At 67.6% G+C, this 45,363-nt stretch carries 39 protein-coding genes and 2 pseudogenes (1 of these 41 cut by a window edge); 17 read left to right on the top strand and 24 right to left on the bottom strand.

Annotation, left to right across the window (positions count from 1 at the left end):
• Together GOAMR_RS15585 and GOAMR_RS15580 are read left to right on the top strand one after the other, a co-directional pair.
• Positions 1 to 2,046: xanthine dehydrogenase family protein molybdopterin-binding subunit (locus GOAMR_RS15585; RefSeq protein ID WP_005189823.1), on the top strand; the 2,046-nt coding region annotated here is incomplete at its 5' end.
• A gap of 221 nt (positions 2,047 to 2,267) precedes the next feature.
• On the top strand, positions 2,268 to 4,007 hold the full coding sequence (locus tag GOAMR_RS15580; RefSeq protein ID WP_005189821.1) for an MFS transporter: 1,740 nt from the start codon (positions 2,268 to 2,270) through the stop codon (positions 4,005 to 4,007).
• Between the two features lie 157 nt (positions 4,008 to 4,164).
• On the opposite strand, the gene GOAMR_RS15575 is transcribed toward GOAMR_RS15580, so the two are convergent.
• From GOAMR_RS15575 to GOAMR_RS15555, 5 genes are all read right to left on the bottom strand, one after another.
• Positions 4,165 to 4,857: a vitamin K epoxide reductase family protein gene (locus GOAMR_RS15575; protein ID WP_005189817.1), complete on the bottom strand. Its 693-nt coding sequence runs from the start codon at positions 4,855 to 4,857 to the stop codon at positions 4,165 to 4,167.
• Between the two features lie 61 nt (positions 4,858 to 4,918).
• Positions 4,919 to 6,172 carry an acyl-CoA dehydrogenase family protein gene (locus GOAMR_RS15570; RefSeq protein WP_005189812.1) on the bottom strand — a complete coding sequence of 418 codons (1,254 nt, stop codon included), beginning with the start codon at positions 6,170 to 6,172 and terminating at the stop codon, positions 4,919 to 4,921.
• Between the two features lie 121 nt (positions 6,173 to 6,293).
• Positions 6,294 to 8,267 (bottom strand): neocarzinostatin apoprotein domain-containing protein, encoded by a 1,974-nt coding sequence (locus tag GOAMR_RS23725; RefSeq protein ID WP_005189809.1) that lies wholly within the window; start codon positions 8,265 to 8,267, stop codon positions 6,294 to 6,296.
• Between the two features lie 144 nt (positions 8,268 to 8,411).
• On the bottom strand, positions 8,412 to 9,236 hold the full coding sequence (locus tag GOAMR_RS15560) for a CbtA family protein (RefSeq protein ID WP_005189807.1): 825 nt from the start codon (positions 9,234 to 9,236) through the stop codon (positions 8,412 to 8,414).
• Between the two features lie 26 nt (positions 9,237 to 9,262).
• On the bottom strand, positions 9,263 to 9,490 hold the full coding sequence (locus tag GOAMR_RS15555; protein WP_005189804.1) for a CbtB domain-containing protein: 228 nt from the start codon (positions 9,488 to 9,490) through the stop codon (positions 9,263 to 9,265).
• Between the two features lie 218 nt (positions 9,491 to 9,708).
• Here GOAMR_RS15555 and GOAMR_RS15550 point away from each other — a divergent pair, with 218 nt between their 5' ends.
• On the top strand, positions 9,709 to 14,445 hold the full coding sequence (locus GOAMR_RS15550) for an ATP-dependent helicase (protein WP_005189801.1): 4,737 nt from the start codon (positions 9,709 to 9,711) through the stop codon (positions 14,443 to 14,445).
• Positions 14,446 to 14,597: 152 nt separating this feature from the next.
• The gene (locus GOAMR_RS15545; RefSeq protein ID WP_005189798.1) at positions 14,598 to 15,383 is read left to right on the top strand and encodes a DNA-formamidopyrimidine glycosylase family protein; all 786 of its coding nucleotides are present in this window, start codon (positions 14,598 to 14,600) and stop codon (positions 15,381 to 15,383) included.
• 6 nt (positions 15,384 to 15,389) lie between these two features.
• On the opposite strand, the gene GOAMR_RS15540 is transcribed toward GOAMR_RS15545, so the two are convergent.
• Entirely contained in the window at positions 15,390 to 15,812 is a 423-nt protein-coding gene (locus GOAMR_RS15540) for a pyridoxamine 5'-phosphate oxidase family protein (protein WP_005189796.1), read from the bottom strand.
• A 215-nt stretch (positions 15,813 to 16,027) separates the two neighbouring features.
• Entirely contained in the window at positions 16,028 to 17,770 is a 1,743-nt protein-coding gene (locus GOAMR_RS15535) for a glycerol-3-phosphate dehydrogenase/oxidase (protein ID WP_005189794.1), read from the bottom strand.
• 193 nt (positions 17,771 to 17,963) lie between these two features.
• Between GOAMR_RS15535 and glpK the strand changes: the two genes are divergently transcribed.
• A complete protein-coding gene (glpK, locus tag GOAMR_RS15530; RefSeq protein ID WP_040515473.1) occupies positions 17,964 to 19,451 on the top strand; it encodes a glycerol kinase GlpK in 1,488 nt (495 codons plus the stop codon).
• A 172-nt stretch (positions 19,452 to 19,623) separates the two neighbouring features.
• Here the strand turns inward: glpK and GOAMR_RS15525 are convergent, their stop codons facing one another.
• From GOAMR_RS15525 to GOAMR_RS15515, 3 genes are all read right to left on the bottom strand, one after another.
• Positions 19,624 to 20,052, bottom strand: coding sequence for a hypothetical protein (locus tag GOAMR_RS15525; RefSeq protein WP_040515472.1), 429 nt, complete (start codon positions 20,050 to 20,052; stop codon positions 19,624 to 19,626).
• 112 nt (positions 20,053 to 20,164) lie between these two features.
• Entirely contained in the window at positions 20,165 to 21,568 is a 1,404-nt protein-coding gene (locus tag GOAMR_RS15520; RefSeq protein WP_005189789.1) for an NAD(P)H-quinone dehydrogenase, read from the bottom strand.
• Positions 21,569 to 21,697: 129 nt separating this feature from the next.
• Complete coding sequence (locus tag GOAMR_RS15515; protein ID WP_005189787.1) at positions 21,698 to 22,465, bottom strand: DNA alkylation repair protein; 768 nt, start codon at positions 22,463 to 22,465, stop codon at positions 21,698 to 21,700.
• Between the two features lie 178 nt (positions 22,466 to 22,643).
• Here GOAMR_RS15515 and GOAMR_RS15510 point away from each other — a divergent pair, with 178 nt between their 5' ends.
• Positions 22,644 to 23,120: a gamma-glutamylcyclotransferase family protein gene (locus GOAMR_RS15510; RefSeq protein WP_005189786.1), complete on the top strand. Its 477-nt coding sequence runs from the start codon at positions 22,644 to 22,646 to the stop codon at positions 23,118 to 23,120.
• Positions 23,121 to 23,127: 7 nt separating this feature from the next.
• On the opposite strand, the gene GOAMR_RS15505 is transcribed toward GOAMR_RS15510, so the two are convergent.
• On the bottom strand, positions 23,128 to 24,291 hold the full coding sequence (locus GOAMR_RS15505) for an amidohydrolase (RefSeq protein WP_040515471.1): 1,164 nt from the start codon (positions 24,289 to 24,291) through the stop codon (positions 23,128 to 23,130).
• A complete protein-coding gene (locus tag GOAMR_RS15500; RefSeq protein ID WP_005189784.1) occupies positions 24,288 to 24,983 on the bottom strand; it encodes an enoyl-CoA hydratase/isomerase family protein in 696 nt (231 codons plus the stop codon). Before GOAMR_RS15500 ends, GOAMR_RS15505 begins: the two co-directional genes overlap by 4 nt.
• A gap of 105 nt (positions 24,984 to 25,088) precedes the next feature.
• Between GOAMR_RS15500 and GOAMR_RS15495 the strand changes: the two genes are divergently transcribed.
• Both GOAMR_RS15495 and GOAMR_RS15490 read left to right on the top strand, forming a co-directional pair.
• Positions 25,089 to 25,847 (top strand): hypothetical protein, encoded by a 759-nt coding sequence (locus GOAMR_RS15495; protein WP_005189783.1) that lies wholly within the window; start codon positions 25,089 to 25,091, stop codon positions 25,845 to 25,847.
• 10 nt (positions 25,848 to 25,857) lie between these two features.
• Positions 25,858 to 26,643 (top strand): ABC transporter ATP-binding protein, encoded by a 786-nt coding sequence (locus GOAMR_RS15490; RefSeq protein ID WP_005189782.1) that lies wholly within the window; start codon positions 25,858 to 25,860, stop codon positions 26,641 to 26,643.
• Between the two features lie 4 nt (positions 26,644 to 26,647).
• Here GOAMR_RS15490 and GOAMR_RS24250 read toward each other — a convergent pair whose 3' ends face one another.
• Both GOAMR_RS24250 and GOAMR_RS25905 read right to left on the bottom strand, forming a co-directional pair.
• Positions 26,648 to 26,878, bottom strand: a complete 231-nt coding sequence (locus tag GOAMR_RS24250) for a DUF1272 domain-containing protein (protein WP_244427430.1) — start codon at positions 26,876 to 26,878, stop codon at positions 26,648 to 26,650.
• A gap of 8 nt (positions 26,879 to 26,886) precedes the next feature.
• Positions 26,887 to 26,994 (bottom strand): annotated as a pseudogene (locus tag GOAMR_RS25905) (PaaI family thioesterase); the annotation flags it as partial.
• A 114-nt stretch (positions 26,995 to 27,108) separates the two neighbouring features.
• Between GOAMR_RS25905 and GOAMR_RS15485 the strand changes: the two are divergent.
• Positions 27,109 to 27,714 carry a TetR/AcrR family transcriptional regulator gene (locus tag GOAMR_RS15485; RefSeq protein WP_244427429.1) on the top strand — a complete coding sequence of 202 codons (606 nt, stop codon included), beginning with the start codon at positions 27,109 to 27,111 and terminating at the stop codon, positions 27,712 to 27,714.
• A 79-nt stretch (positions 27,715 to 27,793) separates the two neighbouring features.
• Positions 27,794 to 28,771, top strand: a complete 978-nt coding sequence (locus tag GOAMR_RS15480) for a type IV toxin-antitoxin system AbiEi family antitoxin domain-containing protein (RefSeq protein WP_005189773.1) — start codon at positions 27,794 to 27,796, stop codon at positions 28,769 to 28,771.
• A 75-nt stretch (positions 28,772 to 28,846) separates the two neighbouring features.
• Here GOAMR_RS15480 and upp read toward each other — a convergent pair whose 3' ends face one another.
• The gene (upp, locus tag GOAMR_RS15475) at positions 28,847 to 29,470 is read right to left on the bottom strand and encodes a uracil phosphoribosyltransferase (protein ID WP_005189770.1); all 624 of its coding nucleotides are present in this window, start codon (positions 29,468 to 29,470) and stop codon (positions 28,847 to 28,849) included.
• Positions 29,471 to 29,578: 108 nt separating this feature from the next.
• On the opposite strand from upp, the gene GOAMR_RS15470 reads away from it, so the two are divergent.
• The 3 genes and pseudogenes from GOAMR_RS15470 to GOAMR_RS15460 all read left to right on the top strand — a co-directional run bounded on the left by GOAMR_RS15470 (position 29,579) and on the right by GOAMR_RS15460 (position 32,927).
• A complete protein-coding gene (locus GOAMR_RS15470; RefSeq protein ID WP_040515470.1) occupies positions 29,579 to 30,418 on the top strand; it encodes a type VII secretion target in 840 nt (279 codons plus the stop codon).
• Positions 30,419 to 30,663: 245 nt separating this feature from the next.
• A pseudogene (locus tag GOAMR_RS25900) lies at positions 30,664 to 31,565 on the top strand (C40 family peptidase).
• 99 nt (positions 31,566 to 31,664) lie between these two features.
• The gene (locus GOAMR_RS15460; protein WP_005189757.1) at positions 31,665 to 32,927 is read left to right on the top strand and encodes a SatS C-terminal domain-containing protein; all 1,263 of its coding nucleotides are present in this window, start codon (positions 31,665 to 31,667) and stop codon (positions 32,925 to 32,927) included.
• A gap of 13 nt (positions 32,928 to 32,940) precedes the next feature.
• Here the strand turns inward: GOAMR_RS15460 and GOAMR_RS15455 are convergent, their stop codons facing one another.
• Genes GOAMR_RS15455 through GOAMR_RS15445 form a run of 3 tightly spaced genes read right to left on the bottom strand, consistent with a single transcriptional unit; the run spans position 32,941 to position 35,779 of the window.
• On the bottom strand, positions 32,941 to 34,056 hold the full coding sequence (locus GOAMR_RS15455; protein WP_005189754.1) for an adenosine deaminase: 1,116 nt from the start codon (positions 34,054 to 34,056) through the stop codon (positions 32,941 to 32,943).
• Between the two features lie 2 nt (positions 34,057 to 34,058).
• A complete protein-coding gene (locus tag GOAMR_RS15450) occupies positions 34,059 to 35,387 on the bottom strand; it encodes a thymidine phosphorylase (protein ID WP_005189751.1) in 1,329 nt (442 codons plus the stop codon).
• Complete coding sequence (locus tag GOAMR_RS15445) at positions 35,384 to 35,779, bottom strand: cytidine deaminase (RefSeq protein WP_040515490.1); 396 nt, start codon at positions 35,777 to 35,779, stop codon at positions 35,384 to 35,386. Before GOAMR_RS15445 ends, GOAMR_RS15450 begins: the two co-directional genes overlap by 4 nt.
• Positions 35,780 to 36,012: 233 nt before the next feature.
• On the opposite strand from GOAMR_RS15445, the gene sdhC reads away from it, so the two are divergent.
• The 4 genes from sdhC to GOAMR_RS15425 are packed head-to-tail and all read left to right on the top strand — an operon-like array spanning position 36,013 to position 39,469.
• Positions 36,013 to 36,420: a succinate dehydrogenase, cytochrome b556 subunit gene (gene sdhC / locus GOAMR_RS15440; RefSeq protein ID WP_083836982.1), complete on the top strand. Its 408-nt coding sequence runs from the start codon at positions 36,013 to 36,015 to the stop codon at positions 36,418 to 36,420.
• A 12-nt stretch (positions 36,421 to 36,432) separates the two neighbouring features.
• Entirely contained in the window at positions 36,433 to 36,888 is a 456-nt protein-coding gene (locus GOAMR_RS15435) for a succinate dehydrogenase hydrophobic membrane anchor subunit (protein ID WP_005189744.1), read from the top strand.
• A 32-nt stretch (positions 36,889 to 36,920) separates the two neighbouring features.
• Entirely contained in the window at positions 36,921 to 38,675 is a 1,755-nt protein-coding gene (gene sdhA / locus GOAMR_RS15430) for a succinate dehydrogenase flavoprotein subunit (RefSeq protein ID WP_005189740.1), read from the top strand.
• Positions 38,675 to 39,469: a succinate dehydrogenase iron-sulfur subunit gene (locus GOAMR_RS15425; protein ID WP_005189737.1), complete on the top strand. Its 795-nt coding sequence runs from the start codon at positions 38,675 to 38,677 to the stop codon at positions 39,467 to 39,469. The genes sdhA and GOAMR_RS15425 overlap by 1 nt, the downstream gene beginning before the upstream one ends.
• 75 nt (positions 39,470 to 39,544) lie before the next feature.
• Here GOAMR_RS15425 and GOAMR_RS15420 read toward each other — a convergent pair whose 3' ends face one another.
• The 6 genes from GOAMR_RS15420 to GOAMR_RS15395 form a co-directional block, all read right to left on the bottom strand.
• A complete protein-coding gene (locus GOAMR_RS15420) occupies positions 39,545 to 40,663 on the bottom strand; it encodes an RNA polymerase sigma factor (protein ID WP_005189736.1) in 1,119 nt (372 codons plus the stop codon).
• Positions 40,660 to 41,067: a YciI family protein gene (locus tag GOAMR_RS15415; protein WP_005189733.1), complete on the bottom strand. Its 408-nt coding sequence runs from the start codon at positions 41,065 to 41,067 to the stop codon at positions 40,660 to 40,662. Before GOAMR_RS15415 ends, GOAMR_RS15420 begins: the two co-directional genes overlap by 4 nt.
• 126 nt (positions 41,068 to 41,193) lie before the next feature.
• Positions 41,194 to 42,264 (bottom strand): YhjD/YihY/BrkB family envelope integrity protein, encoded by a 1,071-nt coding sequence (locus GOAMR_RS15410; protein WP_005189730.1) that lies wholly within the window; start codon positions 42,262 to 42,264, stop codon positions 41,194 to 41,196.
• A 40-nt stretch (positions 42,265 to 42,304) separates the two neighbouring features.
• Positions 42,305 to 43,369, bottom strand: coding sequence for a tryptophan--tRNA ligase (trpS, locus tag GOAMR_RS15405; RefSeq protein ID WP_005189727.1), 1,065 nt, complete (start codon positions 43,367 to 43,369; stop codon positions 42,305 to 42,307).
• A gap of 68 nt (positions 43,370 to 43,437) precedes the next feature.
• Positions 43,438 to 44,280, bottom strand: coding sequence for an exodeoxyribonuclease III (locus GOAMR_RS15400; RefSeq protein WP_005189724.1), 843 nt, complete (start codon positions 44,278 to 44,280; stop codon positions 43,438 to 43,440).
• 11 nt (positions 44,281 to 44,291) lie between these two features.
• Positions 44,292 to 45,363, bottom strand: the 3' portion of a protein-coding gene (locus GOAMR_RS15395; protein WP_138943765.1) for an MFS transporter. Its footprint extends 152 nt past the window's final position; only the last 1,072 of its 1,224 coding nucleotides appear in the window; the start codon falls outside the window, past its right edge — the gene reads right to left on this strand; the stop codon is at positions 44,292 to 44,294.

Raw genomic sequence — 45,363 nt, 5'->3', positions numbered from 1 at the left:
GAGTTCCGCACGGACGACCCGGACGACACCCTCATCTTCGACCCGATAGTACGGTTCATCGGCCAGCGCGTGGCCGCCGTCGTCGCCACCACCGCGGCAATCGCCGAGGCCGCCTGCCGCGCCATCGACGTGACCTACGCGCCCCTGCCCGCGGTATTCGATCCGGAAGCAGCCCGCACCCCCGGCGCACCGCTCATCCACCCCGACCGCACCCCCGACGACCGGGTGGCCGAGTCGCACCGCAATGTGATCGCCTCCTTCCATGGGGGTTTCGGCGGCGATCCCGACATCGCGCTCGCCGCCTCGCACACCACGGTGTCGGGCACGTGGAACACCGCGCGGGTCACCCACGGCCAGTTGGAAACCCACGGCGGCATCGGCTGGCTCGACGACGACGGCCGGCTGATCATCCGCACCAGCACCCAGGTGCCGTTCCTGGTCCGCGACGAGCTCGCGCTGCTGTTCGAGCTCCCGAAAGAGAAGATCCGGGTGTTCAGTGCCCGCGTCGGCGGCGGGTTCGGCGGCAAACAGGAACTGCTCACCGAAGACCTTCTCGCGCTTGCGGTTCTGCGGACCGGGCTGCCTTGTGCGTACGAGATGAGCCGCACCGACGAGATGACCCGCACCACCTGGCGGCATCCGTTCCGGGTGACGGTCGAGCTGGGCGCCGACGCCGACGGCACCCTCACCGCGATGAAGGTGGACGTGCTCTCGGACACCGGTGCCTACGGCAATCACGCGATCGGCGTCATGTTCCATTCGTGCGCGGAGTCGGTGTCGGTGTACACCTGCCCGGTCAAACGCATCGACGCCGAGGTCGTGTACACCAACAATCCGCCGTCGGGCGCGTTCCGCGGCTACGGTCTCGGGCAGGTGATCTTCGCGATCGAGAGCGCCATGGACGAGCTGGCGCTGAAACTCGGCATCGACCCGTTCGAGTTCCGCCGCCGCAACGCCGTCTCCGACGGTGATCCGCTGCTGGTGGCCGAGCCGGAACCCGAACACGATCTGGTGTGGGGCAGTTACGGTCTCGACCAATGCCTGGACATGGCCCAGGAAGCGCTGGCACGTGGCAACGGCGTCACCGCGCCGGAGGGTCCGTCGTGGCGAGTCGGTGAGGGCATGGCGGTGGCCACCATCGCCACCATGGCTCCGCGCGGTCATCTCTCGACCGTCACCGCATCCGTCGACGCCACCGGGACCTACCGGATCGGTGTGGGCACAGCGGAGTTCGGCAACGGCACCACCACCGTGCACACCCAGATCGCCGCCTCCACCCTGAACACCCGCCTCGACCGCATCGTGCTCACCAACGGTGACACCGACGGCGCCGTCTACGACACCGGCGCCTTCGCGTCGGCCGGCACCACCGTCGCGGGCAAGGCACTGTATTTCGCCTGTATCCGGCTGTACGAAATCCTCACCGAGACCGCGGCCCAGCTCACCGGGTCCGACCCGTCGACCATCACCCTCGACGCCGACGGCATGACCGTCGGCGAGGGACGACTGTCGTTCGCCGACCTGGTCGCCGGTGCCGACGAGCAGTTCCGGGCCGGTGACACGATCACCGCGTCCGGGCAGGAGTCGGGCGATTTCCGGTCGATCGCCTTCAATGTGCAGGCCTTCCGGGTGGCCGTCGACACCGACACCGGCCGCGTGATCGTCCTGCAGTCCGTGCACGCCGCCGACGCCGGCACCGTGATGAATCCGCAGCAGTGCCTGGGCCAGGTCGAGGGCGGGGTGGCGCAGGCGATCGGCAGCGCGCTGTATGAGGAGATCATGCTCGACGGCGCCGGTGGAGTGCTGACCCCCGTGTTCCGCACGTACCGGATGCCGCAGATGGCCGACATTCCCGACACCGAGGTGTATTTCGCCGACACCTCCGACGACCTCGGACCGTACGGTGCCAAGTCCATGAGCGAGTCCCCGTTCAATCCGGTCGCTCCGGCGATGGCGAATGCAATCCGGCGGGCCATCGGTGTCCGGCCGTGCGAGACGCCGATGTCGCGGGACCGTATCTGGCGTCTCGCCCAGGGCATCGCATAGCCCTTGCCGGGTGGCGTCCAGGTCGCTTTACCGTTCGATTAACCGCGCGATCCATCACTAATGTCGTTTGTTGTCAGAACTCACGAATTCCGTGGACCTCGTCGTTCGGCACCGCGAGAGATCAAAGAACATCCGGCCGCCGGCGACTTCCGGCCCGGCACTCTACCCTCTCGACGCATGCCGTCGTGATGTCGCAGCGCTGCTGCGAGCAAGGAACCGCGATGACCCTCGATACCCAGACCGCGCCTGCCCCGCAGGTGACCGACCACGGTCCGCAATACAAATGGATCGCGTTGTCCAACACCACCTTGGGTGTGTTGATCGCCACAATCAATTCGTCGATCGTGCTGATCGCGCTGCCCGATATCTTCCGCGGCATCCACCTCAATCCGTTGTTGCCGCAGAACACCGGGTACCTGCTGTGGATGATGATGGGATTCCTCATGGTGACCGCCGTCCTGGTGGTCAGTTTCGGCCGGCTCGGCGATATGTTCGGCCGCGCCCGCATGTACAACATGGGCTTCGCGATCTTCACCGTGTCGTCGGTGTTCCTGGCGATCACCTGGTTCGACGGCGCCGAGGCCGCGGTCTGGCTTATCTTCTGGCGCATCGTGCAGGGTGTCGGCGGCGCGTTCCTGATGGCCAATTCGTCGGCGATCCTCACCGACGCCTTCCCCGCCAACCAGCGCGGATTGGCGCTGGGTATCAACGGCGTCGCCGCCATCGCGGGGTCCTTCCTCGGCCTGCTCGTCGGTGGCGTGCTGGCTCCGATCCACTGGCACCTGGTGTTCCTGGTGTCGGTGCCGTTCGGCATCGTCGGGACCGTGTGGGCGTACCTGAAGCTCCGCGACACGGGTATCCGCAAGCGCGCCAAGATGGACTGGTGGGGCAATGTGACCTTCGCCGTGGGTCTGGTCGCAGTGCTGGTCGGCATCACCTACGGCATTCAGCCGTACGGCTCGCACAGCATGGGCTGGAGCAGCCCGATGGTGTTGTCCTGCCTGATCGGTGGCCTTCTGGTGCTGGGGCTTTTCGCCGCCATCGAGGTCCGGGTGCCCAGCCCCCTGTTCAACCTGTCGCTGTTTGCCAACCGGTCGTTCACCTTCGGCAACATCGCCAGTCTGATGAGTTCCATCGGGCGCGGCGGACTGCAGTTCATCCTCATCATCTGGCTGCAGGGAATCTGGCTGCCGCAGCACGGCTACAACTTCGAACAGACCCCGCTGTGGTCGGCGATCTACATGATCCCGATGACCATCGGCTTCCTGCTGACCGCGCCGGTCTCGGGCGCGCTGTCGGACCGGATGGGGACCAAGTGGTTCACCACCATCGGCATGGTCATCACGGCCTGTACCTTCGCCGCACTCATCGCGATGCCGGTGAACTTCTCGTATCCGATCTTCGCGGTCGTGCTGCTGCTCAACGGCATCGGCATGGGACTGTTCTCCTCGCCGAACCGCGCCGAGGTAATGAACAGCCTTCCCGTCGATGCCCGCGGATCCGGGTCGGGAATGATGTCGACCTTCCAGAACTCGGCGATGGTGCTGTCGATCGGTGTCTTCTTCAGCCTGATGATCACCGGTCTGACCACGCACCTGCCCTCGACGATGAACGCCGGGCTCATCGCCAACGGCGTGCCCGCCGACCAGGCCGCGCAGGTGGCTCAGCTCCCCGCGGTGGCCGTGCTGTTCGCGGCGTTCCTCGGCTACAACCCCGTGCAGGAACTGCTCGGTTCGCACCTGCACACCCTGCCGCAGGCCAACCAGGACACCCTGACCGGCCTTGACTTCTTCCCGCACCTGATCAGCGATCCGTTCGCCGACGGCTTGTCGACCACCTTCACCTTCGCCATCGTGTGCTGTGTGATCGGTGCCGCCGCCTCGCTGTTCACCGGCACGCGCGATCAGCTGGTCGAGACCATCGAGGTCACGCGCGGAACGGCCGGCAACGGCAACGACTGATCCCACCCCGCGTCACGACGACGACAACAATACGACGACAACGACGAACACCGGCAGGTCACCCGATTTCAGGTGACCTGCCGGTGTTCTTGTCGATCTGTTTCTTCGTCGAGTTGCTCCCGGGACTGCCCGGCCCCCGATCAGTACAGGGTGGCGCTCAGTACAGGGTGGAGAAGTATTCGTCCCAGAATCTGATGACGATCAGCGCGACGATGGTCAGCACCCACACCATGAGGACCAGTCCGTGGTTGCGGGCCACGAAACCGACGGCGCGGGAACGTTCGACCAGGCCGAAGGCGTGCAGGTTGCGCACGGTCACGAACAGGAACGTCGGGATGGTTACCGACCACACCACCATGCACCACGGGCACAGTTTGCCGATCTCGTACAGGCTCTGGAAGATCAGCCAGTGCACGAAGACCATGGCGAAGGTGGCACCGACCTGCAGGCCTGCCCAGAACCACGGGGCGAATCGCGCACCGGCCAGCAGCCCCACTCCGACGGTGACGAACACCGCGAACCCGGCGATCCCGATGAACGGGTTCGGGGGACCGAACACCGACGCCTGTGTGGTCTGCATCACGGACCCGCAGCTGAACAACGAGTTGAAGTTACAGGACGGACTATAGGTGGGGTCCTTGAGCATCTCGACCTTCTCGACGCTCAGGTCGGATGCGGCCACCAGGCCGATGGCACCGCCGATGGTCAGCACCCACGCCACAATGCGGGTCCACGACGCCTCCGCCTGCGCACGCAGCGCGGCCAGGTCCAGTCCGGGCCAATCGCCTACCGTGGCGTGGGAATCGGGTTCGGTCTCGTCCACCATGGACGAGTCTGCGACATCGGTCATGCCGGCCAGTCTATCCGCGTGCCGTCGATCGGCCGCAGGGCCGGACGTCCCAGGCCGGTATTCAGCGAGCGAGCAGTCCTTTCGCAACGTGTGTGACCTGGATCTCGTTGCTGCCCGCGTAGATCATCAGCGACTTGGCGTCGCGGGCGAGCTGTTCGACCCGGTACTCGGCCATGTAGCCGTTGCCGCCGAACAACTGCACCGCCTCCATCGCCACATCGGTGGCCGCGCGCGAGGAGTACAACTTCATCGCCGACGCCTCGGCCAGCGACAGCGGCTTGCCGGCCTTGGTGCGTTCGATCGCGTTGAACAGCATGTTCTGCACGTTGATCCGGGCCACCTCCATCTCGGCCAGCTTGAGCTGGATGAGCTGGAACTGCCCGATCTCCTTACCCCACAGGGTGCGGGTGTTGGCGTAGTCCACCGACAACCGCAGAGCCTCCTGGATGACGCCGAGCGCCATCGACGCGATGCCGATCCGTTCGGCGGTGAACCCGGCCTTCGCGCCCTCGCCGCCGCGGGAGTCCTTGCCGAGATCCTCGGTCTCACCGAGCAGATTGTCGCGGGTCAGCCGCACATTGTCGAAGAAGAACTCACCGGTCGGCGAGCTCATGATGCCCATCTTCTTGAACGGTGCACCCTGCGTGAATCCGGGCATCCCCTTCTCCAGGACGAAGGTGAGCACCTTGCGTTCGCGCGGGGGTGTGCCCGAACCGTCGTCGAGCTTGGCGAACACCACGGCGGTGTCGGCGTAGGGGCCGTTGGTGATGAACGTCTTCTGCCCGTTGAGGATGTAGCCGTCGCCGTCGCGGCGGACCGTCGTCTTCATGCCGCCGAGTGCGTCGGAGCCCGAGTCGGGTTCGGTGATGGCCCACGCACCCACCTTGCCCATCGACACGAGTCCGGGCAGCCAGCGCTTCTTCTGCGCGAGGGTGCCGCGGCTGCGGATGGTGCTCACGGTCAGTCCCATCGACACACCGAGCGAAGTGACCAGGCCCAGGCTCACGGACGACAGTTCGCAGTTGAGCATGATGAACGTCGACTGGCTCATGCCGCCGGAACCGGCCGACGCGCCGCCCTCGGACTCCGATCCGGCGGTGTCGCCGGCTGCGCGGGCCTCCTCGGCCGCCAATTCCTTGGCGAGCGCCGCCTCGGCCATCTGATCGACTCCGAACGTGGACAGCAGCTTGCGCAGGATGTCGTACGGCGGGAGCTGACCGGACTCGAGTTCGTCGGAGTTCGGACGGATCTCCTTGTCGATGAACGCGCGCAGCGCGTCCCGGACCATCAGATCGTCGGCAGACCACTCGTACACGGGCCACTCCCCTTCACGACAACACTGGAACGTGTTTCATTGTGCAGGTGCGCCCGTAGGCATCGGACACCGGGTGTCTGTAACAGCATGACCCAGGTAAATCCGGGGTGACGCTCGCCGGTCAGGCGGCCGGGGGTGTGCGGCCGGAACGCCGGGCCGCGTACGCGCCGCCGCCGAGCACCGCAACACCCGCGACGGCGCCCGCCGCAATGGCCCACGGTACCCAGCCGTCGTCACCGGAGTCGCCGCCCTTGCCGGAGGACCGGGCCTGCCGCTGGGCTTCCGGGGTCGGTGCGGCCGACTCCGTCGACACCTCAGCCGCGGCCTTGGCCACCGTGAAGGTCAGTTCGGTGGTGTACGAGGTCCGTTCGTCGGTCACCGTCGCCGTGTACTTGCCCGTGGGCTGGTCGTCACCGAGCACGAACATGATCACGGCCGTGCCCTTGCTGTCGGCGATGACCGGCTTCGCCGCGACCTCACGGGGACCGGTGATCGTGGTGACGAAGCGGTCACCGGGCTTGGCACCGGACACGCCGATCCGACCCGCACCGCCGCGTTGGAGTGTCGCCGTTCCCAGCGCGATCTTCGCCTGCGCCGAGCCGTCGTCGAAGCTGACCGGGGTCGAGGTGTCCTGCGACCGGTCGGAACTGCCGTGGGCGGCGATGGTGTAGATCGAGCACGGGTTGCGTAGGCAGTTGCCTTTGCCGTAGTCGGCTTTCAGGGTCAGGGTCGTCGACCAGGCACCGCCGGACATCATGACCGGCGTGACGAACGCGACGGCGCCCCAGCCCGAGGCGTCGGTGGTCGAGAACAGGCTGTCCTGCACCAGCCCGACGTAGACGCCGGCTCCCTCACCGGAGAAACCCGTCCCGGAGATGGTGACCTTGGATCCGCGCGGGTCGAGGCCGGAGGCCTGCGACACCGACACCGCCGGGGTGCCGTCCTTCTGGCCGGGCTTGGCGCCGTTGCGTCCGCGGGCCGACTGTGCGGGCTTGGTGACCCGGGCGCTCGTGAAGCTCACGGGCGTCCTGGTGTCCTGCGACCGATCGGAACTGCCATGCGCGGCAAGGGTATACACCGAGCAAGTGCGCTTCTGACAGTCGGCCGAGGCGAACGTGGCCGACACCTTCAGCCGCGTCGACCAGCTGCCGCCGGAGATCTGGGAGCTCCGCACGAACACGGTGCCGGGCCCGTACACGCTCGCATCGGTGGTCGAGAACTGGTCGTCCTGGGCGATGCCGACGTAGACCCCCGCGCCGTCGCCGGAGAATCCGGTGCCCGAGACGGTGATCTCGTCACCGTTGGGATTGAGTCCGGTGGTCTTGGACAGGCTGACCGCCGGACCGCCCGCCCGATTGCCCGTCTGCGGCTTCGGGGTCTGCGGCCGCGGAGTCTGTGGTTTCGGGGTCTTGCCCGGGGTGGGGGTTGCGGCCAGGCCGGTCTGATCTGCCTGGCCACTCTGCTCCGGGGTGCCCGGTGTTCCGGTATTCGGTCCTGCCGGCGTCGTCTCAGGTTCCCGCGCAGGCTTACCGCCGACCCTGATCGGGGTCCAGTTGTCCTGGCTGCGGTTGGCGACGCCCTGCGGCAGTGCCACGAACGTCGCGATGTAGCAGACGGCGGCGGTGCAGTCGGTGCCGGCGACGCGCCGGTCGACGGTGAGGGTGGTGGTGAAGGTGCCCGAACCGTCGGTGGTCAGGGTGCGCGCCCGGGCGGTGACGATCGGGAAGCCGGTGACGGGACGGGCCAGGGTCTGCGCGATCGTGAGGCGCTGATCCGCGGTGAATCCGGAACCGGTGACCGTGATCGTCTCCCCCACAGCCGGAGTGGCCGAGCTCAGCGCGACCCGGGTTTCCTGGTCGGGATGGGGATCGATCGTGAAGTCACCGATGGTGACACCACCGGCGAGGTCGCCGAGGCTGCCAGTGCCCGCCGGACCCGCGGGGGCGGGCGCGGCAACGGCACTTCCGGTGGCCAGGAAACCGGACGAGGCGGTCAGCAGCAGGGTCACCAGGAGCGCGGCGAACCACCATCGGGATCGACCCGACACCGCGGATTGTCCCGCTCTGGTCACCTGCGTGGATCCGTCGACCGCCATAGACACCGGAGTAACGATAGCCTTACCAACTCACGCGAACCTAGCTGAGTTGGCCGAATGTCGCAGGTCTCACGTCCGCAAAACGGCGATGGTGGCCCGGATCCAGACGATCCGGGCCACCATCGACGCGTTGAGCGGGTCCGATCAGTCGGTAGCGCCGACCGGCTCGGAGCCGGCAGCCGCCGCGACGACCGCCCGTGGCTTCTCCAGCTTCCAGATGATGAGGGCGAAGACCACCGACAGCACCGTCCACAGGATCACCTGGTTGCTGATCGCGTAGACCCGGAAGTCGCCGATCACAGCGCCGGGGAATCCGGGGAACACGATCTGGCCCTGGTCGTTCTTCAGCGCCTCGGGCACCTCGTGGAACTCCGGCAGCAGTGCCGCGGCGATCGCGACGACGATGACGTACGGCACCACCGCGGCGGCACCGGCGACGAGACCGCCGATCTTGGGCCGCAGCCACAGGGCGAGCACGACGGCGGCCACCGCCGCGATCACCGACACCAGGGTGATGGTCAGGAAGGCGCTGCTGCGGTCACCTATCGTGTTGTCGTCACCGACGGCGGGCGGGTTGCCCGGGTAGACGAAGAACGGCACTCCGAAGACCGCGACGAAGCCGATCGCGCCGAGCGCACCGGCCACGGCCCGCGGGTCGGTGGCCGGGTAGCGGCGACCGATGTACGACCACAGCACCGTGAACGCGACCGCGAAGAACGCGCCCATGCACAGCGCGAAGACCAGCGTGCCGGTGGCCGCGCCGATGTTCTCCTGAACCGAGCGGGTGAACACCTCGTGCTCGTGAGCACCGTGTTCGCCGGCCAGTGCCTCCTGCGCGGCACCGCGTCCGTCCTCATAGTCGATGGCCTTGGCCACCTGGGGTTCGATGAAGATCCGGGCGAAAATGTACGCGACAATTCCGGCGACCAGACCTGACAGCAGGCCGGCGCCGATGAACTTCTTTTCCATGTCCAGTTGTCCTCAGGCTCGGTGCGTCAGTGGCAGGGGAAGCCGAGGAAGTGGCGGGAGTCGTGGATGAACTCGTGGATGTGGGTGTCCGAACCGAACACCGATACCGCGCCCTGGTCGTATCCGAGGAAGTAGTACGCGAGGGCCGCGATCATCACCGTGAGGGTGAGCCACAACGCGGTGCTGGCCGCGGAGACATCGGGAACGGCCAGTGCCCGTGCCTTGGTGGGGGCGGCCGAGGTTGACGAAGTCACGATAGAAGTCCTTTCCGGGATCGTGCGTCCCAGTGAGCACGTGTCCTACAGCCGGTCACGGTGCTCTGACTGCCATTCCGCCGCTGGTGGCGGCGGTATGGTTCACAGTGGCGCGACCGTCCCGGACTTGCACCGGGTTCCCCGTGTACTGGCTTTTGCTGACTCTATACCTTCGCGGCTCCGCCCGGTGTGTCGTATCCATGCGACATGATGGCTGTGTGGCCACCGCCTCCGTGCTGAACCGTTTCTCCGCCCCCACCCGGCGGTGGTTCACCGGCGCGTTCACCGCCCCCACCGCCGCACAGACCGGGGCCTGGTCGGCCATCGCCGACGGCCACAACACCCTGGTCATCGCCCCCACCGGCTCGGGTAAGACGCTGTCGGCGTTCCTGTGGGCGCTCGACCGACTCGCCCGTGACACCGCAACCACAGAGACCGCGCGCACCGGCAACGATAAGGCCGATCGACCGCCGGGCACCCGCGTCCTCTACATCTCTCCGCTCAAGGCGCTCGGCGTCGACGTCGAGCGCAACCTGCGGGCCCCACTCACCGGCATCACCCGCGCCGCGCAGGAACTCGGCGTGCCCGAACCCGGCATCACCGTCGGCGTGCGGTCCGGTGACACCGACCCGGCGATGCGCCGGTCCCTGGTCAAGACGCCCCCGGACATCCTCATCACCACCCCCGAGTCGCTGTACCTGATGCTCACCTCGGCCGCGCGGGAGACGCTGCGGCAGGTGCACACGGTGATCGTCGACGAGGTGCACGCGGTGGCCACCACCAAACGCGGCAGCCACCTGGTGCTGTCGCTCGAACGGCTCGATGAACTGCTGGAACGGCCCGCACAGCGCATCGGGCTGTCGGCGACGGTCCGCCCACCCGAGGCGGTGGCCGGATTCCTCGGCGGCGGCGCCGAATGCCGCATCGTCAAACCACCGGCGGCCAAGACGTTCGACCTGCGCGTCGACGTGCCGGTGCCGGATATGACGGCCATCCCGCCGCCCGAGGACGCCGACGAACTCGATGACCCGTTCTCCCCCGCCGCCGGGTCGCTGTGGCCGCACATCGAGACCTCCATCGTCGACGCCGTCGAACGCAATCGCTCGACCATCGTGTTCACCAACTCGCGGCGCCTGGCCGAACGGCTCACCGCCCGGCTCAACGAGATCCACGAACGCCGGCTGTCGGGGGACGGGACACTGACCCCGCGCTCCCCGAATCCGGGAGTGGCCGGCGGCTCCTCGGCCCACGTCATGGGGTCGGGCAGCAGCGCGGGTTCGCTGCCCGTGCTGGCCCGGGCCCACCACGGTTCGGTGAGCAAGGATCAGCGCGCCCAGATCGAGGACGACCTGAAGGCGGGCCGGCTGCGCTGTGTGGTCGCCACCAGCTCCCTCGAACTCGGGATCGACATGGGGGCGGTCGATCTGGTGATCCAGGTGGAGGCGCCGCCATCGGTGGCGGCGGGTCTGCAGCGCATCGGCCGGGCCGGGCATCAGGTGGGTGAGATCAGTCAGGGCGTGCTGTATCCCAAACACCGCACCGACCTGCTGCACTGCACGGTCACCGTCTCCCGGATGCTCGGCGGCGAGATCGAATCGCTACGCATCCCGCAGAACCCCCTGGATGTGCTCGCCCAGCACACGATCGCGGCGGCCTCGGTGGCAGAACTGAACGTCGACCACTGGTTCGATGTCGTCCGGCGGGCGGCACCGTACCGAGACCTGCATCGTTCGGTGTTCGACGCGGTCCTCGACCTGGTCTCCGGCCGGTACCCGTCCGACGAGTTCGCCGAACTGCGGCCGCGGGTCACCTGGGACCGGATGGCGGGCACCCTGACCGGGCGGCGCGGGGCGCAACGCCTGGCCGTCACCTCCGGCGGCACCATCCCCGACCGCGGCCTGTTCGGGGTGTTCATGATCGGTGAGACCAGTGCCCGCGTCGGCGAGCTCGACGAGGAGATGGTGTACGAGTCCCGCGTCGGCGATGTGTTCGCCCTCGGCGCGTCGAGCTGGCGGATCGAGGAGATCACCCATGATCGGGTCCTGGTGTCACCGGCGTTCGGACAGCCGGGCCGGCTGCCGTTCTGGATCGGCGACTCGGTGGGCCGCCCGGCCGAATTGGGCGCGGCGATAGGCAGATTCACCGGGACGATCGCCGACCCCGACCGGCTGTCGACGCAGGCCGCGACCCTCGGTCTCACCGACTTCGCCCGCGAGAACCTCGCCGCCCTCGTAGCTGAGCAGCAGGGCGCGACGGGGCACCTGCCCACCGACAAAACCCTGGTGGTGGAGCGATTCCGTGACGAGCTCGGCGACTGGCGGGTGATTCTGCACTCCCCGTACGGATTACGGGTCCACGCGGCGTGGGCGAGCGCCATCTCCGCACGACTGCAGGCCACCATCGGCCTGGAAGGTGCCACCACCGCATCGGACGACGGCATCATCGTGCGCCTCCCCGACACCGACGACGAGCCGCCCGGTGCGGCAGTGTTCGTGATCGCCGCCGACGACATCGAGCAACTCGTCACCGACGCACTGGCCGACTCGTCGATGTTCGCCTCTCGATTCCGCGAATGCGCCGCGCGCGCACTGCTACTGCCGCGCCGCGACCCCGGACGCCGGGCACCGCTGTGGCAGCAGCGTCAGCGCAGCGCCCAATTACTCTCCGTCGCATCACAGTTCCCCGACTTCCCGATCGTTCTGGAGGCTGTCCGCGAGTGTCTGCAGGACGTGTACGACCTGCCCGCGCTGACCGACCTGCTCACCCGCATCAGCACCCGCAAAGTGCGGATAGTGGAGGTCGAGACCCCCTCGCCGTCCCCGTTCGCGGCGGCGATGCTGTTCGGGTATGTCGGCGCGTTCATGTACAACGACGACGCGCCGCTCGCCGAAAGACGCGCCGCCGCACTGTCGTTGGACACCAGCCTGCTGGCGCAACTCCTCGGCCGGGTCGATCTGCGCGAACTGCTCGACCCGGCGGTGATCGCGTCGGTGGTGGCCAGGTTGCAGCGCACCGCCCCCGAACGCGCCGCCCGCGACGCCGACGACGTGGTGGACCTGCTGCGCTGGCTCGGCCCGCTGACCGCCGACCAGATCGCCGAACGGTACGTCGGCGAGGCACCTCTCGCACCGCTCCTCGATGAGCTCACACGCTCCGGCCCACTCGTCTCGGTCACGCACCGCGGTCGGCCCCTGCTGGCCGCCGTCGAGGACACCGCCCGCCTCCGTGACGCCCTGGGAGTCCCCGCGCCACTGGGGGTTCCGGCCGCCTTCCTCGAACCCCTGCCCGACCCGGTGGGCGACCTGGTGCACCGCTACGCCCGCACCCACGGCCCGTTCACCACCGCCGAAGCCGCCGACCACCTCGGCATGGCCGTCGCCGTCGTCGCCGGCACCCTCGACCGCCTCGCCCGCGACCGCAAGATCATCGAAGGCGACTTCCTCCCCGCACCCCCTCCGCCGGTTGAGGTGCGAGGAGCGCAAGCGACGAGCCTCGAAACCCCACAAGACAACACTGTTCTCTCACCAGGTTTCGAGGCTCGCAAGCTCGCACCTCAACCAGCGGGTGGTACTCAGTGGTGCCACGCCGACGTCCTCGCCCAGATCCGCCGCGAATCCCTGGCCGCGATCCGCGCCGACGTCGCCCCCGTCTCCACCGGCACCTTCGCGAGGTTCCTCACCGACTGGCAGCATGTGACGGGCACGGACCGGCTGCGCGGCGTCGACGGTGTGGCATCGGTCATCGACCAACTTGCCGGATATCCGCTGCCGGCCTCGGCATGGGAGTCGCTGATCCTGCCCGCCAGGGTCACCGACTACTCCCCCGCGATGCTCGATGAACTGCTGTCGTCCGGGGAGGTGGTGTGGGCCGGGCACGGCCGGATCGGCGGCGCCGACGGCCTGATCAGCCTGCACCCCGCCGATCTCGCCCCCGCCACACTCGCCGCCCCCACCGACATCGACACCACCGCTCTGCACGACCGGCTCCGCGAGATCCTCGCCCCGGGCGGTGCGCTGCGCTTCGGGCAGCTCACCGAGACTATCGACACCCCTGACGATGACATCGAGACAGCACTGTGGGATCTGGTGTGGGCCGGTGAGGTCAGCAACGATTCGTTCGCGCCGGTGCGGGCGCTGCTGTCCCCGCGACGCTCCGCCGCTCAGCGGTCCGCGACGCCCGCGCACCGCGGCCGGGGCCGCGCCCCCCGGCTCCGGGCCGCCCGCCTGTCGACGAGATACCTTGGCGAACAGTCACTCTCACGTCCAATGAGTCCGACAGCGGCAGGCCGCTGGTATCTGCCGGGCCGCCACCACACGGCCACCGCGGCCGACAACACGGTACTCACCCAGGCGCTGTGCGACCTGCTGCTCACCCGGTACGGCGTGGTCACCAAGGGCAGCGTCATGACCGAGGGTGTCGACGGCGGGTTCGCGCGGATCTACAAGGCGCTGCACGTCTTCGAGGACAACGGCCAGGTGCGCCGCGGCTACTACGTCGACGGCCTCGGCGGCGCCCAGTTCGCTCATCCGGCCACCGTCGACGACCTGCGCGCCCACGCCGACGACGGCCGGAACAGGAAAGCTCCCGAAGCCTTGGTGCTCGCCGCCTCCGACCCCGCCAATCCGTATGGCGCGGCCCTGGACTGGCCGTCCACCGAGGGTCATCGCCCCGGCCGCAAACCCGGCGCCCTGGTGGTGCTTGTCGACGGCGCTCCGGTGGTGTTCGTCGAACGCGGCGGCAAGACGGTCCTGACGTTCACCGACGACGACGCGACACTGCGCGCCGCGGCCGATGCGTTGGCCGCGACGGTCCGTTCGGGCCGCGTCGAACGCCTGACCGTCGACCACATCGACGGCACCCCATCCCTGCGCACCCCGTTTGGGCAGACCCTGGTCGAGGCCGGTTTCGCCACCACCCCCCGCGGCATCCGCCTCAGGTACGGCGCGCATGCGTAAGCCGCGACCACCCATCGCCATCAGCCGTACCTCCGCACTCATGCGTCGGGCGCGACCACACTTCTTGATCCCTGAGGCCGAAGCGACGAAGGAGCAAGGGTCTCGAAGGGTCCGGCGAGACGACAACCTGACTCCGGCGCGGAAGAACCCCGATGCCCGAGGGTGACACCGTCTACCGGACCGCGGCCGATCTGCGCCGTATACTGGAAGGAAAAGTGCTGCAGCACAGCCAGTTCCGCACCCCCGGGCTCGCAACAAGCGACCTCGCCGGCCGCACCGTGACATCGGTCCGGTCCCGCGGCAAACACCTGCTCATCAATATCGCAGGCACCGCAACACAATCGGCCGTCAGTATCCACACGCACCTGAAAATGGAAGGCGAATGGCACGTCCACCCGGTCGGCACCCGCTGGCGCAAACCCGCCCACAAAGCCCGAATTGTGTTGCGCACCAGCACACATGAGGCGGTCGGCTTCGACCTCGGTGTCGTCGACCTCCTCGCCGATCCCGACGCGGCGCTTGCCTATCTCGGACCGGACCTCCTCGGCGACGACTGGGATCCGGCCAAAGCAACCACACGAATCACCGCCCACCCCGGAACGACGATCGGCGAAGCCCTTCTCGATCAGCGGCTGATGGCCGGTGTCGGCAACGAATACCGCAGCGAGATCTGCTTTCTGCGCGGCGTCCACCCCGAAACCCCGGTCGCCGACGTCGATGTGGCAACGGTGGTGGACCTGGCCCGGCGCCTGCTGTGGGCCAACAAGGACCGTAAGGTCCGGGTCACCACGGGCAATACCGCACCCCACGCGCGCCTGTGGGTGTACGGCCGGCACCGGCAGCCGTGCCGCCGGTGCCACACCCTCATCGTGCGTGCGACGCTCGGCCCGCCGGGCCAGGACCGGTCGATCTACTTTTGCCCGGCGTGCCAGAGCTGACAGCGATCAGACGGGATACCGCTGCGGCTCGGGCCCGAACACGAAGCGCCGTCCGCTGATGGCGGTGACGGTGATCGCCACGTAGTTGTACTTCATGCTGGCCACCCACGGTTTGAGCGGCAGTTCGTCGGCGGCGTTGATCTCGCCCATATTGACCAGACGCTCCGCGGTACCCTTCACGATGACGCTCCAGCCCCCGGCGGCGTCGTAGTCATCGACCTCGAACGCGACCTTGCCGTTGACGGCCAGCTCAAAGAGCTTGGTGCCCTCGCCGGTGCGGAACACCACCTTGTCGCCGTTGACGACGTAGTTCAGCGGGAAGATGTCGGGGTCGTCACCGACGCTCAGTCCGATGCGGCCGAGAGACTGTGACCGCAGAAGCTCCCAGCACTCGTCGTCACTGAGCACTGTGATCGGTTCACCTGTCATCGTGTGGCCTCCTTCGTCGTGCCGCTCGACAATCCGTGAGAGCAGGCACCCGAAGAATCCTGGTCCGGACACCCGCGGCCGTGAGCGACGATAACGGCCGGTCCGGCCGGTGGGCCGGACCAACTCACAGCGCCCATCGTATCCCCTCGACTCCTATAGATGGGGGATTCTCGCAGCTCAAGGGGACTTTCGACCCAGAAACCCGGTGGTTCAGGTCAGTCGGGGACCGGAACCGGCTCCAGGATCTCGCCGCGCGCCTCGGGGGCCGAGGCGCGCAGGGCGTCGGCCGAGGCGTCGTCGGGTTCCCGCTGGGAGGCGATCTCGGCCTCCACCCGCGCCCGATAGGTGTCCACCTCGAACGCCACCTGCTCGGCGGACCAGCCGAGAACGGGAGCCATCAGGTCCGCGACCTCCTGCGCGCAGTCGACGCCGCGGTGTGCGTACTCGATGGAGATCCGGGTGCGCCGGGCCAGCACGTCCTCCAGGTGCAGCGCGGCCTCGTTGAGCGCGGCGTACACCACCTCCACGCGCAGATACTGCGGTGCGGCGGCCAGCGGCTTGAGCAGACCCGGATCGTCGTCGGCGTACACCAGCACATCATCGATGAGAGAGCCGTACCGGTTGAGCAGCCGCCGGATCCGGTACGGGTGCAGGTTGAAGCGCTGCCCCAGGTGGTCGCACTGGTTGACCAGCGCGAAGTAGCCGTCGGCGCCGAGCAGCGGCACCCGTTCGGTGATCGAGCGCGCCACCCGGGTGGGGATGTAGTCGTTGCAGGCGTCGACGGCGTCGGCGGCCATCACCCGGTAGGTGGTGTACTTGCCGCCGGCGATCGCCACGAGGCCCGGCGTGACCACGGCGACGGCGTGTTCGCGGGACAGTTTGGACGTCTGGTCATCCTCACCGGCCAGGAGCGGCCGCAGACCGGCGTACACACCCTCGATGTCGTCGTGGGTGAGCTGGGTGACCAGTACCTCGTTAACCCGTTCGAGGATGTAGTCGATGTCGGCGCGGGTGGCCGCCGGGTGGGCGAGGTCGAGGTTCCAGTCGGTGTCGGTGGTGCCGATGATCCAGTGCGTCTCCCACGGGATGACGAACAGCACCGAGTTGACGGTGCGCAGGATGATCGCGGTCTCGCTGACGATGCGGTCGCGGGGCACCACGATGTGCACGCCTTTGGAGGCGCGGACCTTGAAGTGCCCGCGCTGCTTGCTCAGCGCCTGCACCTCGTCGGTCCACACGCCGGCGGCGTTGATCACGCAGTGGCCGCGGACCTCGGTGATGTCGCCGGTTTCGGTGTCGCGCACGCGAACTCCGAGCACCCGATCGGACTCTTTCAGGAACCCGACCACCTGCGTCGAGGTGCGGATGACCGCGCCGTAGTGGGCGGCGGTGCGGGCCACGGTGAGGCTGTGCCGGGCGTCGTCGACAACGGTGTCGTAGTAGCGGATCCCGCCGATGAGCGAGCTTCGCTTGAGCGCGGGAGCCACCCGCAGCGCACCGGATCGGGTGACGTGCTTTTGTCCCGGAACGGATTTGGCGCCGCCCATGCGGTCGTAGAGGAAGATGCCCGAGGCCACGTAGGGCCGTTCCCACACACGGTTGGTGAGCGGGTACAGGAACGGCAACGGCTTGACCAGGTGCGGCGCCAGCGTGCTCAGCGACAGTTCCCTTTCCTTCAAAGCCTCACGAACCAAACCGAATTCGAGCTGTTCCAGGTAGCGGAGGCCGCCGTGGAACATCTTCGATGACCGGCTCGACGTGCCGGAGGCGATGTCGCGGGCCTCCACGAGCGCCACCCGCAGGCCGCGGGTGGCCGCGTCGAGTGCCGCGCCGACACCCACGACGCCGCCACCGACGACGACGACGTCGAATTGTTCCGATCCGAGCCGTCGCCACGCCTCCTGGCGGTACAGCGGTCCCATATCGGCGGGGCGGTCCGGATTGAACTCCTCACTCATGGTTGCCGAGCGTAATCGAACCCGACGAACCGCACAGCCCGCGACACCATCGCCGGCGGCCGCCGGCACCAATCGGCCCCTGTTACCGGCATCGCGTGCGAAACTGCGGTGCTGTGGCCGCCGGACCAAACGGACCCGACTCTTGGCGGGGCGTGTAACACTGTCCGGCGTGGGTAGCCAAGCGGACACGTATGTGATGGCCATCGATCAGGGGACAACCTCGACCCGGGCGATGGTGTTCGACCGGTCGGGGGCGGTGATCAGCCGCGAACAGCTCGAACACCGGCAGATCTTCCCCAGGGCCGGCTGGGTGGAGCACGATGCCGCCGAGATCTGGCGCAACACGCGCAGGGTGACCGCGGCCGCGCTGGCCTCGGCCGACCTGAGGTCCGACCATATCGTCGCCTGCGGACTGACCAATCAGCGCGAGACCACACTCCTCTGGGACCGGGCCACGGGCGAGCCGGTGCACAACGCCATCGTCTGGCAGGACACCCGCACCGGTGCGCTGTGCGAACGGCTGGCCGGCGACGCGAGCGTCGACCGGTACAGGGACCGCACCGGGCTGCCGCTGTCCACCTACTTCTCCGGCCCCAAGATCGCCTGGCTCCTCGAAGAACACCCCGACCTCAGGGCTCGCGGCGAGGCAGGCGAACTGTGTTTCGGCACCATGGATTCGTGGCTGGCATGGAACCTCACCGGCGGCCCCGACGGCGGTCACCACATCACCGATGTCACCAATGCCTCCCGCACCATGTTGATGGATATCCGCACGCTGCAATGGGATCCGGAGATCTGCGCCGACATGGGCATCCCCATGTCGCTGCTGCCGGAGATCCGGAGCTCGTCGCAGGTGTACGGCCCGATGCGCGACAAGGGACCCCTGCCCGACGTGCCGCTCGCCGGCATCCTCGGCGACCAGCAGGCCGCCATGTTCGGGCAGGCCTGCCTCGACCCCGGCGAAGCCAAGAACACTTATGGCACAGGCAATTTCCTGCTCATGAACACCGGCGTGGTGCCGGTGTTCAGCTTGCACGGCCTGCTCACCACCGTGTGTTACCAGATCGGTGACGACGACGCCCGCTACGCCCTCGAAGGCTCGATCGCGGTCACCGGTTCGCTGGTGCAGTGGCTACGCGACAACCTGGGCCTGTTCCCGCACGCCGCCGACGTCGAGAAACTCGCGGCCACGGTCGACGACAACGGTGGCGCCTACTTCGTGCCCGCGTTCTCCGGCCTGTTCGCCCCCCGCTGGCGTCCCGACGCCCGCGGTGTGATCGTCGGCCTGACGCGCTTCATCAACAAGGGCCACCTGGCCCGGGCCGCGCTGGAGGCCAGTGCCTACCAGACCCGCGAGGTCATCGAGGCGATGCAGGCCGACTCCGGCGTCACCCTGTCGACGCTGAAGGTGGACGGCGGCATGGTCGTCAACGACCTGCTGATGCAGTTCCAGTCCGACATCCTCGACGTCCCCGTGGTGCGCCCTGTCGTCAACGAGACCACCGCCCTCGGCGCCGCCTACGCCGCCGGCCTGGCCGTCGGCTACTGGGACAGCCAGGACGACATCCGCGCCAACTGGGCCGAGGGCGCACGCTGGCAGCCCAACATGCCCACCGCCCGGCGCGAAGATCTCTACGCCGGCTGGAACCGCGCCGTCGAACACAGCCTCAACCTCGCGTAGCCACAGCCGACCCGACCACCGGCGACCAGCCATCTCGCCCCCGACGCCGACACGAGAAAACCCAACCCCACCCAGCGCGACCAGCATCGTGATCCCCGAGGCCGAGGCGAGGAACGAGCGAGGGCCGCGTGACCTTGCCGGTGGTCCCGGTTTCCACCATCAACAGCAACGCTCAGCCGGGGGCGTACTCCGCGAGGGCCGCGATCACGGCATCCTTGCCGATCGCGGCGGCCGCCTCGTACACGACGTCGGTGAACGCCTCGCGCGACAGGCCCGGCATGGTGGCGCGCAGGAGGCAGTCGAGGGCGCGGGCACGGGCGAAGGCCGTGTGCTGGCCGTCGGGATCATTGTTCTGGCGGCAGGTATGGGCGGTGAACTCGGCGCGGATGCGGGCGGCGTCGAGTTCGATGCGCAGGCCTGTGGGCAGGGCGCCGTGGGTTCGCCACTGGCCCAGCATGTCCCGGACCTCTGCCAGGTCGTCGACGCCGGTCCCGTCGATGACCGTGATGATCAGCAGGTTGGTGCACGCGGCCACGTCGGCGTCGGCGATCCTGTCGAGCAACATGCTCACACGCTCACCGAGGTGATCGATTCTGTTCACAGGTCCTCCCCGAACCAATGGTTCCACACCCTGAGGTAGGGTCCGAAGTCATCAGTTTAGTGAGGAACTTTGCGCAGCGTCAGCCAGGTCCACCGGATCAGACCGCGACAGGTCAGTCCAGGTCGTCGTGACGGACCAACTGCCGGGCCGCCTCGGTGATGGAACCCGACAGCGACGGGTACACCGAGAAGGTCTGCGCCAGATCGCTCACCGTGAGCTTGTTCTGCACCGCGAGGGCTATCGGCAGGATCAGCTCGGAAGCGTTGGGCGCCACCGCGACACCACCGATGACCACGCCGGTGGCGGGGCGGCAGAAGATCTTGACGAAACCGCGCCGCAGACCGCTCATCTTGGCGCGCGCGTTGGTGGCCAACGGCAGCATCACGGTACGGGCCGGATACTCACCGGCGTCGATAGCCTTCTGCGATACGCCGACGCTGGCGATCTCCGGCCGCGTGAAGATAGCCGACGCAACGGTTTTCAGCTTGATGGGGCTGACGCCCTCACCGAGCGCGTGATACATCGCGATGCGGCCCTGCATCGCGGCGACCGAGGCGAGCGGGAACAGTCCGGTGCAGTCACCGGCCGCGTACACCCCGGGCACCGAGGTGCGCGAGACCCGGTCGACTGTGATGTAGCCACCACGGGCGGTCTCGATACCCGCTTCCTCGAGCCCGAGGGTCTGTGTGTTGGGCACCGAACCGACTGTCATCAGCACATGCGAGCCCACCACCTGCTGACCGTCAGCCAGATACACGGTGACCGAATCACCATCGCGGACAACCTTATCCGCGCGACCGTGCTTGATGAGCGTGACGCCGCGCTCGGCGAGGACGTCCTCCAGGACCAGGGCGGCGTCCTCGTCCTCATGCGGCAGCACCCGGTCGCGGCTGGACACCAGGGTGACCTTCACACCCAATTCGGTGTAGGCGTGCACGAACTCGGCGCCGGTGACACCCGAACCGATGACGATCAGGTGCTCGGGCAGTTCCTCCAGGTCGTAGAGCTGCCGCCAGGTGAGGATCCGCTCGTCGTCGGGCTGCGCGTCGGGCAGGATCCGGGGCGAGGCGCCGGTGGCGATCAGGATCACCTCGCCCGCATAGGTTTCCGTGGTTCCGTCGGCCAAGGTGGCGATGACCTTGTGCGAGCGCACCCCGGTCTGCGTCGGTTCGAGCTTCGCGGTGCCCGAGACCAGCCGGACGCCCTCGCTGATCAGCCGCGACCGGATGTCGGCGGACTGCGCGAAGGCCAGATCCCGGACGCGCTGATGGATCTGAGACAGAGCCACCGTGGTGTGGTCGGTCTCCAGGCTGATGCCGAGGTCGGCGGCGCGGCGGATCTCGGTGCGGATACCGGTGGAGGCGATGAAGGTCTTGGACGGGACACAGTCCCAGAGCACGCAGGCGCCACCGATACCGTCGGAATCGATCACGGTGATGTCGGCGCCGTACGCCGCCGCGGCCAGCGCCGCCTCGTAGCCGGCCGGTCCCCCACCGATGATCACGATATTGGTCACGTCGTCACTCCTGTTCTGGCCGATATCTTTCTCACCCGGACGACGGGGTCCGGGTAGGGCTGAGAGTCGGCTGGGCTCCGGATACCAACTTAGTGGTCGGGCCGGGTGCGTGCGACCGAACCGGCACCCTCACCGCTCGTTCTTCAGCGAACGGTAATGACGGCGTCGGTCAACGGTCAGGTGCTCGATCGCGTAGCCGAGCATCGTGCGCGGCATCCGGGCCGCGTACTCGTCGAGAAATCCGGTCAGCAGGTCCCGGTCGACACGCTTGCCCACCTCGCGCAGCATCCAGCCGGTGGCCTTCTGCAGCAGGTCGTCCGGGTAGTCGAGGTAGATCGGCGCGAGTTCGAGCGTCGTCGACGCATCGCCCCGGCCGATGAATTCCTGGGTGGCGATGATCGCGATCCGGCGCAGCCACAGATCGTTCAGGCCGTGGCCGTCGCTGCGGGCCAGCGCGAACAACACCTCGCGCGGCCGGTCGTACAGCCATCCGCCGAGGACCGGGCCCGCCGAGACATCGACGATGTCCCAGTTGTTGACCCGGCCCCGCCGCGCGGCATCGAGATACCAGTCCGCGATGGTCTCCCGCTCGCCGTCGTCCCGGGCGCGGCGGAACCTGTCGACGGCCCCGATCATCGCGCTCAGCCGATGTTCGTGGACCGGTGAGTCGACCAGCGTCGTGAGTTCGGTGAGCGGCAGATTCCGGAAGGAACGCAGCACCGTGCGCTGAGCGGGAACCGTCACACCGATGAAGGTGTCGCCCTCGCCGTACTCACCGGGGCCCGTCTTGAAGAACCGGGCGCTGCTCTGGGCGCGCTCGGGTGAGGCGATCCGTTCCAGCGCCACCATCACCGCCCGCGCGGTCTGTTCGGGCACCTGCGGCGTCGACGGGACCATGGCACCGACTGTAGAACGTCGCCGGGTCCGGCCGGCCACCGTCGCAGATCACAACCCTTATCCGACACGTATCCGCCAGAGGCCACTAGGATTACTCGGCGGACCACCGTTGCGCGGTCCGAGGCAGGATGAAGACCCGGACCCTGGGTGTCGTCAGGGCGTGGGCAGAGAGGACGACGTGCCGACTTACGCGGCGTACGGGTCGAATATGCACCCCGAGCAGATGGCAGAACGCGCCCCGCATTCCCCCATGTCGGGGACGGGCTGGCTCAACGGCTGGCGGCTCACCTTCGCCGGCGGCGACATCGGCTGGGAAGGCTCCCTCGCGACCGTCGCCGAGGACCGTGAAAGCCCGGCGTCCCGGGTGTTCGTCGTGCTCTACGACGTCACCGACGAGGACGAGCGGACCCTCGACCGGTGGGAGGGTTCCGAACTGGGCATCCACCGTAAGATCAGGGCCCGGGTCGACACCGCCGACGGCCCCGTCCTGGCGTGGCTGTACGTGATGGACGCGTTCGAGGGCGGTCTGCCGTCGGCGCGGTACCTCGGTGTGATGGCCGAAGCGGCCGAGATCGCGGGCGCACCCGCCGGATACGTGCAGGACCTGAGGCTGCGTGAGTCACGCAACGTCGGTCCGGGGTCCGGCGAGCTCTAGACCCGGCTCACACCCCGAGCACGACCCCGGCAAGCGTCCGCACCCCGACATCGAGGGCGCGCTCGTCGATGCGGAAGTTGGGGCTGTGCAGGTCGACCTGCGGCCCCAGCCCGTCCCACACGCCGAGTCTGCCCATCGCGCCCGGCACGTGTTCGAGATACCAGGAGAAGTCCTCACCGCCCGGTGACTGCGGGGTGTCGGCCACCGCGTTCGGACCCACCGCGCTCACCGCCGTCGACAGCATCGCGATAGACACATCGTCGTTCACCACCGGCGGCACCCCACGGAAATAGTTGAGGTCGTACTGCACCCCCAGCGGTGCGACGAGTTCACCGATGATGCTGCGCACCAACGGTTCCAGCTCCACCCAGATATCCCGGTCACCGGTGCGGACGGTGCCGCGCAGGCGTCCTTCCTGCGGGATCGCGTTGGGGGCGCTGCCCGAATGCACCGAGCCCCACGCCATGATGGTGCCCGACCGCGGGTCCACCCGCCGGGACAGCACCCCGGGCAGCCCTGTGATGACGGTGCCGATCGCGTAGATCAGGTCGGCGGTCAGATGCGGCCGCGACGTGTGCCCACCCTTGGAGTGGAAGGTGACGTCGACGTGGTCGGCGGCCGAGGTCAGCGCACCGGCCCGCAGGCCCACCGACCCGACGGGCAGCCGGGGATCGCAGTGCAGGGCGAAGATGCGGCTCACCCCCTGCAGCACCCCGGCGTCGATCGCGTCGAGCGCACCACCCGGCATCACCTCTTCGGCGGCCTGGAAGATCAGCCGCACCCCGACCGGCAGGTCCTCGACACCGGCCAGCAGCGCGCCGGTGGCCAGCAGGATCGCGGTGTGCGCGTCGTGCCCGCACGCATGGGACACGGCGTCGACGGTGGAACTGAACGGCAGACCGGTGTGTTCGGTGATCGGCAGCGCATCCATGTCGGCGCGCAGCGCGATCCGCGTGTCGGACTCCGGCCCCAGATCACACACCGCACCGGTGCCGAGCGGTAGCCGCCGCGGCTTCAAACCGAGCGCGGTCAGTTCGGCCATCACCAGATCGGTGGTGGCCACCTCCTGCCGCGACAGTTCGGGATGGGCGTGGATCTGCCGCCGCCAGGCGACCAGCTTCTCACGGTTGGCGGCGAGCCAGCCGTCGATCACCGCCGACGGCCGGCTCACAACACTGTGGCCGGGGTGGTCACGGCCAGATCGGCGAGCAGCGGCGCACGCAGCCCCTCCTTGATCGCGCCGATGTTGGGTCCGGTGATGTGCTGACGTTCGGCGGCCACCGCCCGCGCCCGCTCGACCAGCTGATCCACCGGCACGGCCTCGCCGACGATCCCCGCCGCGGCCGCGTCGTGCGCGCCGTAGCGGCGGCTGGTCAGCATCGCCTCGGTGGCGGCGGCGTCGCTCAGTCGGGTCCGCACCAGCGCGGCCATGCCCTGGGTGAACGGCATCGACAGCGCGGCCTCGGGCAGCGACCAGAAGCCCCGGTCGTCACGCATCACGCTGTAGTCGGTGCACAGCGCCAGCATCGCGCCCGCGCCGAAAGCGTGACCGTTGATCGCCGACACGGTGTGCACCGGCAGGGTCAGCAGCTTGGTGTACAGCGCGTGGACCGTGTCGAGGTAGGCGGGCAGCTGCGCATAGTTGGCGGCGATGTAGTCGGTGTCGAGCCCGTTGGTGAAGAACTTGCCCGTCGCGGTGATCACCAGGCCCTTGGCGTTTGCTGCGGCCTCGTCGAGCAGACCGGACACGGTCTCGACCCAGTCGAGCCCGAATCGGTTCTCCGGGTTGTCCGGGTCGAGCTCGACTCCCTCGGTACCCAGGTAGAGCTCGTAGATGTCGCCGTCGGCATTCAGGAAAGGCATGCACAGACAATATCGCCCGGCGTATGCGGCTCCTTGACGAGTCCGCTGATTCACCGTCACGGCAGGCGAATGCGGGCCTGTCGGGGCGGCAGACATAATCGGGACATGACAACCGGCGGACCAGGAGACCAGCAGGGCAACGACTACCCGGGTTACCAGGGCGATCAGTCGCCCTACTACTGGCAACAGGGCGGGGGGCATCAGAGCGGGGGGCAACTGGGCGGGGGCTTTCCGCAGGGCTACCCGTCCGGCGGCTATCCGCCACCCGAGCGGTCCCCCTGGTCGTCGCCGGTCGTCCTGGTTGCGGCGGCCGCGGGCGTGCTGCTGGTGGTCGGCGGCATCCTGGCGGCGTTCCTGCTCCTGCCGTCCGGCGACGACGACCCCGACGCATCCCCGGGCCCGAGCACCACGACGCACACCGTCACGCAGTCGCCGAGTAGCCCGCCCCCGCAGCAGAGCGGCACCGGCCAAGAAACCGTGACCGTCACCCCGCCTCCCGGAACCGTCACCACACCGCCGCCTACGACCGATACCGACCGTCCGGATCCGACCGTGCCCGACACCGACTGGCAGGGTTTCACCGCCGGCCCCCGCTGCGACGGCGCGACCGATCCGGCGCTCGCCATCCTGGCGACCAACCGCTCACGGGTGATCATCTGCCGGGTCGGCGAGCGTGGTGGGCTCTACTACAAGGGCGTCGCCGACGGGAATCTCAAGCACATCGACTTCCCCACCCAGGAGGGCAAGTACTACTTCGCGCGGTCGGGATCGTTCGAATACATCGTCAGCCCTTCGGGTCTGGTGATCCGACAGAACGGCAACACCATCGGCGACGAGCCCGCCGTCGCGTACTGGTCGCAGTAGGAGAACGACGATGACACAAGAACCTGTCCTCGACGCCGCCGGACTCGACGTGGTGCGCAGCGGCCGCCTGCTGCTCGACGATGTCAGCATGCGGGTACTGCCCGGGGAGCACTGGGCACTGCTCGGCCCGAACGGCGCCGGCAAGTCGACGTTGATGACGATGCTGGGGGCACGCGGGTTTCCCACTCGCGGCACCGTCGACGTCCTCGGCCACCGGCTCGGCCGGGTCGACATGCGTTCACTGCGCACCCACATCGGGCATGTCGACCCGCGCTGGCGCATCGATATCCCGCTGTCGGCGCACGAGGTGGTGCTCACCGGGCTGACCAACACCCCCGAACTCGACAACCGGCACGACTACACCGATGCCGAACACGCCCACGCCGACGCCCTGCTCACGATGCTCGGCATGGCCGAGCGCCGGGAATCGTTGTGGCCGTTCATGAGTCAGGGCGAGAGGGGCCGCACCCTGATCGCCCGGGCACTGATGCCGCAACCACCGCTCCTGTTGCTCGATGAACCGGCCACCGGCCTCGACCTGGCCGCCCGCGAGAAGCTGCTGGCAGGCATCGACCAGCTTCGTCGTGAAGTACCCACGCTCGCAACGGTTCTGGTGACCCATCACCTGGAGGACCTGCCCGCCAGCACCAGTCACGCCCTGTTGCTGCGCGACGGCAAGACGGTCGCTGCCGGGACCGTCGACGAGGCCCTCACCTCGGCGACGATCAGCACCTGCTTCGACCACCCCGTCGACGTGCGCCGCACCAATGGCCGCTGGTCGGCGGTCGCCACGTAGCGAGTTATCGTGACAGCCTTCGCGTGATACTCCTGGCGGCCCGGGCCGGCAAGCGCGTCGCTATGGCCGCCGCGCCCGTGGTGCGGCGGGGCCGTGGCACCAACTCGCCCGCACAGTTCGGGCAGGTACCGACGCGTTGCGCGCAGTCCTCGCAGTAGGTGCATTCGTAGGAGCAGATCCACGCCGCTCCGTCCGGTTCCAGTGCCGCGGAGCATAGTTCGCAGCTCGTCTTCATCGTCAGCATCAGCCCACCTTGTAGTTGCCCAGCGCCTTGGCCACCAGCCTTCCCGATTCGGTGCGGATTTCGGCCTCACACGCGGTGAGCGTCCGGCCCCGCCGCAGCACCCGTCCGGGCAGAAATGCCCGCATGAGTTCGGTGCCGTTGGACGGCGAACCAAGATCGGAAGATTTCACATACACAGTGAATGTCACATGCGGTGTGTATGTCAAGGTAGATTCAGGGGCGTGCCACCAGACGTACCCGTGCCGACGCTCCGGCAAAGCCAGGCGCTCGCCACCCGCCGTCGGCTCCTCGACGTCGCCACCCGCCTGTTCTGCGACGAGGGGTTCTCAGCCGTCACCACCACCGGGCTGTGCGCGGCGGCCGGAGTGACCCGCGGCGCTCTCTACCACCACTTCGCGAACATGACCGAGGTGATGGAAGCGGTGTTCAGCGACATCGAGGGGCAACTGGTCGATCGGGTCGTCGCCCGGCTGTCCGCTGTCGCACCAGCCCGGGCGCAGCTCACAGCACTGGGACCCGCCGTGCTCGACTCCCTTGCCGCCGACGACCGCACCACCCGGATCGTGTTCGTCGAAGCACCGTCCGCGCTGGGCTGGTCACGCTGGCGCTCCCTCGACGGCGGCCGGTCCCTGACCCTGATCGCAGACATCCTGCGACGTTGCGCCGACGACGGTCACCTCCGCCCCGGTATCGACCCGATCCTCGCCGCACAACTGCTGCTCGGCGCCATCAACGAGGCCGGCATGTACATCGGCGCCCACCAGGGCAACCCCACCCCGATCGCCCACCAACTCACCCTCCTCGCAGAAGGGCTCCTCCACCAATAACCTTCCCGCGTAGTGATTGCCTTCGCCGCTAAACGGATCCGTTTAGCGTGCAAGGAAACGGTTACGCGGGAAGAGACGGATGGAACCAAACGGGCGTTTGCTGCGTCTGATTGCCATGATCGCGTATCCCACCGACTCGTACGGCCTTATTCGACGCTCCGCGCTGCTGGAGACGGGAGTCTCCGACAACCAGATCGCACAGGCGATTCGGCGTGGCTTGCTCCTTCGTGTATACCCGGGATCCTTGGTCGTACCCAGCACCGATTTCGACGGAGCCGAAGGCGCACAGCGGTTGCACCGCATGACAGCCATTGCGGTCGCGACGTCCGAACTGTCTACGGCCACCTCACCCCTGCCGCTCTGTCACGCGACGGCCGCTGCGTTTCACGGGATCCCGCTGCTCAAGCCGGATATCTCGCGTGTGCATGTCGCGTCGGGCGGGACGTCGGGCGGCGCCGTTCATCGCTACCGGCACCTGCATGCGACCCCGCTCGATCCCGCGGAGGTCACCGTCGTCGACGGAATTGCGGTGACCACCGTCGAACGGACCGCGGTCGACGTCGCCACCCGGGGTGTGTTCGCGCAGGCACTGACGGCATTCGACCAAGCGATGCGGGTAGGCGGGGACATCGAGATGATGCGAGACATCCTCGAATCCCGGCGGCGCGTCGGTGTGCGGGTTGCGAGACGTGCGCTCTCCCTCGCCAGCGGACTGTCGCAGAGCGTCGGCGAATCGTGGAGCCGCGCCCAGATGATCGAAGCCGGCCTGCCTGTCCCGCGGCTGCAACACCGATTCCAGTGCTCATCGGGCTACTACGACACCGACTTCGACTGGGACGAGGCATTGATCGGAGAGTTCGACGGCCTCCACAAGTACGGCCGTCTCCTCAGGCCCGGCGAAACAGCCGCGGACGCCGTGGTGCGGGAGAAGCTTCGTGAGGACGAACTCCGCGCGACCGATGCGCTCGTAGTCCGTTGGGTCTGGGCGCACCTGGAGTCACGGAGCGTCGTCGACCTTATCAAGCCCCGACTCAAACGCCTCGGTCTCTGTGCGTGAGCGTTCCCGCTTTACCGTTTCCTTCAGCGCTAAACGGATCCGTTTAGCGCTGAAGGAAATGGTTGAGCGGGAAGATCAGCGGGGGCCGTATTGGCGGTCGCCGGCGTCGCCCAGGCCGGGGACGATGTAGTAGGCGTCGTTGAGGCCTTCGTCTATCGCTCCTACGATCAGGCGGATCGGGTGGCCGGAGTTTTGCAGGGCGGCGACGCCTTCGGGGGCGGCGACCACGCAGATGGCGGTGATATCGCGGGCGCCGCGTTCGACCAACAGGTCGATAGCGTGCAGCATCGAACCGCCCGTCGCCAGCATCGGGTCGAGGACGAACACCGGGATCTGCGACAGATCCTCGGGCAGCGACGCCAGGTACGGCACCGGTTTGGCGGTCGACTCGTCGCGGGCGATGCCGACGAATCCGATGTTGGCCTCGGGGACCATCGCGTGCGCCTGATCGACCATCCCGAGCCCGGCGCGCAGCACCGGGACGAGCAGCGGCGGCGCGCTGAGCCGCGCACCCGGACACGGGCAGATCGGCGTCTCGATGGGCACGTCATCGACGGACGCCGACGCCAGTGCTTCGTAGACGAGGATCTGCGTCAGACCGGACAACGCCTGCCGGAACTGGGCATTGCTGCTGTTCTTGTCACGCAGGGTGGTCAGCCGGACGGCGGCCAGCGGGTGAGCGACGATGTGCACATCCATGGCGATCACCTTAAATCCAGATCGGCACCGCCGCGTGCCGGAACCACCATTCATCCATCGAACAGAAATTCGATGGAACCAAACGGGGTTCCGCTGCGTCAGACCCCCATGACGAACACCCAGGTTCAGGCCGACCCGGCCGCGATCACCCGATTCGCCCAGCAACAACGCACCATCGCTGCCGAGATCCGCGGCTCGGCCACCACGGGGTCGTCGGCGGCCACCGAACTCGCCCCCACCTTCGGTGTCATCGGCGCCGACTTCCTCACCGTCCTCACCGGCGTGCTTGACACCAAGTCGCGGGAGGTCGTCGCGATCGCCGAGAAACACGAGACGATCGGCAACCAATCGGTGACCGCGGCCAACACCTACGTCGCCACCGACGGCACCGCCGCGCAGAAGATACGAACACAGAAGGCGAACACCCAAAGGCGAACCACCCCGACGCAGACGACGAACAACCCGATGACCACCGGAATTCAGGCGTTGTCCACGCTCGCCACCGGTGTCCAGTCACTAGCGAGCCTGCTGACAACCTCCCAGAGCACCGACAAGCAGAACAACACCACTCAGGCCACGAACAAGAAGGATACGAAGAAGCAGGACACATCCGAGCACGCCACGGACCGGCAGACAGCAGGTAACAAGGCAGCGCCCGACAAGGCAGCGCCGGACAAGGCAACGGACACAACGACCCAAGGCAAGTCGGTGCCCGACACCGCGACGTCGGACAAGGTGCAGACCGACAAGCTGTCGTCGAATAGCACCACACCGGACAGGGGCACCCCACCGGGCACTGGCCCCTCCCACGCGGCGACCCCGAACGGCACTGCCCCGTCCACCACCACGACGACGACCACCACGACATCACCCACCGGAACGATCACCACGACGACCGTCACCACCATCAAGGTCGGCGGCGCCGACAAGGAGCTGACGCTGAAATGATCAACCTGCTGATCGCGCCCCTGCACACCCTCGTCGACACCCTCGGCACCGGCGTGCTGCCACCGGATAATCCCGTCACCCGATTGCGCACCACCGCACAGACTCTCGCAGAGGCGGAGAAGAACTCGGCGGCGGCCACGACCACCGTCCTCAAGTCATGGTCGGGTGACGGCGCCCGCGGCATGGCCACACAGGTCAACGCCACCACAAACGCCGCAACGACTTTCACGGCGGACACCGACAGCATCGCCACCATCGTCGACGACGCGGCCGGCAAAGTGGCCACCGCCGCAAAGCAACTCGACACCCTCGTCGACTCCTTCGGCCGCACGGTATCGACGCTCGGCGGCAACGCCCTGACCGTCAGCGGGCTCGCGCTCCTCGTGCCCGTCGCCATCGATCACGTCAGCCGGGGCGTCCAAATCGTCGAAAAGACCCGCACGCAACTGGAATCGGATTCGGCGCGGCTACGGGCAGTCACCCGCGCACAGACGAAATCCACCCAGACCGGTTCGACGCCCACGAACAAGTCCACACCGGCCACGATCACCCAGGTTCAGCACTCGACCAGCCCGGTCACCACCACGCCCTACTCGACCAGCACACCGGGCACCTCCGCGCCGGGCACCACGACCCCGAGCACCACCACCCCGTCCACCACGACCACCGGCGCGAACCGTCAGACCCCCATCGCGACGACCTCGCAGGACACCCCGACGTTCACCACAGCGGCCAGCACCCGCACCACCGGCTCAGGCATCCCCATCACCCTCCCCGACGGCTCCGTCGCCTACGCCCCAACCAAAAGGCCGCGACCGCCGTCACCGCCGCGCTCAGCAAGCAGGGCACCCCCTACATGTGGGGCGGAACAAGCACCGGCGGGTTCGACTGCAGCGGCTTCACGCAGTGGGCCTACCGGCAGGCCGGCGTCGAGCTGCCCCGCCTAGCCCAGGACCAGGACACCGCCGGCCGCCAGGTCTCCCAGGACGACCTGCAGCCCGGCGACCTCGCCGTCTGGTCCGGTCACGTCGCCATGTACATCGGCAACGGCCAGCTCATCGAGACCGGCGGTGCCCCTGTCAGTGTCACGCAGCTGCGCACCACCAACGCGGGTCAGAACTTCGAAGGTTTCTACCGTGTCACCTGATGATCCGGAGCCGACCGTCAATCCGGTGTCACCTGTTCCTCACCGTCATCCCCTACCATGGTGACGCTCTGCCCACCTCTAGCGTTAGGCTTTCTGCTCATGGCCGGAGACATCGTCCCCATCGAACTCGGATTGACCAACGGAAACGTCTTCACCCTCTGGGCGCCACGCTGGCGCGAGGGCGACGACGAATGGGAAGCCTTCCTCGGGCTCGACGAGGACCTGTACGGGCTCCCCGGCGTCGCCGAACTGGCGGCGTTCATCCGGTCCGGCGCCGAGAACGACCTCGAGGACCATCCCACCTGGGAGACCCTCAAGCAGGTCTCGGCCGACGAACTGCTGCCCGACGACCGGCACACCTACGACCTGGTCGGCGTGCCCGAGCTCGCGGCCGAGGATCCCACCCCCGAGGTCATCGCCGAACTAGAGGACGCGCTGGAGATCGTCCGCATCCTCGGTGAGGTGTGCGAACTGACCGTCGTCACCAAGTTCTTCAACGGCAACCCGATCCTGGGCGCCGTCACCACCGGCACCCGCAACTTCGTCGGCCGAGACGGTATCGACCTGTGGGTGCGGATCGGCCGGCTCATCGCCAAGCACTGGGATGACGTCGTCGACGCGATCGACGGCGTGCTCACCGAACCACCCACCGACGACGACGCCGTGGCGACCGCCGCGGCCGAGCTCGAGGCGGCCGCCTCCGCAGAGGACGAGGATGAGCCCGGCGACGACGAACTCGAGGCGGCCGAAGGCATCGACGACGAGGACGACGACGACGAGGAGGAGGATGAGGATGACGATTACGACGACGACAGCTTCTGGGCGCAGGTCGGCATCGACCCCATCCGCATCGTCACCAGCGACGACGAATACCTGACGCTGCGCTGTTATCTCGGCGACGACCCGGTGTTCCTCGGCGCCGACGGCAAGATCTTCGTGTTCACCTCACCGCGGGCCCTGAGCAAGTTCCTCGCCGACAGCACCGACCACGATCTGCTCGACGTGTCCACCTTCGACCAGGTCCAGGTGGAGGCCACCGACGGCTCGCTGGAGTTCGACGTCATCGACGAGAACGTCTACGTGCTGACCGGCCTGGCCGACGACATCGCCGACGGACCGCGCCGCATAGACCGCAACCAGCTCGACCTTGCCGTCGAACTGTTTACCGACGCAGCCGATTACGGCGACGACAACAACGTCAGCGAGGCACTGGGATCGACCACCCCGCTGGGCTGGTTCGTCGACTACGCCATCAACCCCGACCCGAAGCGGCTCGCCCCGTCCGGTCCGTTCGACAACGAGTCGGAGGCCTGGCGGGCCCTCGAGCACGACTTCGAGGCCCGGCTCGACAAGAAGAGCTGAACCGACCGTAAGTTCAGCCGATCAGGACGGCGTATCCGGGTTTGATGACCTCGTCGATGATCCGGATGCGTTCGTCGAAGTGCAGGAACGACGACTTCATCGCGTTGACGGTGAAGCGTTCCAGATCGGTCCAGCCGTAACCGAAGTGATCGACGAGCACCTTGAACTCGTTGCTCATGCAGGTATCGCTCATCAGCCGGTTATCGGTGTTCACCGTGACCCGGAACCGCAGTCGCGCAAGGATATTGAACGGGTGCTCGGCCAATGACGCCACGGCACCGGTCTGCACGTTGGAACTCGGGCACAGCTCCAGCGGAATCCGCTTGTCGCGTACCGTCGCCGCGATGTCGCCGAGCACCGCACCCTCGAACGAGTGTGCCGCCGCACTCACCCCCGGCGGCAGCGTGATGTCGTCGATGACCCGGACGCCGTGCCCGAGCCGGTCGCAACCGCAGTAGGCCAGCGCCTCGTGGATCGACGGCAACCCGAACGCCTCACCGGCGTGGATGGTGAACCGGGCGTTGTTGGCACGCATGTACTCGAACGCGTCGAGATGCCGCGTCGGCGGATTGCCGGCCTCCGCGCCGGCGATGTCGAAGCCGACTACACCGCGGTCGCGGAATCGCACGGCCAGCTCCGCGATCTCCCGGGAGCGGGCGGCGTGCCGCATCGCGGTCACCAGACAGCGCACGACGATCGGCCTGCCCTGCCCGGCGGCATCCACCTCGCCCTTGGCGAAGCCGGACAGCACAGACTCCACCACCTCATCGAGGGTCAGGCCGTCCGCGAGGTGCTGCTCGGGCGCGAACCGCACCTCCGCGTAGACCACGCCGTCGGCGGCCAGATCCTCCACGCATTCGCGGGCGACGCGTTCGAGCGCGGGCGCCGTCTGCATCACGGCGACAGTGTGCGCGAAGGTCTCCAGATACCGCTCGAGCGTCCCGCTGTCGGCTGACTCCCGGAACCACGTCGCCAGCGACGCCGCATCGTCGGCGGGCAACCCGGTGTAGCTGCAGTCGCGGGCCAGCTCCAGCACCGTGGCCGGACGCAGCCCGCCGTCGAGGTGATCGTGCAGAAGGGCCTTGGGGGCGAGGGCGAGGTTACTGAGGTCGAGTGGTCGGGGCGTCATCTTCAGACGGTAACGCGATCGAGCACGAGCGGCCCGGTGAGCGGACGAGAATCATCCTCCGTAGCGCTCCCGGGTGGGCTGATCACGGCCGCCCCGTCGAGAGCGGCGACCGCTCCGCCGATGGCCCCGGGCGTCCGGGTGTGCAGGCTGTACAGCGGTGCACCGGCTGTCACCGTGTCGCCGGGTTTGGCGTGCAGTACCACGCCGGCCTCGGACTGGACGCCGGCGCCCGGGACCGCCCGGCCCGCGCCGAGACGCCAGGCGGCAACTCCCACCGCCATCGCGTCCAGGCTCCGCAGCACACCCGACGTCGGCGCCCGCACCACCTCGATGTGTGGGGCGACCGGCAGCGGGGCGTCCGGGTCACCGCCCTGCGCGGCGATCATCGCGCGCCAGGTGTCCATGGCCCTGCCATTCGCCAGATGGGCGGCGGGGTCGGCGTCGGGGAGCCCGGCCGCGTCGAGCATCTCCCGCGCCAGAGCGAGGGTGAGTTCGACGACGTCGGCGGGTCCACCCCCGGACAGCACCTCGAGCGACTCGGCCACCTCGACCGCGTTGCCGGCGGTCAGGCCCAGTGGGGTGGACATGTCGGTGAGCAGCGCGGTGGTGCGCACACCGGCCGCGGTGCCGAGTGACACCATCGTCTTGGCCAGCCGCCGGGCGTCGTCGGGTGACGACAGGAAAGCCCCCGAGCCGGTTTTGACATCCAGTACGAGCGCCCCGGTTCCCTCGGCGATCTTCTTGCTCATGATCGAGGCCGCGATCAGCGGTATCGATTCGACGGTTCCGGTGACATCGCGCAGTGCGTACAGCTTGCGGTCGGCGGGCGCGAGATCGGCCCCGGCCGCACACACCACGGCGCCGACGGACTCGAGCTGCGAATACAGCTGCGCCGTCGTCAGATCCGCCCGCCAGCCGGGAATCGACTCCAGCTTGTCGAGGGTGCCGCCGGTGTGGCCCAGGCCTCTGCCCGACAGTTGCGGCACCGCCACGCCGAACGAGGCGACCAGAGGTGCGAGCGGCAACGTGATCTTGTCCCCCACCCCGCCGGTGGAGTGTTTGTCGACGGTGGTCAGCGGCCTGCCGTCGCGCCGCAGCTCGCCGAAGTCCATCCGCGTGCCGCTGTCGATCATCGACTGTGTCCAGGTGACGATCTCCCGATCGGTCATCCCGCGCAGGTAGATCGCCATCAGGAGCGCCGACATCTGTTCCTCGGCGACCCCGTCGGCACGGGTGTACCGGTCGACTATCCAGGTGATCTGCTCATCGGTCAGTTCGCAGCCGTCTCGCTTGGCGGCGATGACCGACACCGCGTCGAGGACCGGGCTCATCGGGTGATCCGATCCAGATCCTCGGGGCCGAACGCATCGGGCAGCAGCTCGCCAAGGGTCCGCGGACCGTCGGCGTGGTCGACGAGCAGACCCGGTCCGCCGAATTCGAGGAGCACCTGCCTGCACCGGCCGCACGGCATCAGCGGCGAACCGTCGGCGTCACAGACCGCGACGGCCCGCAGCCGCCCGCCACCGGTGGCCACCAGCTGCGCCGCCAAAGTCACCTCGGCACAGATCCCGAGACCGTATGAGACATTCTCCACATTGCATCCGGCCACGAAACGGCCGTCGTCTGTGATTGCGGAGGCCCCCACCGGGAACCGCGAATACGGCGCGTAAGCCTTGCCGATCATCGACCTTGCGTTGTCTCGCAACGTCTTCCACTCGGTCATCCCGACCACCACAACCTCCTCGACATCACTTTCGGACCCCGATGTGACCACCCCGACTACAACGCGGACATTGGTAAGGCAACCCTAAATCGAGATATCTTGTCTCTCAAATGTGTTCGGGTAATTTAACGACGGCCTCAGCATAGGTTTAAAGTCTCTTGCATGGGTCGCCCGCAGGTTCGTGAGCAGTCGGCCCAGCCAATCCATCGACGGTGTTGGAGGCCAACTTTCCGATGAGTACGCCGACCGAGGTTGCACCAGATCCGGTGCGTAAGCGTTCCCTCTACCGAGGCGATCCAGGCATGTGGTCCTGGGTGCTACACCGCATCACCGGTGTGACAATCTTCTTCTTCCTGTTCGTTCACGTCCTCGACACCGCGGTCATCCGCATCGACCCGAACAAGTATTCGGAGGTCGTCGAGACGTACAAGACCCCGATCATCGGTCTGATGGAGATCGCGCTGGTCGCGTGCGTGCTGTTCCACGCACTCAATGGCCTGCGGTTGATCCTGGTCGACTTCTGGGGCAAGGGACCGAAGTACCAGCGGCAGATGCTGTGGGGCATTCTCGGCCTGTTCGTCGTGCTGTTCGGCGCGATGGCTGTCCGGCTCCTGCAGATCCTGATCCAGCATTCGTTCTAGGAGCCGACGGACATGACCACTTCAGCAAATCCGAAACTGGCCAAGACGCTCGAGAAGGAACACGTCCGGCCGGCCAGCCTCGACAACCCGCGCTCGCCGCGCAAGCCCAAGGGCGGCAACTTCGAGAAGAACGCGTGGATGTTCATGCGCTTCTCGGGCCTGGCACTGATCATCCTGACCTTCGGCCACATGTTCATCATGCTGGCGTGGGACGACGGCGTGCACCGCATCGACGCCTCGTTCGTGGCCAAGCGCTGGGACTCGGCGGGCTGGCAGATCTGGGATCTGACCATGCTGTGGCTGGCGCAGTTGCACGGCGGCAACGGTGTGCGCACCGTCATCGCCGACTACACGCGCAAGGATTCGACCCGCTTCTGGCTGAACGTCCTGCTGGCCCTGTCGATGCTGCTCGTGCTGATCATGGGCACCTATGCCCTTCTCACCTTCGACGTCAGCAGCGTCGACTGACCTCGCGCGTCGGATAAAGGAGACCAAGACTCATGCAGGAACACCGCTACGACGTACTCATCGTCGGTGCAGGCGGCGCCGGGATGCGCGCGGCCATCGAGGCCGCTCCCCGTGCGCGGACCGCGGTCCTCACCAAGCTCTACCCCACCCGCTCCCACACCGGCGCGGCACAGGGCGGCATGTGCGCCGCGCTGGCCAACGTCGAGGAGGACAACTGGGAGTGGCACACCTTCGACACCGTCAAGGGCGGCGACTACATCGTCGACCAGGACGCCGCCGAGATCATGGCCAAGGAGGCCATCGACGCGGTGCTCGACCTGGAGAAGATGGGCCTGCCGTTCAACCGCACCCCTGAGGGCCGGATCGACCAGCGCCGGTTCGGTGGTCACACCCGTGACCACGGCAAGGCCCCGGTCCGCCGGGCCTGTTACGCCGCCGACCGTACCGGTCACATGATCCTGCAGACCCTGTATCAGAACTGCGTCAAGCACGACGTGGAGTTCTTCAACGAGTTCTACGCCCTCGACCTGTGCCTGTCGGAGAACGAGGACGGTGAACTCACCGCCACCGGCGTGGTCGCCTACGAGCTGGCCACCGGCGAGATCCACGTCTTCCATGCCAAGTCGATCGTGTTCGCCACCGGTGGTTCGGGACGCATGTACAAGACCACGTCGAACGCGCACACGCTGACCGGCGACGGTATGGGCATCGTCTTCCGCAAGGGACTTCCGCTGGAGGACATGGAGTTCCACCAGTTCCATCCGACAGGTCTGGCCGGTCTGGGCATCCTCATCTCCGAGGCGGTCCGCGGCGAGGGCGGCATCCTGCGCAACGTGGACGGCGAACGCTTCATGGAACGCTACGCCCCCACCATCAAGGACCTCGCGCCCCGCGACATCGTCGCCCGCTCGATGGTGCTGGAGGTTCTGGAGGGCCGCGGCGCCGGACCCAACAAGGACTACGTCTACATCGACGTGACCCACCTCGGCGAGGACGTGCTCAACGAGAAGCTCCCCGACATCACCGAGTTCGCCCGCACCTACCTCGGTGTCGACCCGGTCACCGAGTACGTCCCGGTGTTCCCCACCTGCCACTACGTGATGGGTGGTATCCCCACCAACGTCGAGGGCCAGGTGCTGCGTAACAACACCGAGATCGTGCACGGCCTGTTCGCCGCCGGCGAATGCGCGTGCGTGTCCGTACACGGAGCCAACCGGCTCGGCACCAACTCGCTGCTCGACATCAACGTCTTCGGGCGGCGGGCCGGTATCGCCGCCGCCGAGTACGCGAACTCGGCGTCGTTCGTTCCCCTGCCCGAGGCGCCCACCACGATGGTCGACGGCTGGCTGGAAACGCTGCTGTCCGAGCACGGCCACGAACGGGTCGCCGATATCCGCACGTCGCTGCAGGCCACGATGGATGCCAACGCGTCGGTGTTCCGCACCGAGGACACTCTCAAGCAGGCCCTCAAAGACGTGCAGGCGCTCAAGGAGCGGTACGCGCACATCCGCATCCATGACAAGGGCAAGCGGTTCAATTCCGATCTGCTCGAGGCCATCGAACTCGGATTCCTGCTGGAAATGGCGGAGGTCACCGTGGTCGGTGCCATCAACCGCAAGGAGTCCCGCGGCGGGCATGCCCGTGAGGATTACCCCACCCGTGACGACGTCAACTTCATGCGCCACACGATGGCGTACAAGAAGGGCACCGATCTTCTCTCCGACATCGAGCTGGACTACAAGCCCGTGGTGCAGACCCGTTATGAGCCGATGGAGCGTAAGTACTGATGACTGCCATCCTGGACAAGCCCGCACCCGGTTCCGACGAGCCGCCGCTGCCCCCGGTGCCCGCCGAGGCCACCATGATCACGCTCAAGATCTACCGGTTCAACCCGGAAGATCCTGACGCGCAGGGGTTCCAGAGCTACCGCGTGCCGGCGCTGCCGACCGACCGGTTGCTCAACCTGCTCCTGTACGTGAAGGGTTACCTCGACGGCACGCTCACGTTCCGGCGCAGCTGCGCCCACGGCGTGTGCGGTTCCGACGCGATGCGTGTCAACGGCGTCAACCGGCTGGCCTGCAAGCTCCTGATGAAGGATCTGCTGCCCAAGGACGCGGCCAAGGCCAAGGAACTGACGATCACCATCGAACCCATCAAGGGTCTGCCGGTGGAGAAGGATCTGGTCGTCAACATGGAGCCGTTCTTCGACGCCTACCGGGCGATCAAGCCGTTCCTGATCACCTCGGGCAACGATCCGACGTACGAGCGGATCCAGAGCCAGACCGACCGCGCCCGCTTCGATGACACCACCAAGTGCATCCTGTGCGCGTGCTGCACCACCAGTTGCCCGATCTTCTGGAACGATGGCAGTTACTTCGGTCCGGCCGCGATCGTCAACGCGCACCGGTTCATCTTCGACAGCCGCGACGAGGCCGCCGTCGAGCGCCTCGATATCCTCAACGATGTCGACGGTGTGTGGCGCTGCCGTACCACCTTCAACTGCACCGACGCCTGCCCGCGCGGTATCCAGGTGACCCAGGCGATCTCGGAAGTCAAGCGCGCCCTGATGTTCTCACGCTGACCCCCGCTTGTTCAGCCCCCTGCTGTTCAGTCCACAGTGCGGCCCGCGGATCTGATGGTCCGCGGGCCGCACTGTTTATCGGCCGCGTAGTCTCGCGGCCTGCTTGGTCAGATGCCGGCGTTCGGCGACGCTCGTCGCGGCATCGGCGGCCTCGACGTAGAGCCGGATGGCCGGCCCGGTATCGCCGGCCTTTTCATACAGATACGCCCGGACCGCGGCGTGCCGCGGAGTGTCCTCACCGACACCCGACAGCGCGGCCAGCCCCGCGTGCGGGCCATCGGACTCCCCCACCGCCACCGCACGATTGAGCCGCACCACCGGCGTGTCGGTGAAACCGAGGAGTTCGTCGTACCACTCGACGATCTGCGGCCAGTCGGTCTCGGCCACGTCGCGGGCATCCGCGTGCAGCGCGGCGATCGCCGCCTGCGCCTGGTACTCGCCGAGGCGGTCGCGGGCCAGCGTGGCCTGCAGGATCTCGATACCGCTCGCGATTTCGGTTGTGTCCCAGCGCGTTCGGTCCTGCTGCGCCAACGGGATCAACGATCCGTCCGGCTCGTGTCTGGCGGCCCGCCGGGCGTGGTGGAGCATCATCAGCGCGAGCAGGCCGTGCACCTCCGGTTCATCGACCAGGGCGGCGAGTTGCCGGGTGATCCGGATCGCTTCGGCCGCAAGGTCCACCGATTGCGAGTAACCGGCGTTGAACACCAGATACAAGACGCGCAGGACTATGGCGAGATCCCCTGGCTGCCCGACCGATTCCTGCGCGATGACCCGCTTCGCCCGTGAAATACGCTGGGCCATAGTCGATACCGGAACCATATAGGCGTCGGCGATCTGCTGCGTCGTGAGTCCGCCGACCGCACGCAGTGTCAGCGCCACCGCCGCCGACGGACTCAGCGCGGGATGGGCGCACAGGAAGTACAGCCAGAGACTGTCGTCGGTGTCCGGTGCCGGTCCTCGTTCCGGCTCGGTCGCCACGCGCACCTCGCGATCGCGGCGGGCGGCCTCGGAACGGGTCGCGTCGAGAAACCTGCGCCATGCGACGGTCACCAGCCACGCCTTGGGGTCCCGCGGCGGCGACGACGCCCCGAGCAGTTCGATCAGCGCCTCCTGGACGGCATCCTCGGCCGAGGAGAAGTCCGCTCCCCTGCGGACGAGGATGCCGATCACCTCGGGGATGATCGGAGGGTTCACCCCTCATCCATCGGATTGTTATCGTACATCGGGCGCAATTCGAGCCATTCACAGATCGGCGCACCGCCCGGGCCGGGCGCGGCCGACAGTTCCGCGGCCAGTTCCTTGGCGCGGTCGAAGGAGTCGACGTCGATCAGCATGAAGCCGGCGATCAGGTCCTTGCTCTCGGCGAAGGGGCCGTCGGTGACGGGCGGTTTGCCCCCGCCGTCGAACCGGATGAACGTACCTTGCGGCGAAAGAGCTTGGGAGGCAACGTACTCGCCGCTCTCGCGGAGTCTGTCGGCGAACTCCTCCATGTACCGGAAGTGGGCGGACTGATCCTCAGGGGTCCACTGGTCCAGTGGTGTGTCGACGATCGGCGCCGGGCCACCGCGATAATGCTTGAGCAGCAGGTACTTGGCCATGATGGTCTCCTTCGATTGGTGCGGCGTGGCCCCGTGTGGTCGCACGCTCACCAGGGAGACGTCGCCGCCCACCCATTTTCGACATCGAGCCGGAGAATTTCGCGACGATGCGCGGATTCGGCCGGATCAGCGGCGGATCAGCCCGGCGATCGACGCCGCCAGCACCGCCCCGGCGGCCACCGCACCGGCGATCACCGACGGCGGCGGCATCGCGCTCACCGAGTACGTGGGTGAGACCACCACCGGCCGCTGGGCGTCCTCCTCGGCCGGCGGTTCGATCTCGTCGACCACCTGAAAGGCCGCGTTCTTGGGGTCGGTCGCGCACCAGGCGGTGACGTACAACAGGATCCGCGAGGCGAGGTACGCGAACACCATGATGCCGATGATCGAGCCGAACGCCGCGCCCGCCGGCCCGCTCATCACCGAGGTCAGGTAGATCCCGCCGAACGCCTTGAGGATCTCGAAGACGACGGCCATCAGGAAGCCCGCCTTGAGGCAGTTGCGGAACGGCACGTCCATCAGCGGCAGCCGGGACTGCACGAAGGTGAACAGCAGCCCGGACGCGGTTACCGAGATCAGGATCGAGACCACCCGGATCAGCGTCGAGGCCCACGGCATGTCATCGATCGACAGCCAATCCATGATCTGAGGGAGCAGCCCACTGCTGCCGAGGGCGCTGAGCCCCAGGGTGATCACGAACGCCAGGCCGACGACCACGAAGATCGCCAGGTCGCCGAGCTTCGCCTTGATCGCACTGCGCTTGATGCGGCCGCCCCAGATCTCGGTGAGCGCCATCCGCACACCCGACATCCATCCGATACCGGTCAGCGCGGCACCGAGCAGACCGACGACACCGACGGTGGCGCGGGAGGCGATCGCCGAATCGATCAGGTCGGAGACCTGGGTGCCCATATCCCCGGGCATCTGCTCGACCACCGAATCCTGGATATCGTCGAGCAGGCCCTGATTGCCGGCCAGCACATAACCGGCGATGGCGAACGCGACCATCAGGATCGGGATGAGCGCCAGGATGCCGGTGAACGTGATACCGGCCGCGTGCAGGTTGCCGCGGCGGTCGCCGTACCGGGCGACGGTATCGAGGATGTGTTTGAGAGACGGCCAGCGCTCCTGTGCCTCCTCGAACTTCTCCTTCCCCGTGGCGACAGCGTCCTTCGCCGAATCGACCGCAGAACTCATCCCCGACGTCTCCCTCGTCACGGTGCGAGGGAAAGGTACCTCACACCTTCGGTGCCAAGAACCCTACTTTGTCATACGTAATTCTGAGTGTGTCCGATGCAATTGCGCGGGCGCGTTCGGCACCCGAGGCCAGAATGCCATCGAGATAGGCCGGATCCTCGGTGTATTCGGTGACCCGGCCGCGCAGCGGCCCGACGAAATCAGCCAGCACGTCGGCCGTGTCGACCTTCAGCTCGCCGTAACCCTTGCCCTCGTACTTGGCGACGAGGTCATCGATACCGACGCCGCTGAGCGCGGACTGGATGGTCAGCAGATTGCTCACACCGGGCTTGTTCTCCCGGTCGAAGCCGACCTCGCTGCCGGTGTCGGTCACCGCGGACCGGATCTTCTTGGCCGAGCGCTTCGGATCGTCGAGCAGGTTGATCAGCCCCTTGTCGGTGTCGGCCGACTTGCTCATCTTGGCGGTCGGGTTCTGCAGGTCGTAGATCTTGGCGAACTCGGAGACGATGAACGCCTCCGGTACCTTGAGCGCCTTGCCGAACCGCTTGTTGAAGCGCTGGGCCAGGTCGCGGGTCAGCTCCAGGTGCTGACGCTGGTCCTCGCCCACCGGCACCAGATCCACCTGGAAGGCCAGGATGTCCGCGGCCATCAGGATCGGGTAGGTGAACAGGCCCACCCCCGCCGCGTCCACACCCTGCTTGGCGGACTTGTCCTTGAACTGGGTCATCCGGCTGGCCTCGCCGAACCCGGTGAGGCACGAGAGCACCCAGGTCAGCTGAGCGATCTCGGGGACGTGCGATTGCACGTAGATCGTCGCGCGCGCGGGATCAACGCCGACGGCCAGCAACTGGGCGACAGCGACGCGGGTGCGTTCGCGCAGCACTTTCGGGTCCTGCGGCACGGTGATGGCGTGCATGTCGGGGATGAAATAGAAGGCGTCGAAGTCCTCCTGCAGCTCCACCCACTGACGCACGGCGCCGAGGTAGTTTCCGAGATGGAAGGAGTCACTGGTCGGCTGGATTCCGGACAGGACCCGCTTGGCGGGCTGGGGTGCGGCGCCCTCGCCGCCGGCGTTCTCGGTGCTCGCGACTTCACTGCTGGTCATGGGTTCCAGTGTCTCAAAGCGGCTCAAGCCGATTTTGTCGGCACACCCCGCGGCCCGGGTCGGGCAGCTCAGCCGAACGTAACGGTCACCGGTGCGTGGTCGGACCAGCGCAGATCGTAGGCCTGCGCCCGGTCCACGACGGCCGCGCTCGCCACCGCCGCCATCGGCGCGTTGGCGAATTGGTAGTCGATGCGCCAGCCGGCGTCGTTGTCGAAGGCCTTACCGCGCCACGACCACCAGCTGTACGGCCCCGCGTCATCCGGGTACAGGTCCCGGACCACGTCCGACCAGCCCGAGGCCAGCAGACCGGCCACCCACTCGCGCTCGTGCGGCAGGAAACCCGGGCTTTTCAGATTGCCCTTCCAGTTCTTGATGTCGGCCTCGGCGGGTGCGATATTCCAGTCGCCGCCGACCACCACTCCGCGATCCCCGCCGGCCAGGCCCGCGAGGTAGGCACCGAACTCGTCGAGGAAACGCTTCTTCTCCTCGAACTTGGCCGCGTCCTGCGGCGTGTCGGCGGCGCCCTTGGGCAGGTACAGACTCGCGACGGTCAGCTCATCGACGCCGTCGACCCCGGGGGCGGTGAAGTCGGCCTCGACGTACCGGCCCAGGCCGTCGAATTCGGGGCTCCCGAATCCGGTCCGGACCGCGGCCGGTTCGCTTCGGCTGAGCACGCCGACCCCGGCATGTCCCTTGACCGACGACTCGGTCATCGTCAGGTGCCAGCCGTCGGCGAGGGCCGGCGCCAGCGCATCGTGGGCCTGCTTGTGCGAGGCGCGGATCTCCTGCAGGACGATCACATCCGACGGTGTTTCCGACAGCCAGCGCAACATTCCCTCGTTGCGTTCGTTGCGTTGTTTGACAGCGGCGCGGATGCCGTTGACGTTGACGGTGGTGATGACGATGGGCACGGCACCCGAGCCTACGTCCGCACCGCGACAGTGGTGGCCGGCGCACCCCTGCGTGCCACTACGGCCAGAACCAGGATCAGCAACCCGCCGGCCGCCAGCCCGGCCCCGAACAGCGAGGGTGCGCGGTAGCCCAGTCCCGCCGCCACCACCACACCACCGATCCAGGCGCCGATTGCGTTGGCGACGTTGAGCGCCGAATGGTTCATCGACGCCGCCAGCGTCTGCGCGTCGTCGGCCACATCCATCAGACGTGTCTGCAGCGCCGGGATCATCGACGCCCCGGCCATGCCCACCAGGAAGGTCAGCGCGAACGCGGCCCAGGCGACCTGCGCGCACACCGCGAACGCGATCAGCACGGCGACCATCGCTCCCAGTCCGCCCGCGATGCCGGCGGTCACATTCCGGTCGGCCACCGCCCCGCCGACGATGTTGCCGGCGACCATGCCGAGACCGAACAGCATCAGCGCCCATGGCACCGCGCCGGACCCGACGCCGGTCAGGGAGGTGAGGGTCGAATTGAGGTAGGTGTAGAACGCGAACAGCCCACCGTTGCCGACGATGCCGATGAACAAGGTGAACCACACCTGCGAACGCCGCAGCGCGCCGAGTTCGGTGAGCGGATTGGTCACCCGCATGTCGGTCAGCGGCGGCAGCGTGCGCAGCAGCGCCAGCAACGTGAGCACGCCGACCGCGACGACCACGACGTAGGCGGCGCGCCACCCGAAGGTGTCGCCGAGCCAGGTGGCCAGCGGAACCCCGGCGACGTTGGCCACCGACAGCCCCAGCATCGTCATGCCCACCGCCTTGGCCCGGTTGCGCGGCCCGGCGAGGTGGGCCGCCACGATCGCGGCCACCCCGAAGTACGCCCCGTGCGGCAGTCCGGCGACGAAGCGGGCCGCCAGCAGCAGCGGGTACGACGGCGCGAGCACTGTGGTCAGGTTGCCGAGGGTGAAGGCGGCCATCAGGACGATCAGCAGGGTGCGCCGCGACATGCGCGCGGTCAGCGCAGCGATGACGGGCGCGCCGACGACCACGCCGAGCGCGTACATCGACACCAGGTGACCCGCGGTCGGCTCGGTCACG

It is taken from the genome of Gordonia amarae NBRC 15530, from assembly GCF_000241345.1.
In the GTDB taxonomy this organism is placed as follows: domain Bacteria; phylum Actinomycetota; class Actinomycetes; order Mycobacteriales; family Mycobacteriaceae; genus Gordonia; species Gordonia amarae.
The sequence above is the reverse complement of the archived record's forward strand: the minus strand, read 5'-3'. Positions and strand labels throughout refer to the sequence as shown.

Excerpts from the sequence above, each read along its gene's own strand:
- sdhC (WP_083836982.1), top strand. The coding sequence starts at position 36,013 with ATGAGTACGCCGACCGAGGTTGCACCAGATCCGGTGCGTAAGCGTTCC.
- GOAMR_RS15490 (WP_005189782.1), top strand. The coding sequence starts at position 25,858 with ATGACACAAGAACCTGTCCTCGACGCCGCCGGACTCGACGTGGTGCGC.
- GOAMR_RS15415 (WP_005189733.1), bottom strand. The coding sequence starts at position 41,067 with ATGGCCAAGTACCTGCTGCTCAAGCATTATCGCGGTGGCCCGGCGCCG.
- GOAMR_RS15540 (WP_005189796.1), bottom strand. The coding sequence starts at position 15,812 with ATGACAGGTGAACCGATCACAGTGCTCAGTGACGACGAGTGCTGGGAG.
- GOAMR_RS15435 (WP_005189744.1), top strand. The coding sequence starts at position 36,433 with ATGACCACTTCAGCAAATCCGAAACTGGCCAAGACGCTCGAGAAGGAA.
- GOAMR_RS15580 (WP_005189821.1), top strand. The coding sequence starts at position 2,268 with ATGACCCTCGATACCCAGACCGCGCCTGCCCCGCAGGTGACCGACCAC.
- GOAMR_RS15450 (WP_005189751.1), bottom strand. The coding sequence starts at position 35,387 with ATGAGCCCGGTCCTCGACGCGGTGTCGGTCATCGCCGCCAAGCGAGAC.
- GOAMR_RS15460 (WP_005189757.1), top strand. The coding sequence starts at position 31,665 with ATGGCCGGAGACATCGTCCCCATCGAACTCGGATTGACCAACGGAAAC.
- GOAMR_RS15445 (WP_040515490.1), bottom strand. The coding sequence starts at position 35,779 with ATGACCGAGTGGAAGACGTTGCGAGACAACGCAAGGTCGATGATCGGC.
- GOAMR_RS15560 (WP_005189807.1), bottom strand. The coding sequence starts at position 9,236 with ATGGAAAAGAAGTTCATCGGCGCCGGCCTGCTGTCAGGTCTGGTCGCC.
- GOAMR_RS15410 (WP_005189730.1), bottom strand. The coding sequence starts at position 42,264 with ATGAGTTCTGCGGTCGATTCGGCGAAGGACGCTGTCGCCACGGGGAAG.
- trpS (WP_005189727.1), bottom strand. The coding sequence starts at position 43,369 with ATGACCAGCAGTGAAGTCGCGAGCACCGAGAACGCCGGCGGCGAGGGC.
- GOAMR_RS15425 (WP_005189737.1), top strand. The coding sequence starts at position 38,675 with ATGACTGCCATCCTGGACAAGCCCGCACCCGGTTCCGACGAGCCGCCG.
- GOAMR_RS15535 (WP_005189794.1), bottom strand. The coding sequence starts at position 17,770 with ATGAGTGAGGAGTTCAATCCGGACCGCCCCGCCGATATGGGACCGCTG.
- upp (WP_005189770.1), bottom strand. The coding sequence starts at position 29,470 with ATGGATGTGCACATCGTCGCTCACCCGCTGGCCGCCGTCCGGCTGACC.
- GOAMR_RS15470 (WP_040515470.1), top strand. The coding sequence starts at position 29,579 with ATGACGAACACCCAGGTTCAGGCCGACCCGGCCGCGATCACCCGATTC.
- GOAMR_RS15500 (WP_005189784.1), bottom strand. The coding sequence starts at position 24,983 with ATGCCTTTCCTGAATGCCGACGGCGACATCTACGAGCTCTACCTGGGT.
- GOAMR_RS15545 (WP_005189798.1), top strand. The coding sequence starts at position 14,598 with ATGCCCGAGGGTGACACCGTCTACCGGACCGCGGCCGATCTGCGCCGT.
- sdhA (WP_005189740.1), top strand. The coding sequence starts at position 36,921 with ATGCAGGAACACCGCTACGACGTACTCATCGTCGGTGCAGGCGGCGCC.
- GOAMR_RS15515 (WP_005189787.1), bottom strand. The coding sequence starts at position 22,465 with ATGGTCCCGTCGACGCCGCAGGTGCCCGAACAGACCGCGCGGGCGGTG.
- GOAMR_RS15495 (WP_005189783.1), top strand. The coding sequence starts at position 25,089 with ATGACAACCGGCGGACCAGGAGACCAGCAGGGCAACGACTACCCGGGT.
- GOAMR_RS15455 (WP_005189754.1), bottom strand. The coding sequence starts at position 34,056 with ATGACGCCCCGACCACTCGACCTCAGTAACCTCGCCCTCGCCCCCAAG.
- GOAMR_RS24250 (WP_244427430.1), bottom strand. The coding sequence starts at position 26,878 with ATGAAGACGAGCTGCGAACTATGCTCCGCGGCACTGGAACCGGACGGA.
- GOAMR_RS23725 (WP_005189809.1), bottom strand. The coding sequence starts at position 8,267 with ATGGCGGTCGACGGATCCACGCAGGTGACCAGAGCGGGACAATCCGCG.
- GOAMR_RS15575 (WP_005189817.1), bottom strand. The coding sequence starts at position 4,857 with ATGACCGATGTCGCAGACTCGTCCATGGTGGACGAGACCGAACCCGAT.
- GOAMR_RS15480 (WP_005189773.1), top strand. The coding sequence starts at position 27,794 with ATGGAACCAAACGGGCGTTTGCTGCGTCTGATTGCCATGATCGCGTAT.